This window comes from Microcella sp. (assembly GCF_046296455.1).
Taxonomy (GTDB): domain Bacteria; phylum Actinomycetota; class Actinomycetes; order Actinomycetales; family Microbacteriaceae; genus Microcella.
Genome location: NZ_JBKBLF010000010.1, coordinates 53,450 through 100,810 on the forward strand (window position 1 = coordinate 53,450; position 47,361 = coordinate 100,810).

A 47,361-nucleotide genomic window follows, 5' to 3' on the forward strand; every position below is an offset into this window, starting at 1 on the left:
AGCGGCCCGACGGGCTGACCGGGCAGGCTGGCTGCTCGTCGTGCCCGCCCTGGTCGCCTACGGAACGTTCGTCATCTACCCGCTCGCCACGGGCATCCAGTACTCGTTCTACGACTGGAACGGCATCGGGGTCGCCACGTGGGTGGGCCTCGAGAACTACGCGCAGGTGCTGACCAACCCCGACCTGCTCGGGGCGATCCGCAACTCGTTCGTGCTCATCGCCTTCTTCACGATCATCCCCGTCGGCACGGGTCTCGTGCTCGCGACGCTCATCCGCACGATGCGCGACGGGTTCGCGCTGCGGGCCTCGCAGACGGTGCTCTTTCTGCCGCAGATCATCCCGCTCGCCGCGGCGGGCATCGCCTGGTCGTGGATGTACGCGCAGACCGGCGCCGTCAACCAGATCCTCAGCACGGTCGGCCTGGGCTTTCTCACGCGCCCGTGGCTCGCCGACTACGCGACCGCCCTGCCCGCGGTGGGGCTCATCGGCTCGTGGGTGCTCACGGGGCTCTGCACGGTGCTGCTGCTCACCGGCATCGGAAAGATCGACACCTCGCTCTACGAGGCGATCCGCCTCGACGGCGCCGGCTGGTTCCGCGAGTTCTTCACGATCACGCTGCCCGGCCTGCGGCAAGAGCTCGCGGTGCTCGTGACCCTCACGGTCATCGCGGCGCTCAGCACCTTCGACATCATCTACACGTCCACGCAGGGCGGCCCCGGGCGCGCGACGCTCGTGCCGGGCCTGCTCATCTTCCGCATCGGGTTCACGCAGAGCGACGTCGGCCTCGCGTCGGCGTTCGGCATCGTCATGATGGTGCTGGTGCTCGCCCTCGTGCTCCCCATCCAGCGGCTCTCGAGGATCGGCGACCGATGATCACCTCGCGCACCGAAGTGGTGCTCGGCCGACTGCTGCTGCTCGTGGCGGTCGTGCTCACCCTCATCCCGCTCGTCAACATGCTCTCGGCGGCGCTGCAGCCGGCCGACCGCAACCCCATCGGGCTCTCGTGGCCGACCGACCCGCAGTGGATCAACTTCGTCACGGCGTTCGAGGTCGGCAACGTCTGGCGCCTCATGGGCTCGAGCGCGTTCATCGTGTTCTGCGTCGTGCCGGTCGCGCTCATCATCTCGACGCTCGCGGGCTACGCGCTCGGGGGCCTGCGGGTGCGCGGCGGCCGGGCGATCCTCATCGTCTTCGTGCTCGGGCTCACGATCCCGTTCGAGTCGCTCATCATTCCGCTGTACTACCAGGCGCAGGCGCTCGGCACCCTCAACACCCAGTGGGCGGTCATCTTGCCCCTCATCGGCCTGTTCATGCCGTTCTCGGTGTTCTGGATGCGCGCGCACTTCGTCAACGTTCCGCGTGAGCTCAGCGAGGCCGCGCGCGTCGACGGGGCGACGCTGTGGCAGGAGTTCTTCCGCATCCAGCTGCCGCTCGCCCTGCCCTCGCTGAGCGCGCTCACCATCCTGCTGTTCATCTGGACGTGGAACCAGTTCCTGCTGCCGGTCGTGCTCATCGCCGATCCGCTCGACCGCACGGTCGCCGGGGCGCTGACCTTCTTCCAGGGGCAGTACTACCTGAGCATCCCGCTGCTCAACGCGGGGGCGCTCATCATCATCGTGCCTGCCATCACGGTGTTCCTGATCTTCCAGCGCCAGTTCATCCGGGCGCTGCTGCAGGGCGCCGTCAAGGGCTGACGCCCCTGGCCGCACGCGACCGCTCTCCTTCCACACCACTCTCAGTTAGGGCCACCATGCCGTTCTCCCTCCGCGACCACTGGGTCTGGGACTTCTGGTTCGCCGACGACGGCGAGCAGTTCCACCTGTTCTACCTGCACGCCCCGCGCTCGCTCGGCGACCCGCACCTGCGCCACCGCAACGCGCGCATCGGGCACGCGGTCTCGACCGACCTGCGCGAGTGGACCGACCTCGGCGTGTGCCTCGAGCCGAGCGGCGCCGACGCGATCGACGCGCACGCCACGTGGACGGGAAGCGTCGTGCGCGACGCCGACGGCACCTGGCACCTCTTCTACACGGGCTCGCGGTTCCTGCGACCCGATGCCCACGCCAACATCGAGACCGTGGCCGTGGCGACCTCGCGCGATCTGCACACCTGGGTCAAGCATCCCGAGCGATCGCTCTCGGCCGATGGCGTGATCTACGAGCGCCTGGGCGATTCGGTGTGGCCGGAGGAGGCGTGGCGCGATCCGTGGGTCATGCCCGATCCCGATGGCGGGTGGTGGATGCTCGTCACGGCCCGCGCGCGCACCGGGGCCGACGAGCTCGACCGCGGGGTCGTCGGCGTCGCGACCTCGCCCGACCTGGTCTCGTGGGCGCCGGTCGAGGCCCTCACGACCCCCGGTGCCGGATTCCGGCACCTCGAGGTGCCGCAGCTGATCGACATCGACGGCCGCCGCGTGCTGCTGTTCTCGTGCGACACCCCGGCGCTCGCCGGTGCCCGCGAGGCCGAGGGGCAGCGCGGGGGCATCTGGGCGGTCGCGGCCGACGAGGCCGTCGGCCCCGGTCGCGGGCTCGTCGATGCCGCCGCGGCGCACCGCGTGCACGACGAGTCGCTCTACGCCGCCCGCGCCGTTCGCGATCGTGACGGCCAATGGCAGCTCTTCGCGTTCCGCAACCTCGACGAGCAGGGCGAGTTCGTCGGCGGCATCGCGGGGCCTCTGCCCCTCGAGTGGTCGACCGAGCACGGTGCCCTGCGCATCGCCGTCGAGGCGGTGGCGGGCGCATGACCACCACCATCTCGGGTACCGTCGCGCCCGGTTTCGAGCCCGTCGGCGAGGCCTTCCGCGAGGCCTTCTCCGGCCACGAGCGCATGGGGGCCGCCCTGGCGGTGCGGGTCGGCGGGGCGCCCGTCGTCGATCTGCACGGCGGCGTGCGCGATGTGCGCACGGCCGAGCCGTGGCAGGCCGACACGCTCAACGTCGTGTTCTCGTGCACCAAGGGCCTCACGGCCCTGCTCGCCGCCCGGCTCGTGCAAGAGGGCCGGCTCGACTACCAGGCCCCGGTGAGCGCGTACTGGCCCGAGTTCGCACAGGCCGGCAAGCACGGCGTGCTCGTGCGCCACGTGCTCGGCCACCGCGCCGGCCTCAACGCGCCGACACGCGACTTCACGACCGACGAGCTGCTCGACTGGTCGACCGTCACGACGGCCCTCGCCGAGCAGGCCCCGCTCTGGCAGCCGGGGTATGCCTACGCCTACCACGCGATCACGCAGGGCTGGCTTGCGGGCGAGATCATCCGGCGCGTGACCGGCATGACCCCGGGCGCCTACTTCGCCGAGCTCGTGGCCGAGCCGCTCGGGGTCGAGGCGTGGATCGGGCTGCCGCCCGCGCTCGAGCCGCGCGTCGCGCACCTCACGGTCGGCGCGACGCTGCAGGCCCTCATCGACACCCAGGTCGCGGCGCGCACGCCCGGCGACGTCGACTGGCCCGACCGCGCGATGACGCTCGGCGGTGCGCTACCGGCCGCCCTGGTGTCAGAGCACGGCGGGTTCAACGACCCGCGCCTGCACGCCGTCGAGTTCCCGGCCGCGGGCGGCATCGCGACCGCCCGAGCGCTCGCCACCATCTGGTCGGCGACCGTTGTCGCTGAGGGCGGCGTGCGGCTGCTCGACGACGACACCCTTGACGACGCCCTGCGCGTGCAGTCTGACGGGCAGCCGTTCTTCACGGCACCGCCGCCCTGGCCCCGATGGGGCATGGGGTTCCAGCTCGACTCCGAGGCGCGCCGCTACCTCACCCCCGCGAGCTTCGGCCACGACGGCGCGGGCGGGCAGGTCGCGTTCGCCGATCCCGTGCACGATGTGGGCTTCGCCTTCGTCACCAACGTCATGGAGGCCGACGACCCGCGCGCGACGCGCATCATCGATGCCCTGCGCGGCTGTTTGCTGACGCGCTCCTAGCGCCAGGTCGGCGAGACCCAGCGCACCCACACGACCGCGGCGCTCAGCAGCGCTCCCGTCGCGGCGCCCGCGAGCACGAGAGCGGCGAGGGGGAACGCGGGGCCCGAGACGAGGATCGCGCCGGCGACGGTCGCCGAGGCGAGCGCGACGACCGCCCAGGCGGGGGGTGAGACCGCGTACAGGGTGCGGCCCGGCAGGGGCCCGACGGGCAGCAGCAGCATGAGCAGCGATCCGAGCCCGCCGAGGGCGACCGCAGCGGCCGTCTCGCTCGCGACGGTCATCCAGAACCCGGTGCTCGGGGTGAGCAGATCATGCACCGCCCACCCGATGAGGGCGAGGGCCGCGACACCGCTCGACTGGGCCACGGCGATGCCCGCCTGCGCGCGCCGGCCGGCACCGAGGGCGGCGCTCGCCGCGATGAGCACGCCCGCGAGCAAAGGAGGCTGCACCCCGCCGAAGCGCGAGAGCAGAGCGGCAGCGAGCGCCACGAGCAGAATGCCGGGCAGCAACCGCACCACGACCTCGACCCGGGCCACGCGACCGGCGATGCGCGCGGGCAGCAGCACCCCGACCAGGTTCAGCAGTACGAGGCCGAGGCCGATCGCGGCCGTGAGGCGCACGTACCGCACCTCGCCGTCAATGCCCCCCGAGAGCGCGGCGATGATCGCGGCGCCGCCGAGCGTGCCGAGTGCGACGAGGCGCGGCGAGAGCACGGCGGAGCGGGGCTCGTCGACGACGCGGGGCCGGTTGCGGCCGGTCAGTGCGATGCGCCGCCGCCGCAGGCGCGGCCGCACATGGGTCACGAAGGCGCGCAGGGGCAGTGCGACGAGTACGAGGTAGGCGATGCCCGCGAGCGGGGCGACGAGCCAGCCACCGCGCTCGATCACGTCGGCTGCCGTCGGCAGCGAACCGCCGAATCCCGTCGGGGTGCCCCACGTCACGCCGAGGGGCGGGGCGGGCGCGGGCGGCGCCGGCGGGTCGGTCTCGAGCGGTGAGGGCAGCGGCGTCTCGGTCGGCTCGGGCGGGGGAGGCGTCTCGCCGGGTTGCGCGGGTCGCGCAGCGGGCGGGTCGGCGCGCGGCGCGTACCGCACCTCGACGCGGGCGCTCGACGCGCTGAAGTTGCCCGCACGGTCGCGCTGCAGCGCCTGCACCGTGTAGTTGCCGGCCGCGGGCCATCGCACCGGGCACTCCCAGGCTCCCGAGCCCGAGACGCGCGTCTCGCACGCGAGCGCGCCGTCGACGAAGAGTTGCAGCAGGGCTCCGCGCTCGCCCGCACCGCGCGCGGTCACCGTGCCGAGCTGCGTCGTTCCGGGTCGCGGAGACGTGATCGTGGGAGCCCGCGGCGGTGAGCGGTCGATGACGGCAGAGACCGCGGCCGAGAAGTCCGAGTACTCGGGGCCGATCGCGCTTGACGACTGGCGGGCGCGCACCTCGTAGGTGCCGCTCGCGAGGTCGATCGCGCACGACCAGAACCCCGATTCGAGGGCGTCGGGGCACGGGTGCGTCGTGGTGCCGGCACCGCCGATCGACTGCAACTGGATTCTCGCCCCGGGCACCGCCGACCCGCTGAACAGCCCCGTGGTGGTGACGGCTGCGCCGCCCCCGTCGATCGCGGGGGCCGCGAGCACGCGCAGGGTCAGCGGCTGCAGCGCGACGGTGGAGGCGTCGGCGAGCGTCTCGTCGCCCGTGAACTCGTGCACGCCGCTCGGCACGGCGATGCCCGAGCACTGCCACGCGAGGGCCTCGGGGTCGGCGACCGTGCACACCACCTGCCCGGCGCGCCGGATCACCAGCGTGCTGCCGACGTCTTTCGTGCCCGAGAGCGTGACGCTCGATCCGGCGACGAAGTCGCTCGACGGAACGTCGAACGCGGCGGCGGCCGCGGCGGGAGCCGCGGGCAGCACCGCGAGCGGCAGGGCCACGGCGGCGGCGATGGCGAGGGCGGCGAGCCCGCGTCGAGCGGTCGCGCGGCGAGCGGGGTCGTGCCGCTCGCGCCCGTGCATCCGCTCACCCCCGTCTCGACCCGTCTGCTGGACATTCTCTCAGCACTCACCCTGTCGTCGCTCGCGCGCAGACGGAGTTCGTCGTGCACTCCGGCAAGTGCGAACACTTGCCGCCTAAGGAGAAGCGCGTTGAGGACGGAAGCTAGTCAAGATTTGGTGGCCCTTTTCGCAACAGGAATGCGGGCACCGAACGATTGCTCAGATGCAGTTCGTTGCAGGTGTCGACTGCTCGACTCGTCGGCTGGCCATTCGTCCGTTTCGCGCCTGATGTAGCGGCCGCAAGATCAACCGAAGCTCAAGCAGTTGTGGCGATAGCCGAACCGATCGCGACAGCGATGAGAACAGTACTCGTTGCGATGCCTACGTAACCGATCCACAAGGATGCGACTGCGAACCCCCTACCGGAATCTCCGGTGCGGCGAATCTGGCGCAAGGCGACGTGCCCGCAAACGACTGCTGGTACTGACGCGAAGAACGAAAGAATGAAGGCCACGAGTGCCAAGGAATTGCTCGCCCCGCTCGAAGGAACCTGCGGATCTGTGGATCGGCTCTTCGAAACGCCGACGATCACGAGTATCACGGTGACCACCAAGGCAATGAGGATGCCCAAGATCAAGAGTTCCATGTTGCTGACACCCTCCCAGGTTTGGTTCTGAATAGGTCAAGAATCAAGGGAAGCGCGATGCAATCCTTCATCGGTTCCCCGTATAGTCCTTTCGCATGGACCCTATTTCCAGCCTAATCGCGATCATCGGCGTTCTCGTTCTGCTCGTCGTCATCGCGGGCATCTACCTGTGGGCGACGTACAACTCGCTCGTCACGCTCAACGTGCGCGTCGACGAAGCGTGGAGCGACATCACGGTGCAGCTCAAGCGCCGTGCCGACCTGCTGCCCAACCTCATCGAAGCCGTCAAGGGCTATGCCGCGCACGAGAAGCAGGTGTTCGAGGCCGTGACGAAGGCCCGTGCCGAGACGCTCGGCGCGCAGGGACCTGCCGACGCGGCCGTGGCCGAGGGCCACATGCAGCAGGCCCTCAAGAGCATCTTCGCCGTCGCCGAGGCCTACCCCCAGCTGCAGGCGAGCCAGAACTTCTTGCAGCTGCAGGGCGAGCTCGTCGACACCGAAGACAAGATCCAGGCCTCGCGCCGGTTCTACAACGGCGGTGTGCGCGAGCTCAACGTGAAGATCAAGCAGTTCCCCAACACGCTCTTCGTGCGCGGCCTGGGCTTCACCGAGCGCGACTTCTTCGAGGTCGCCGACGCCGCGGCAATCGCCGAGCCGCCGCGCGTGCAGTTCTGATCCACCGCATCCTTCACCCGCGGCAGGAGGACTAGGTGTATCGCGCCATCGCGGCGAACAAGCGCAACACGGTGTTCATCATCCTGCTGTTCGTCATCATCATCGGGCTGCTCGGCCTGTTCGCCGACTACTACTTCGGCGGCGGCTTCACGATCTTCATCGGCACGCTCATCGGCGCCACGATCTACACGCTCGTGCAGTACTTCGCCGCGGGCTCGCAGGCGCTCGGGCTCGCCGGCGCGCATCCCATCACGAAGGCCGACAACCCGCGGCTCTACCGCATCGTCGAGAACCTCGCCATCACCGAGGGCCTGCCGATGCCGCGCGTCTACGTGATCGACGACCCGGCGCCGAACGCCTTCGCGACGGGCCGCGACCCGAAGCACGCGAGCGTCGCGGCGACGACGGGCCTGCTCGAGCTCATGACCGACCGCGAGCTCGCGGGCGTCATGGCGCACGAGATGGGGCACGTCAAGAACTACGACATCCGCGTCTCGACGATCGTCTTCGGCCTCGTTGTCGCCGTCGGTTTCATCGCCGACATGCTCATGCGCATGGCCTTCTGGGGCGGCAGCCGCAACAACAACGGCAACCCAATCATGCTCGTGCTCGGCCTCGCCGCCATGGTCATCGCCCCGCTCGTCGCCGCGGTCGTGCAGGCCGCCGTCTCGCGGCAGCGCGAGTACCTCGCCGACGCGACGGGCGCCCTAACGACGCGCGACCCCGAGGCCCTCGCGAGCGCGCTGCAGAAGCTCGGCGACTACGCGCGCCCGATGCGCCGCCAGAACTCGACCATGGCGCACCTCTACATCTCTGACCCGATGAAGCCGGGCGTCATGGACCGCATGTTCGCGACCCACCCGCCCATCCCCGAGCGGGTCAAGCGCCTGATCGAGAACTCGAACCGCTTCTAGCTCGTCGGCTGCGCGAGCGCGGCGCGCACGGCCGCCGCCGCATCGCCCCAGAGCGGCTCGGCCACGACGACGCCGTCGAGCCCCTGCCAGGCGGCCGCGCGGCGCAGCACGGGCGCCACGCGCGCCGCGAGCTCGGCGGCCGAGGCCCCCGGCTCGACCCACGCGCTCTGCACGCGCAGCACGCCGGCCGCTCGATCGCTCTTGAGGTCGATGCGGCCCAGCACCCGGTCGTCGACGAGCACGGGCAGCGAGTAGTAGCCGTACTGCCGCTTCGCCGCGGGCGTGTAGATCTCGATGCGGTAGTGAAAGTCGAACATGCGCAGGGCGCGGTCGCGGCTCCACACCACCGGATCGAACGGCGACAGCAGCGCCGTCGTCTCGATGCGGCGCGGGATGCTCACCCCCGGCACCACGAACGCCTCACCGTCGCGGCCCTCGCGCCCCCACCCCTCGACCTCGACCCGCTCGACCTGCCCGGTCTCGAGCAACGAGCGCAGGGCATCCCGCGTCGGCGTGATCTTCAGACGGTGATAGTCGGCGATGTCGGCGACGGTGCCCACGCCGAGGGCGCGCACGCCGCGCAGCACGAGCTCGCGCTCGGCCTCGGCGCGCGGCACCGCCTCGGCGTGCAGCGACGCCAGGCCGATCTGGTGGGGCAGCGCGTACACCCGCGAGAAGCCGCGGCGCCCGCCGCTCACGACATCCCCGAAGGCGAAGAGGTACTCCAGGCCCTCTTTCACGTCGCTCCAGCCCCACCACGGGCCGCGCCGCTCGGTCGCATCGTGCTCGACGTCGCTGACGGTCAACGGGCCCTTCGCGGCGAGCTCGCGCAGCAGCCAGTCGAGCATCGCCGTGTTCTCGCGCACCCACGCGCTCTTCAGGGTGAAGCGCTCGCGCAGCGCCTCGCGCTTCCAGTGCCAGAGCGGCCAGTCGTCGCGGCGGATGATCGCCGCCTCGTGCGCCCAGTACTCGGTGTACCGGCCGCGGCGCGCGAAGATGAGCCGATCGAGGTCGGCCGGGTCGTAGGCGCCGAGGCGCGCGAAGAGCGGCAGGTAGTGCGAGCGCGCGAAGACGTTGACCGAGTCGAGCTGCAGCACCTGTAGTCGATCGATGGTCGAGGTGAGCTGCCGCGAGCCGACCGACGAGGGATGCGCGCGGTCGAAGCCCTGGGCGGCGAGGGCGAGGCGGCGCGCCTGCGCGGCGGTCAATCGCGTCACGCCTTCACCGTAGCGCCGCGCGCCGACCGTGGTCGTCGTCGGGGGTTGGCCGGTCGTTCACCGAGAGCGTCCCCGCGCGTCACTGAGCGTGCTTAGCGTGCGGAGCAGTCGCGGTTCCCCGCGCTCGGAACACAGCCCGAGCCGCCGCGGCCTGACCCGGAGGATCCGTGAACACCACACGCACTCTCGCCGCCGTCGCCCTTGCGACGACGGCCGCACTCACGCTCGGCGCCTGCGCCACGACCGAGGCCCCTGCGTCGGGCGTCGACGCCGCGACCGCCACGAGCATCGCCGACTTCGGCACCTTCGCCGACCTCGAGGCCGCTGCCAAGGCCGAGGGCGCGCTCAACGTCATCGCGCTGCCGCGCGACTGGGCCAACTACGGCGAGATCATCGATCTCTTCATCGAGCGCTACCCCGAGATCACGGTCACCGAGGCGTCGCCCGACGCCTCGAGCGCCGAAGAGATCCAGGCCGCCGAGAACCTTGCCGGGCAAGACACCGCGCCCGACGTCTTCGACCTCGGTCTCGCCGTCGCGCTGCAGAGCACCGACTACTTCGCGCCCTACTTCGTCGAGCGCTGGGACGACATCCCCGCCGAGCTCAAGAACGAAGACGGCCTGTTCTGGGGCGACTACGGAGGGTACATGGCCATCGGCTACGACCCCGACGCGGTGCCGGCCCCCACGAGCCTGCAAGACCTGCTCGGTGACGACTACCGCGGCAAGGTCGCCATCAACGGCGACCCGACGCAGGCCGGCGCGGCCTTCGCGGCCGTCGGCATGGCCACGGTGCAGAACGGCGGCACGCTCGACGACTTCACCGCGGGCATCGACTTCTTTGAAGAGCTCAACGCGGTCGGCAACTTCGTGAAGATCGACCCGACCCCGGCGACGGTGGCCTCGGGTGAGACCCCCGTCGTGTTCGACTGGGACTACCTCAATAACGGCTACGCGGCCGAGCTCGACGGCCAGCGCAACTGGGAGGTCGTCGTTCTGCCCGGCACCGGCTACGCCGGCTACTACAACCAGGCCATCAACAAAGACGCTCCGAACCCGGCGGCCGCGCGCCTCTGGATGGAGTTCCTCTACAGCCCCGAGGTGCAGAACCTCTGGCTGAAGGGTGGCGCCCGCCCCGTGCTCGAGGCCTCGATGGTCGCGAACGGCGAGATCGACGAGGCGTTCTACGCGGCGCTTCCCGAGGCGCCCGCCGACACCGTCGTGCCGACCGCTGCGCAGAGCGAGGCCGCCGCGGCCCTGCTCGGCGAGCGCTGGGCGACCGCTGTCCAGTAGCACGCCCGTCGTGACGACGGCCGACCCCCGAGGCACCGCGCCTCGGGGGTCGGCCCGCACGGCAGGCCTGTACTCCTCCCCGGTGTGGGGGGTCGTGCCCTTCGGGCTCTACGTGCTGCTGTTCCTCGGCCTGCCGACCGCGCTCGCGCTCGGCACGGGCTTCGTCGATGGCGAGGGGGCGTTCACCCTCGACAACCTCGCGGCGCTCGCCGACCCCTTCGTTGTGAGCGGCGTCACGACCTCGATCGTGCTCTCGGCGGTCACGGCGCTCGTCGGCGCCGTGCTCGGTGCGCTCGTCTGCTACGCCCTCATCGGCACGCGCCCCGAGGGCGCCCTGCGCTCGGGCATTGACGCCGTGAGCGGCGTGCTCGCCCAGTTCGGCGGCGTCATGCTGGCGTTCGCGTTCGTCGCGACCATCGGCATCCAGGGCTTCATCACGGTGCTGCTGCGCGAGCAATTCAGCATCGACATCTTCGCCGACGGCGTGTGGCTCTACGAGTCGCCGGGCCTCGTGCTGCCCTACATCTACTTTCAGGTGCCGCTCATGATCATCATCTTCATGCCCGCCCTCGAGGCGCTCAAGCCGCAGTGGGCCGAAGCGAGCGCGACGCTCGGCGGCACGACGGCCACCTTTTGGTGGCGCATCGGCATGCCTGTGCTGGCCCCCTCGTTCCTCGGCTCGCTGCTGCTGCTGTTCGCCAACGCGTTCTCGAGCTACGCCACCGCGGCGGCGCTCACGAGCCAGGGCCAGTCGATCGTGCCGCTGCAGATCCGCGCCGCGCTCACGAGCGAGACGCTGCTCGGGCGCGAAAACCTCGCGGGTGCCCTGGCCCTCGCGATGATCGTCGTCATGGCGCTCGTCATGTCGCTGTACGCGCTGCTGCAGCGCCGTGCGTCTCGGTGGCAGCGATGAGCGGGATGCGCGCATCCACCGGCACGGGAGTGCCCACGCCAAGCCGCCTCACCCGCTGGGGCATTCTCGGCACGATCGGCCTGCTGTTCGCCGTGCCGATCGTCGCGATGGTCGAGTTCACCCTGCGGCGCGGCCTCGAGGGCGGCTACAGCCTCGACCGCTGGATCACGGTGCTGACCTTCGACCTGGGGCCCGAGTACCGCGTGCTGGGGCAGGCGATCGGCAACTCGCTCGTGCTCGCCGCCGCGACCGTCGCGCTCATGCTCGTGCTGCTCGTGCCGACGATGATCGTCGTGCAGCTCAAGCTGCCGCAGCTGCGCCGGGTGCTCGAGTTCGTGTGCCTGCTGCCGATCAGCATCCCGGCGATCGTGCTCGTCGTCGGCCTCGCCCCGGTCTACGGCGTCATCGCGCGCGCCGCCGGCAGCGGCGTGTGGACCCTCGCGTTCGCCTACGGAATCCTCGTGCTGCCCTTCGCCTACCGTGCCGTGCAGTCGAACCTCGATGCGATCGACGTCATCACGCTCACCGAGGCGGCCCGCTCGCTCGGCGCGAGCTGGCCGACGGTCATCGCGCGCGTGCTGCTGCCCAACCTGCGGCCCGGCCTGCTCGCCGGCGCCTTCATCTCGGTCGCGGTCGTGCTCGGCGAGTTCACGATTGCCTCGCTGCTCAACCGGCAGAACCTGCAGACGGCCCTCGTCATCGTGCAGAAAGACGACCCCTTCATCGCCGTCATCGTCACCCTGCTCTCACTGCTCGTCGCTGTCGCCCTGCTGCTCGTCATCGGGGCGATCGGCCGCGGCACCACTCGGAGGACCTCATGAACGATCTGATCGACCGCACCGACACGGGCTCGCTGCGCGTCGCGGCTCCCGTCGCCTTCGTCGACGTCGTCAAGCGCTTCGCCGGCGGCACGACCGCGCTCGACGGCATCTCGCTCGCGCTCGCCCCCGGCGAACTCGTGGCGCTGCTGGGCCCCTCGGGCTGTGGCAAGACCACGGCGCTGCGCGTGCTCGCGGGGCTCGAGCGCGCCGACGAGGGCCACATCCTCATCGACGGCGTCGACGTCATCGGCACGCCCACCAACCAGCGCGACATCGGCATGGTGTTCCAGTCGTACTCGCTGTTCCCGCACCTCACGGCCCTGCAGAACGTCGAATTCGGTCTGCGGATGCGCCGCGTCGCCGCACCCGAGCGCCGCCGCCGCGCCGCCGAGGCGCTCGAGCTCGTCGGCCTCGACCACCACGGCGCCCGCTACGCCCACCAGCTCAGCGGCGGGCAGCAGCAGCGCGTCGCGCTCGCGCGCGCCCTCGTCACGCGGCCCCGCGTGCTGCTGCTCGACGAGCCGCTCAGCGCCCTCGACGCCAAGGTGCGCGTGCAGCTGCGCGAGCAGATCCGCGGCATCCAGACCGAGCTCGGCATCACGACGGTGTTCGTGACGCACGATCAAGAAGAGGCGCTCGCCGTCGCCGACCGCGTCGCCGTCATGCGGGCGGGCCGCATCGAGCAGATCGGCACGCCCGAAGAGCTCTACGCGCGCCCGGCCAGCGCTTTCGTGGCCGACTTCGTGGGGCTCAGCAACCGCATGCCGGGTACGGTCGTCGACGGATCGGTCGCCGTGGGCGCGCAGCGACTGCCGCTCATCGACCCCGACGCGCCGAGCGGCACGGCGGTCGCGCTCGTGCGGCCTGAAGACATCGTGTTCGCCGCGGAGGGCGACGCCGACGCGCGGCGCGCGGTCGTGCTGACGACGTCGTTCCTCGGTTCGCTGCGCCGCACCCGCGTGCGGCTCGACGGCGGAATCGAGGTCACGGTGCAGCACGAGGTGGGCCGGCATCTCGCGGCGGGCGAGGCGGTGCACGTGCGCCTCACGGGGCGACCGGTCGCCGTCGCGCGACCCTGAGCCGCCGCCCGGGCCCAGGCTCGTAGACTGGCGCCATGTTCTGGCGACCGAAGGCCGATCCGCTCCCGCCCGCGGGTGTCGACGCCGTCGCGCCCGCCATGCGCACGGCGGCCGCGTGGTCGTGGCGAGTGCTCGTGGTCGCCGGCGCGATCGGCGTGCTGATCTTTCTGATCATTCAGCTGCGGCTCATCGTCATCCCCCTGCTGATCGGGGTGCTGCTCGCGGCCCTGCTCGTGCCCTTCGCCACCTGGCTCAAGCACCGCTTGCGGTTTCCGCACTGGCTCGCGGTGACGTCGGCCATGCTCACGCTGGTGAGCGTGGTCACGGCGCTCATCTGGCTCGTCGTGGCCCAGGTGCGCGCGGGGTGGCCCTCGCTGCAAGACCGGTCGGTCGACGCATTCGACGAGTTCCTCGTGTGGCTCAGCACCACCTTCGGGCTCAGCACCGATGAGATCACCGGCTGGATCGACGGCATCGTCGCCGAGCTCGACTTCTCGACCGGCGGCCCTCTCGTCACGGGAGCCCTCTCGGTGAGCACGACGGCCGTTGAGCTGCTGACCGGCACGGTGCTCGTGCTGTTCTCGCTGCTCTTCTTCCTCATCGACGGGCCCAACATCTGGCGATTCGTCGTGCGCCTCTTCCCCCGCACGGCGCGCCCCGCCGTCGACGGGGCGGCCCGCGCGGGGTGGATCACGCTCACCAACTTCTCGAAGGTGCAGATCTTCGTGGCCTTCGTCGACGGCCTCGGAATCGGGCTCATCGCCTGGGGGCTCGGTCTGCCGCTCGCCCTGCCCATCGGCGTCGCCGTCTTCCTCGCGAGCTTCGTGCCGTTCGTCGGCGCGCTCGTCACGGGCGCACTCGCCGTGCTCATCGCCCTCGTCTACAACGGTCCGTTCATCGCCCTGCTCATGCTCGGTGGTGTGCTGCTCGTGCAGCAGATCGAGGGCAACGTGCTGCAGCCCCTCATCATGGGGCCGGCCGTGCGGGTGCACCCGCTCGCGGTCGTGCTGGCCGTCACCACGGGCGGACTGCTCGCGGGCATCCCGGGCACGCTCTTCGCCGTGCCGATCATCGCGTTCCTCAATGTCGTCGTGCGCTACATCGCGAGCGGTCGCTGGCGCGTCATCCCGCACCCCATGACTCTGAGCGACATCCAACCGCCCCCCGCAGCACCCCCCCAGGAGCGCTCATGACCACCGCCCCCCTCACGATCGCCGGCCCGAGCCTCGCCGATGTCGAGGCCGCACGCGCCATCGTCAGCCGCGTGGCCGAGGTCACGCCCATGGAGACCTCGCGCTACCTGAGCGACCTGCTCGGCGCCCCCGTGCACCTCAAGTGCGAGAACCTGCAGCGCACGGGCTCGTACAAGATCCGCGGCGCGTACAACCGCATCTCGCGCTTGAGCGACGACGAGAAGGCGCGCGGCGTCGTCGCCGCGAGTGCCGGCAACCACGCGCAGGGCGTCGCCTTCGCGGCCCGTGAGCTCGGCATCGCGGCCACGATCTTCATGCCCATCGGCGTGGCCCTGCCCAAGCTGCAGGCGACCCGCCACTACGGCGCCGAGGTCGTGCTGCGCGGCCACACCGTGAGCGAGCCGCTCAAGGCCGCGCAAGAGTTCGCCGAGCGCACGGGCGCCGTCTACATCCCGCCCTTCGACCACGTCGACGTCGTGGCGGGGCAGGGCACGCTGGGCCTCGAGCTGCTCGAGCAGGTGCCCGAGCTCGAGACCGTCATCGTTCCGATCGGCGGCGGCGGGCTCATCTCGGGCGTGGCGAGCGTGCTCAAGCGGCGCGCGGCCGAGCTCGGGCGCAGCATCCGGGTCATCGGGGTGCAGGCGGCGAATGCGGCGGCCTACCCCGTCTCGCTCGCCGCGGGTGCCGTCACCGAGATCACGATCTCGCCGACGATCGCCGACGGTATCGCGGTGGCCAAGCCGGGCAAGCTCAACTTCGAGATCGTTCGGGATGCGGTGGACGAGGTTGTCACGGTCGACGACGACGACATCGCGCGCGCGATGCTCGTGCTGCTCGAGCGCGCCAAGATGGTCGTCGAACCGGCCGGGGCCGTCGGGGTCGCCGCCATCATGACGGGCAAGATCACGGCGAGCGGGCCGACGGTGGTCGTGCTCTCGGGCGGCAACATCGACCCGCTCATCATGGAGCGCGTCATCGCCCACGGGCTCGCCGCCTCCGAGCGGTACCTCAAGCTGCGCATCCCGCTGCCCGACCGGCCCGGCCAGCTCGCGCGCACGAGCGAGATCATTGCCGACCAGAACGCCAACGTCGTCGAGGTGTTGCACACGCGGCACGGCTCGGGGCTCGCCATCAGTCAGGTCGAGCTCGAGCTGCACATCGAGACCCGTGGACCCGAGCACGCCGACCAGGTGATCGGGGCGCTGCGCGAGGCAGGTTACGACCCCCGGACGCAGTTGTAGCGTTCGCGCGGAACGCTGGCGCGTTCCGGCTACGACCCGCGGACGACTCTCTAGCCCGTGTAGGTGCTCACGTCGACGATCGTCACGGCGATCTCTTTGCCGTTGGGCGCGGTGTAGCTGACCGTGTCGCCAATCTTCGCGCCGAGGATCGCCTGGCCCAGCGGGCTCGCCTCGCTGTAGACGTCGATGTCGCTGTCGTCGCCGACGATCTCGCGGTTGCCGAGCAAGAACCGCTCGTCGTCACCGAGGATCGTCGCGGTCACGACGGTGCCGGGCTCGACCACGCCGTGCGCGGTCGGAGGAACCCCCACCACCGCCGTGCGCAGCAGCTCGGTGAGCGTGCGGATGCGGGCCTCGATCTTGCCCTGCTCGTCTTTCGCGGCGTGGTAGCCGCCGTTCTCTTTGAGGTCGCCCTCGTCGCGCGCCGCCTCGATGCGCTTCGCGATCTCGGCGCGGCCCGTCGTCGAGAGGTGCTCGAGCTCGGCGGCGAGGCGGTCGTGCGCCTCCTGCGTGAGCCACTGCGTGGTCGTGCCCGCGGCGTCGTTCATGACGATTCCCTCCTGACGCAACAGAACCGGCCCGCGGGCCGGTTCTGACTTGTGGTTCCGGCGATGCTACGGGAGCCAGCACCGATAGGGCAAACCGGTGACCGGCCGCTCGGCCGTGCGCAGGGTCTCGGTGAGAACCCGCGTGCGCTCGCTCGACGCCGGCAGGTCGACGATGCGCCAGCCCACGATGCCGAAGCTCTCGTTGAGGGCCTGGATCGCGCACGACACCTCGGTGCCCGGGGTCGTCGAGACCTCCCACCGCACGTCGATCGAGGTGTCGGTGACGTTCGCGTAGCCGAGCTCGCGCGTCTCGAGCTCGGCGTTCGTGCCCGAGAGCCCGCCCCACACCACCCACGCCGTGAAGACGATGGCGAAGACGACGCCCGCGATGATCATGCCCGTGCGCGTGCGCCGCTCGGCCCCGGCCGTGCGCCCGTACCGCTCGTCGAGGCGCTGCTGCGTGCTGGTCACGGCTGTCGAAGCCCTTCTCGTGCGGCGCGGCCGTCGTGAGCCGCTCAGGTGCGATCGCTACCCTGGAGGCCAGCGTAGAGCGCCGAGGTGAGGGTTGCCTCAACCGCGCCGCCCGTCGACACCCCCGAGGAGCATCCTGTGATCTGGAACACCCTGGCGGCCCACGTGGTGCCCACGGGCATCGGACCGAACCCGGTCGAGCCGACGACGCCTCCGGGGTTCGACCCGAACACGGTGACGCCGGGGGTCGAGGGCTTCATCGCGATCGCGCTCGTGGCCATCGCCGCGATCTTCTTGCTCATCGACATGACGCGCCGAATCCGGCGCGTGCGCTACCGCGGCGAGGTGCGCGAGCGCCTCGAGGCCGAGAACACCATGATCGCCGAGGGCGGGCCGGCCGAGCCCGAGCCCGAGCAGCCCGACGAGCGCTAGGGGCTCAGCCGCCGAACGGGGGGTCGAGCGCGACGAGCAGCACGCCCGTCCAGTGGCAGAGGAACGCCACGACCGTGAGCGTGTGGAAGATCTCGTGAAAGCCGAAGACGCCCGGCACGGGGTTGGGCTTCTTCATGCCGTAGACGATCGCGCCCGCCGTGTAGGCGAGCCCGCCCACGATGACGAGAACCATCATCGCCGCGTTGGCGGTGAACAGGTCGACGATGTACAGCACCGCGGCCCAGCCGAGCAGCACGTACAGCGGCACGTAGGCCCAGCGCGGAGCGTTGATCCAGAACACGCGGAACCCGATGCCGATGAACGCCCCCGTCCACACCAGCACGAGCAGCAGGTAGCCCTTCTCGGGCGGCAGCGCCATGATCGACAGCGGCGTGTAGGTGCCGGCGATGAGCAAGAAGATGTTGGCGTGGTCGAAGCGCTTCAGCAGGATGCGCGTGCGATCGCTCCACGTGAAGCGGTGGTAGGTCGCCGAGATGCCGAACAGCAGCAGCGACGACAGCACGAAGACCCCGCTCGACCAGCGCGCAGCGGCGCCGTCGGCGACGATGATGAGCACGATGCCCAGCACGATCGCGAGCGGGAACGTGCCCGCGTGGATCCATCCCCGCCAGGTCGGCTTCTTCTCGAGCGCCGCGTACTCGATCGACTCTTCGAGCAGGGGAACGTTCGGCAGGTCGACGCCCGGATCCTCCGGCTCGTCCGTCGCGGAGGTCGGGTTGTCGGCGGGGGCGGCGGAGGTCATGCCGCGATGATACGGGAGCCACATCGATCGAGTCCGACTCTTGGATGCCCGGCACAACGTCGGCCGGGTGGACTACCGTAGCTCTGTGCGATGGTCGAGAACTCCCCGGGGTCGCGGCCTGCTCTACCAGCTCTACATGCGCCGCTTGCGGCGGCAGCTGGCCGACGCCACCCACCCGCGCCATGTCGCCATGATCCTCGATGGCAATCGGCGCTGGGCACGACTGCGGGTCGGCGGCACGAGCGCGCACGGGCACCGCGCGGGCGCCGAGAAGATCGTCGAGTTCTTGCGGTGGTGCGACGAGGCCGGCATCGGCGTCGTCACCCTCTACCTGCTCTCGACCGACAACCTCACGGGCCGCGAGAGCACCGAGCTGCGCGAGCTCATCGCGATCATCGGGGCGCTCGCCGCCGACCTCTCTGAGATCGACGACTGGCGCGTGCAGCACGTGGGCAGCCGCGACGGACTGCCCGAGCCGCTGCTCGCCGAGCTCGACGCCGCCGAGGCCCGTGGTGCGGCCAAGACGGGACTGCACGTCAACCTCGCCGTCGGCTACGGCGGCCGGCGCGAGATCGCCGATGCCGTGCGCGCGATCGTTCACCACCACGCCGAGAGCGGTGGCACGCTCGACGAGCTCGCCGAGCTCGTGACCCCCGAGAAGATCGCCGAGCACCTCTACACGGGCGGCCAGCCCGACCCCGACCTCGTCATCCGCACCTCGGGCGAGCAGCGGCTGAGCGACTTCATGCTCTGGCAGAGCGCGCACAGCGAGTTCTACTTCGTCGAGGCGCTCGGTCCTGACCTGCGCGAGGTCGACTTCTTGCGGGCCCTGCGCGACTTCTCGCGCCGTCAACGCCGGTTCGGCCAATGAGCGCCGGACTCGAGGCCCTCGTCGCCGGATTCGCCGAAGAGCCCGGGTACCTCAACCACCCGCGCCTCTCGCCCATCGGCGAGCACGCCCTCGCCGAAGAGCGCGCGATGGCCGATGTGCTCTCGCACGCGCGCTTCGGCTCGTTCGCCACGCTCGACGAGCAAGACGAGCGGGTGCGTACCTCGGTCGCGGCCCTCGTGCGCATGCGCCCCGAGCAGATCGTCTTTCAGCCGAGCACGAGCCAAGCGCTCATGCACGTCATGTTCGGCCTCACCGGCGGGGTCGCCGCCTCGACCGACGAGTTCCCCTCGGTGGGCTACGCCATGACCCGCGCCGCCCAGGCGCTCGGCGTGCTCGTGCCGCACGCCATCACGCCCGAGCACGAGCGCGTCACTCCCGGCGTCGTGCGCGACCAGCTCGCCAGCTCAGTCGTCGCCGTCGTCGTCAGCCTCGTCGACTACCGCACCGGCCACCTCGTCGACCTCGAGGGCATTCGCCAGGTCATCGGCGACCGCCTGCTGATCGTCGACGCCATTCAGGGCGCCGGCATCGTGGATGCCCCCTGGGAGCTCGCCGACGTCATCGCCTCGGGCGGCCAGAAGTGGCTGCGCGCCGGTCAGGGCACCGGGTTTCTCGCCCTGAGCGACCGGGCTCGGGAGCAACTCACGCCCGTGTGGTCGGGGTGGCTCGCCCACGGCAGCCCCGAGCTGCTGCACGAGGTGGTCGAGCCCGCATCCGACGCCGGCGCCTTTCGCGTGGGCTACGCCGACGCCTTCGCGCAGGCGCGCCTCGCCGGAGCCGTGGACGCCGTCATGGCGGCGGGGGTGCCGAGCATCCGTGCCGTCATCGAAGAGCGCACCGCCCGCATCATCGAGATCGCCGACGAGGCCGGGGTCGAGGTCGCCTCGCCCCGCGACGACGCCGAGCGCGCGGGCATCGTCGCGCTCGAACCGCACCCCGAGTTCGTGAGCGCGCTCGCCGCGGCCCTGCACAACCACGGAGTCTCGGCCACCGTGCGGGGCGGGCGCGTGCGGCTCGGCGCCCACGTGTCGACCGACGACACGACGCTCGAGATGCTGAAGGCGGCCCTCGTCGAGTTCTCGACGACCACGAGTGCGTGAGGCGAGCGCGCCGAATGTGACGGCGCGGTGCTGATCGACGCGCCGAATATGACGGCTCGGTGTCCCGCGCGTGTCGCTCCCGGCCGGGGGAGCGGTCGGGCATAGCGTGACGCTCATCGGGCATCGCGCTCGATCGGGGCGGCCGGAACGATCGTCCTGAGACTCCCGGCCGAACCGCACACAACTGGTCCGGGGTCGCCCGCGTCCCCGGGGATGGAGCACCGGTGGCCGCTGCGAAGACCTCCCGTCAGAACCCGTCGATCACGCGCGACGAGAGCGAGGTGGCGCAGCGCACGTACGTTCTCGATACGTCGGTGCTGCTGAGCGATCCGAAAGCCCTCTTCCGCTTCGCGGAGCACGCGGTGGTGCTACCGGTCGTCGTGATCGCCGAGCTCGAGGCCAAGCGAAACGATCCCGAGATCGGTTACTTCGCGCGCCAGGCGCTGCGCAACCTCGACGAGCTGCGTGTGCAGCACGAGCGCCTCGACTTTCCGATCGCCGTCGGCGACTCCGGAGGGTCGCTGCGCGTCGAGCTCAACCACTCGAACCAGTCGGTGCTGCCGAGCGGCCTGCAGCTGGGTGACAACGACTCGCGCATCCTCGCCGTTGCCATGAACCTCTCGAACGACGGCCTCGACGTCGTCGTGGTCTCGAAAGACCTGCCGCTGCGCGTCAAGGCCTCGTCGATCGGACTCGCCGCCGAGGAGTACCGGGCCGAGCTCGCCGTCGACAGCGGGTGGACAGGGATGGCCGACGTGACGCTCTCGAGCGAGCAGATGGCGCAGCTCTACGACCGCGAGGTGCTGCGCACGCCCGTCGTGCGTGACCTGCCGGTCAACACCTCGCTCGTCATCCACAGCGACCGCGGCTCGGCCCTCGGCCGCGTCGTCGGCGACGACGAGATCGCGCTCGTGCGCGGCGACCGCGACATCTTTGGCCTGCACGGCCGCTCGGCCGAGCAGCGTCTCGCCATCGACCTGCTCATGGACCCGCAGGTGGGCATCGTCTCGCTCGGCGGCCGCGCGGGTACCGGAAAATCGGCCCTCGCCCTGTGCGCGGGCCTCGAGGCCGTGCTCGAGCGGCAGCAGCAGCGCAAGATCATGGTCTTCCGGCCGCTCTACGCCGTCGGCGGGCAAGAGCTCGGCTACCTGCCGGGCGACGCGGGCGAGAAGATGAACCCCTGGGCCCAGGCCGTGTTCGACACGCTCGGCTCGGTCGTCTCGCAGAACGTGCTCGACGAGGTCATTGATCGCGGCCTGCTCGAGGTGCTGCCGCTCACGCACATTCGCGGCCGCTCGCTGCACGACGCCTTCGTGATCGTCGACGAGGCGCAGTCGCTCGAGCGCAACGTGCTGCTCACGGTGCTCAGCCGCATCGGCCAGAACTCGAAGGTCGTGCTGACCCACGACATCGCCCAGCGCGACAACCTGCGGGTCGGCCGGCACGACGGCGTCGCGAGCGTCATCGAGACGCTCAAGGGTCACGGGCTGTTCGGCCACATCACCCTCACCCGCAGCGAGCGCAGCGCGATCGCGGCGCTCGTCACCGAGCTGCTCGAGGGCAACGAGCTGGCCTGACCCGGTCGAACGGGCCCGCGCGGTAGCGTGGGCGGTAGCTCGCGCCGGGCACGAGTGCTTCTCGAACCGGTGGTGCGGATCAGAGGAATCGAATCCGGCGCGAGCCGCTTCTTCGGGGCCCGTCGCCGGTTCGGGATGCTCGCCGTGCGTTCGCGCGCGCTACAGGCCCGGCGACGTCATGCTCAGCACGTCGAGCGCGATGTCGAGCTGCTCGAGCGTCACCTCGCCGCGCTCGACGAAGCCGAGGTCGATGACGGCCTCGCGAATGGTGAGCCCCTTCGCGACCGAGTGCTTGGCGATCTTCGCCGCGGCCTCGTAGCCGATGACGCGGTTGAGCGGCGTGACGATCGAGGGCGAGCTCTCGGCGAGCGCGCGCGCCCGCTCGAGGTTGGCCTCGAGGCCCTCGACGGTCTTGTCGGCGAGCACGCGCGTCGAGTTCGCCAGCAGGCGGATCGACTCGAGTAGCGAGGTGCCCATGACGGGGATGGCGACGTTGAGCTCGAACGAGCCGGAGGCCCCCGCCCAGGCGATCGTCGCGTCGTTGCCGATGACGCGTGCGCACACCATGAGCACGGCCTCGGGCACGACGGGGTTGACCTTGCCGGGCATGATCGACGAGCCCGGCTGCAGGTCGGGGATGTGCAGCTCGGCGAGACCCGTGTTGGGGCCCGAGCCCATCCAGCGGATGTCGTTGCAGATCTTCGTGAGAGAGACGGCGAGCACGCGCAGCGCGCCCGAGGCCTCGACGAGCCCGTCGCGTGCGCCCTGCGCCTCGAAGTGGTCGAGCGCCTCGGTGATCGGCAGGCCCGTCGAGCTCGCGAGCTCGGCGATGACCTTCTGCGAGAAGCCGAGCGGAGTGTTGATGCCCGTGCCGGTGGCGGTGCCACCGAGCGGCACCTCGGCGACGCGCTCGATGGTCGCCTGCACGCGCGCGATGCCGAGACGGATCTGGCGGGCGTAGCCGGCGAACTCCTGGCCCAGCGTGACCGGAGTGGCATCCATGAGGTGCGTGCGGCCGGCCTTCACGGCGGTCTTCCAGAGCTCGGCCTTGACCTCGAGCGCGCCCGCGAGGTGCTCGAGGGCGGGGATGAGGTCGCGCAGCAGCGCCGCGGTCACGGCGAGGTGCACCGAGGTCGGAAAGACGTCGTTCGACGACTGCGAGGCGTTGACGTGGTCGTTGGGGTGCACCGGCAGGGCATCCGTCGAGGCGAGCGTGGCGAGCACCTCGTTCATGTTCATGTTCGACGACGTGCCCGAGCCGGTCTGGTAGGTGTCGACGGGGAACTGGTCGTGGTGCGCCCCGCCGATGATCTGGTCGGCGGCGCCGACGATGGCCTGCGCGAGCGCAGCATCCAGAATGCCCAGCTCGGCGTTGACGATCGCGGCCGCGCGCTTGATCTGAGCGAGGGCGACGATCTGGCCGCTCTCGAGGCCGGAGCCCGAGATGGGGAAGTTCTCGACGGCGCGCTGCGTCTGCGCGCGGTAGAGGGCGCTGCGCGGCACGCGCACTTCGCCCATGGTGTCGTGCTCGATGCGGAAGTCGGTGTCAGTGCTCACGGCGGTGTGTTCCTTCTGATGACGGGAGGGGTTCGCAGGGGCGGTCGCGGTGGCAGGCGGTCGGCTCGGGCTGCGGTGGGGCAGCGCTAGAGCTGGCCGACGACGACATCGGGCACGACCCGGCCTTCGCGAAGGCGGTAGTTCGCACCCACGATGGCCAGCGTACCGGCCGCGACCTCTTCGCTGATGAGCTCGCTCGAGGCGAGCAGCGCGCCGACGGTGTCGCGCAGGTGCTCGCGGCCCACCTCGAGGGCGTCGACGCCCGCGGCGTCGGGCGAGCCGGCGGCGAGGCGCACGCGCTCGACCGCGGGCATGATCTGGTCGACGAGGCCCTGAATGTGCACGGGCAGCGGCGCCGAGTCGGCGTCGACCGAGTCGATCGCGGCGGCGACGGCCCCGCACTCGTCGTGCCCGAGCACGAGGATCAGCGGCACCTTGAGCACGGCGACGGCGTACTCGAGCGAGCCGATGACGCTGTCGCTGATCACCTGTCCGGCGTTGCGCACCACGAAGAGGTCGCCCAGACCCTTGTCGAAGATGATCTCGGCGGCGAGCCGCGAGTCGCTGCATCCGAAGAGCGCCGCGTGCGGGGCCTGAAAGCCGGCGAGCTCGGTGCGCCGGTCGACGTCTTGCCGTGGATGCTGGGGCTCACCCGCGACGAACCGCGCGTTGCCCCGCTGCATCTCGCGCCAGACCTGCTCGGGCGTGCGGCGTTCGATCGGCATCATGCTCCTGGGCGGACTCGGGGCGGGCGGTGCGACTCTCGAGCGTAGTCGCCCCGCCGCCTCAGCGCGTCGCCGGCAGCTCGGCCGCGACCGCGGTGGCGAGCAGCTCGAGGTCGGCGTCGCTCGCGGTTCCGTAGAGCACGACGGTGCTGTCGGGGGTGCTCGTCACGAGGGCGATCTCGCGCAGGCCGACTCCGTCGACCCCGCGACGGTCGTAGCGCTGCCAGTCGACGCCCGCGATGCGCACGGTGTCGCCCTCGCCGGGGTCGCGCAGGGCATCCCGCAACCAGCTCTGCTCATCGGTGAAGCCCTGCAGCAGGCCCAGAAAGGTGCGGTCGGCCGTGATGAAGCCCACCGTCCACTCGTCGACGCCCCCGCTGCCGGCGAGCTCGGCGCGGTTGGCAGTCCAGGTGGGGGGCACGACGGGCGCGATCACCGAGGTGCCGAGGCTCGCCTCGGCTTCGGCCGCCGCGGCGGCGTAGTCGATCGCGAGGGGAGCCGGGTCGGGCCGCACGACGACGAGCACGAGAAAGAGCACGATGCCGAGCGAGGCCACGAGCGAGCCGATGAGATTGCGCGCGGTCTGGTTGGCGCGGCGCTTGCGGCGTGCCTCGGCGACGCGGTCGGCCTTCTCTTCGGGGGTCTCGGGTCGATCGGCTGTGCTGCTCGCGTCGGTCATCGAGGTCACCCTTCGGCGGCCGCGCGGGCCGCGTCGAGCCGCTCTTTCGCGCCGATGAGCCACTCCTCGCAGCGGCGTGCGAGGGCTTCGCCGCGCTCCCACAGGGCGATCGACTGCTCGAGCGTCGCGCCGCCCTGCTCGAGCTCGCTCACGACGCGCACGAGCTCGTCGCGCGCCTGCTCGTAGCTGAGGCCGGCGATGTCGGCGGGGTCGGGAGCGGTCACATCACTCATGCTAGGCGGGCCTTCCTTCGGGAGTCGTGGGAGCCGGTGCCGCACCGTCGGGCCCCGCGACGGGGGCTTCGGCGCGCGCGGCGAGTCGGCCGTCGGCGAGCGTCAGCACGAGCGCGTCGCCCGTCGCGACGGCGGCGGCCGAGCGGATGACGGCGCCCGTCGCGGTCTGCGCGATCGCGTAACCGCGGTCGAGGGTGCGCTGCGGCGAGAGCGCCCGCAGTTGAGCGCGACGCTCGTCGACGTCGACACGCGCGCGCTCGAGCAGCCGGCTTGTGAGCTCGACGCCGCGGGCGACGCCGCGCGTGAGCTCGTCGGCCCGCGTGTCGACGATCCAGGCCGACGAGGCGAGCGCGGGGCGCGAGCGGATGGTGGCGATGCGCTCGACCTCGGTCGCGATCGCGCCCGTGACGCGCGTCAGCATGCGCGAGCGCACCTGCTGCACGCGAGCGAGCTCGTCGCTCACGTCGGGCACGACGCGCTTGGCGGCGTCGGTGGGGGTCGAGGCGCGCAGGTCGGCCACCTCGTCGAGCAGGGGCCGGTCGTTCTCATGCCCGATCGCGCTCACGAGCGGGGTCTCGCAGGCCGCGGCCGCGCGCACCAGGCTCTCGTCGCTGAACGGCAGCAGGTTCTGAAAATCGCCGCCGCCCCGGGCGACGATGATGACGTCGACCTCGGGGTCCGCATCCAATTGCCGGATGCCCGCCGTCACCTCGGCGACCGCCTTGTCGCCCTGCACCGCGGCGTGCACGACACGGAACCGCACCGAAGGCCACCGCAGCTGCGCATTGCGGATGACGTCTTTCTCGGCGTCGCTGTCTTTGCCCGTGACGAGTCCGATGCACTGCGGCAGGAAGGGCAGGGGCTTCTTGCGCTCGGGGGAGAAGAGGCCTTCGGCGGCCAGGGTGGCGCGCAGGCGCTCGAGGCGCTCGAGCAGGTCGCCCAGGCCGACGCGGCGCATCTGCGACACCTGCATCGTGAGCGTGCCGCCCTTGACCCACCAGTTGGCCTTGACGAGGGCGGTGACGCGGTCGCCCTGGCCGAGCCCCTCGGGCAGCGTCGCGCGCACCGACGACCAGATGACGAACGAGACCGTGGCGTCTTGGCTGACGTCTTTGAGCTTGCCGTAGACGTTGCCGCCCGAGATGCCCCATTGGGCGATCTCGCCGTCGACCCAGACCTGGCCGAGGCGATCGATGTAGTCCTTGAGCTTCGCGGAGAGCTGGCCGACGGGCCAGGGCGCGTCGGCGGAGGACGGCGCGTCGCTCACAGTGCCCTCCTTGCGTAGCGTGGTGTGCTTCGCCAGGGTAGTCGAGAGCGCCGACCTCACGGCCTCGTTCTGCAAGGAGCCGCATGCGCACTCCCACCCCGCTCACCATCGAGTCGCTGACGAAGGTCTACGGCGAGGTCACCGCCCTGCGCGATGTCTCTTTCACCGCGCAGCCCGGCCGGGTCACGGGCTTCCTCGGCCCAAACGGCGCCGGAAAGACCTCGACGCTGCGCATCCTGCTCGGGCTCAACCGCCCGACGGCGGGCCGCGCGCTCATCGACGGCCAGCGCTACCGCGACCTCGACGAGCCCCTGCGCCGCGTGGGCGGCTCGCTGTCGAGCGACGTCTTTCACCCCGGCCGCAGCGGCCGCGACCACCTGCTCACCCTCGCGCTGGCCTCGGGCATCGAGCGGGCGCGCGTCGACGCGGTGCTCACGCAGGTGGGCCTCGCCGACGCCGGCCGCCGTCGTGCGGGCGGATACTCGCTCGGCATGCGGCAACGCCTCGGCCTCGCCGCGGCGCTGCTCGGCGACCCCGACGCGCTCGTGCTCGACGAACCCATCAACGGCCTCGACCCCGACGGCATCCGCTGGATGCGCGGCCTGCTGCGCCACCTCGCCGATGAGGGCCGCACCGTGCTGCTCTCGAGCCACGTGCTGAGCGAAGTGCAGCAGACGGTCGACGATGTCGTGGTCATCCGTCACGGGCGCATCGTGTTCAACGGCCCGCTGGGTGCCCTCGAGGCCGGAACCGCGCGGGTGCGCGTCGACGCCGCCGACCGCGACGCCCTGGTGGATGCCCTGCGCCGCGCCGGCGCGACCGTCGAGCCCGGCCCCGCGGGCCTGTCGGTGCTCGGCCTCGATGTCGCCCGCACGGGCGAGGTCGCTCTGGCCGCGGGCCTCGCGCTCACGCACCTCAGCGACGAGACCGACGGGCTCGAGTCGGTGTTCCTCGCGCTCACGGCGGATGAAGCCGCGAGCACTGCGGCACCGGCCGAGGGGAGTGCCGCATGAGCACCCTCACCGCCCTCGGCCGCGCGACGGCCTCCGAGCTCGCCAAGGTCTTCTCGCTCACGTCGTGGTGGTTGCTCGGCCTCATCATGGTCGCCTACGTCGGCATGACGGCGGCGGGCATCGCGTTCTTCCTCAGCGACGCGGGCGCGCTGCTCGCTGGCGCGGCCGGCGGGGGAGCCCCCGCCCCCGAGCTCGACCCCGTCGTCATCGCGAACCTCGTCTACAGCAGCGTCACCGCTGTCGGCCTGGTGATTCCGTTACTGTTCGGGGCGCTCATCGTGACGACCGAGTACCGGCACGGCACGCTGACCCCGACGACGCTCGCGCAGCCGCGCCGCGGCATCGTGCTGACCGCGAAGGCGATCGTCGCGGCGCTCATGGGTGCGCTGTACGGCGTGCTCGGTCTCATCGGCTCGGTCGGCCTCGGCGCTCCGGTGCTCGCGGCTCTCGGCGAAGACACCGCCCTCGGCGAACCCGAGGTCATCGGCGTGCTGCTGCGCACGCTCGTCGCGACCGCCCTGTGGGCGCTGCTCGGCCTTGGCCTCGGCGCCCTGCTTACGAGCCAGATCGCGGCGATCGTCATCGTGCTGGCCTTCACCCAGTTCGTCGAGCCGATCCTGCGCCTCGTCTCGAGCGTGTGGGAGTGGTCGGCCCAGCTCGGCCGCTTCCTCCCGGGGTCGGCGACCGACGCCCTCGTTGGGGCGGGCATCCTGAGCTCACTGAACGCGCTCGATCCCTCTGTTCCGGTCGCGGCGGTGGATGCTCTCACCTGGTGGCAGGGAGGCCTCGTGCTCGGCGGCCTCGCCGCGGTGCTGCTCGTGGCCGCCGCCCTGACGACGGGCCGCCGCGACGTCGAGTAGCGCGAGCGCCGCTCTCGGCGGTCGCGAAGCCCGGACAGGGAGACCCCTCGTAGACTGGGCGCGTGAGCACGATCTCGAACGGCGCCCTGGGCTCGACCCTGACCGCACCCGTCATCCCGCAGCGGCGCGAGCGGCTACGGCCGGTCGAGGTCGACCGTCCGAAGCGCGTGCTGCTCGCCGCCCCGCGCGGCTACTGCGCCGGGGTCGACCGCGCTGTCATTGCCGTCGAGAAGGCGCTCGAGCAGTACGGCGCGCCCGTCTACGTGCGCAAGCAGATCGTGCACAACGTGCACGTCGTGAGCGAGCTCGAGAAGCAGGGCGCGATCTTCGTCGACGAGGTTGAAGAGGTTCCGCCGGGTTCGCACATCGTCTTCTCCGCCCACGGCGTGAGCCCCGCCGTCGTGCAGGGTGCCGCCGACCGCGACCTGCTCGCGATCGACGCCACGTGCCCCCTCGTGACGAAGGTGCACCGCGAAGCGGTGCGGTTCGCGAAGCAGGACTACCGCATCCTGCTCATCGGCCACGAGGGCCACGAAGAGGTCGAGGGCACGATGGGCCACGCGCCCGAGCGCACGATTCTCATCGGCACGCCGGAGGAAGCCGACACGGTCGAGGTTCCCGAGGGCGAAGACCTCATCTGGCTGTCGCAGACGACACTGAGCGTCGACGAGACCATGGAGACCGTGCGGCGCCTGCGCGCGCGCTTCCCGCACCTGCAAGATCCGCCGAGCGACGACATCTGCTACGCCACGCAGAACCGCCAGGTGGCGATCAAGAAGGTGGCTCCCGAGACCGATCTCGTGATCGTCGTGGGCTCGGCCAACAGCTCGAACAGTGTGCGCCTCGTCGAGGTCGCGCTCGAGTACGGCGCGAAAGCCTCGTACCGCATCGACTACGCGAGCGAGATCAAGCAAGAGTGGTTCGAGGGTGTCGCCACCGTCGGCGTGACGAGCGGTGCGAGCGTGCCCGAGGTGCTCGTCGAGCAGGTGCTCGCCGACTTGCGCGACGCGGGATTCGACACCGTCGAAGAAGTCAAGACCTCTGAGGAAGACATCCAGTTCTCGCTGCCGAAAGAGCTGCGGCGCGACAAAGACGGCAACGTCGACGAGCGCGCGCTCGGCGGGCGCATCAGCGGCTGATCACGAGACGGCGATGAGTGCGACGGCCCTTGCAGTGCGGCCCGCGCCACCGCCGCGCGAGGTCACCGCTCGAGCGCTCGTCCGCGGACTGGCCACGGCCCAGCGCGTCATCGGGCCCGTCTCGCTCGCGCTCACCCTCGCGCTCATGGGCGAGGTGGCCGTGCGGTCGGGCGACACTGCCACCCTCTTCGCGCTCGTGATGTGGTGGGCGCCCGCGTTCGTGGCGTCCATCGTGCTCGCGGTGCGCCCGAGCGTGCCCACCGCTCTGCTCGTGCTCGCCGTCGGCCTCGTCGCGGGCACGGGATTCGTCGCGACCATGCTGCAGTCGTACACCGACGAACAGTCGCGCGGGCTCTTTCTGGTCGAGTCGCTCGCGTGGGCCCTCATCTTCATCGGCGCCGTGCGCCCGCAGGCGAACGACGGAGTGATCTGGGTCGCCGCCGGATTCGCGACCGGCACCGTATCGCTCGCCGCCGGCCACGCCATCGCCGGCCGACCGCTCGAGCTCTCGCCCGACCGCTTGGTCGACGCGATCATCATGTGCATCGCCTACGGCGTCATCGCGATCGGCGTGCGGCGACGGCGTGATCGGGTTCCTGAGCTTCCGGATGCCGCGCTCGTGTCGCGCCGCCAGAACGCCGCACGGCAGCGCGAGCGGGCGGCCGCGGCGCTCGTGCACGACACGGTGCTGGCCTCGCTCACCTTGCTCGAGCGGCCGGACTCGGCTCTCGACGACCGGGTTCGGCAGGGCATCCGGCGCGATCTCGATGCGGTCGCCCGGGCCGATGCGACCTCGGTCGGCGTCGTGAGCGCTGCTGCCGTCGAAGGCTCGATCGGCGCGCGCCTGCTCGCGATCGTCGACGATCTGCGGTGGCGCGGGCTGCGCGTCGACCTCACGGGTGCCGACTCGCTTGGTTCCACGGGGATCATCGATGCCGCCGCGGCCGAAGCGGTGCTCGCGGCCCTGGCGGCAGCCCTCGAGAACGTGCTGCGCCACGCGCAGACCGACCGTGCCGAGGTCACCGTCGGGCGCACGGGACAGGCGATCACGGTTCTCGTCGTCGACGCCGGCATCGGCTTCGACGTCGACGCTGTTCCGCCCGACCGGCTGGGACTGCGGGAGTCGATCCATGGTCGCCTCGAGCGCGTGGGCGGGGCTGCCAGGGTCTGGTCGAACGCCACCGGTACCACCGTGATGCTCTCGGTGCCCGTGATCCGCGACGGGGTCGAGCCGTGAGCGCGCCGCTGCCCCCGCGCTGGGCCGACACGCTGAGCTGGTGGCGGCGCTCGTCGCTCGACATCGACACGCTCAGCTGGCTCACCTCGTCGCTCGTGAGCAGCTGGGTGACGCTCGTCGTCGCCGTGTTCGGGCTCTCGGCCGTCGTCGTGGGCGGGCAAGGCGGCTATCGGCCGGCGTTCCAGATCGTGGCGGTCGTCGTCATGACGGGGGCCGCGTACGCGATCCACCGCGGAGCGCTGCCCGCCCGTGGTCGATTCCGCGTGCGGCGGGCCGTGCTCATCATGAGCCTGGCGTCGATCGCGGTCATGATGTCGGCGCTCGCGCTCGTCGACCGGCAGGCGCTGCTGCCCGGGGTCGACGCCCTGCTGCCCTCGCCCGCCGACCCGTTCTTCGCGCTCGAGCTCTGGTGGGCACCGGTGTGCGCCTCGCTCGTGATCATGTCGACGAGCCCGTTCGTGGCGGGCCGCGTCTTCGTGCCGAGCGCTCTGCTCGTGGTGGCTGCCACCGCCACCTCGGCGGCGTTCGTCGCCATCGAGCGGGGCAGCGCTCTGCCGGTCGCCGACATCGTCGTGATCACCTCGACGCCGATGTTCGCGGTCATCGGCGGTATCGTGCTCAACCGCACCCTCGTTGCGGCCGTGCAGGGCTGGCGGCGCGGCACGGGCGACGAAGCGCCCGCCGACGACGCCGTCGAACCGGCTGTGGCGGTCGTCGATCGCATAACCGGGGGCCGGTTCACGACCGCCGTCGTGCCCTTTCTCGAACGGGTCGAGCGTTCTGCCACGTTGCACGATCGCGATCGGCGCCAGGCCGCGCGACTGGCCAACGACATGCGCCGGTCGCTCGTCGCTCGCGGCGACCAGAGCTGGCTCGCCGCGCACGTGATGGGCCGCCCGGTCTACGTCACCGACCCGTTCCGCCTGGCCGACACCATCACGGTCGACCAGCGCGCCGCCATCATCGCCCTCGTCGACGGCCTCTTCGATGATCCCGAGGCCGGGGTGTTCGGGGCGCGCCTCGACCTGGCGCCCGCCGACGACGACGCCGTGGCCGTGGCGGTGACGATCGGCCTGGCGCTGCCCGAGGGGCGCCGCACGGCGGTGCTCGCGCCGTACTATCTCACCGTGAAGTCGGTCGTGCGGCGCATCGAGTGGCGCAGCGGCGAGTCGCTCGTGGTGTCGTTCGACGTCGACAGCGAGCCCTCATGAAGCCCGTCGCCCTGCCCCGCGCCGTTGCGGCCCGCATCACCGTGCGCGGACTCGCGACCGCGCAGCGGGTGATCGCCGCCACCGGGTCGTTCCTCGCGGGTGCGGTCGTGATCGAAGTGCTCGTCTCGCGCGGCATGGCCGCGAGCGTGCCGCTCGCCGCCTCGCCGTACGTCGCGTTCGGGATGCTCGCCGTGCTGCTGCTCTGGCGCCCGGGCCCGCTCACCGCCGCTGTCTTCATCGGCGGCGGCGGCGTGCTCGCGATCGCTGCTCCGGTTCTGCTGCTCGGGGCCGACCCCACGGCCGCCGATGCCGGGCCGTACCTGCTCAACCGCATCGCCACGGCGGTGTGCCTCGTGGGCGCTGTGTCGGGGCGGGCCACGAGCGGCCTGCTGTGGAGCGTCGCAGCCTTCGTGGTGGCTCAATTCGCCCTGCTGCTGGGTCTCGAGATCGCGGGCGCGCCCGGGCCATCGGGCATCGGCCCCCTCATCGTGTTCTCGGTCTCGTTCGTCGCCTACGCGACCCTCGCCCTTGCGCAACGGCAGTCGGCACGGGCGCTCGAGCCGTTGTCGAGCGCCGCCGACGACGTGCTCGACGGCGATCACCGGCGCGTGCTCGAGCAGCGCGCGGCGAGCATCGTGCACGACACCGTGCTCGCCGATCTGGCGCTCATCGCGCGATCGCCGGGAGCGGTGTCGCCTCGAGCGCGCACCGTGCTGCGCGAGCACCTCGACGTCGCCGCCGCGGCGACCGTGGCCGAACCGGCGGCGGCACCCACCAGTGCCTTCGGGGATGCCCTGCTGCAGCTCGCCGCTGAATACCAGTGGAGCGGGCTGCGCGTCGACGTGAGCGGCGCCGAGCTGGTCGCCGACGACGTTCCCGCGGCGACCCGCCACGCCATGCTCGGCGCCGCCCGCGCCGCGCTCGACAACGTCGTGCGGCACGCGGGCACCGATCGGGCCGAAGTCGTCATGGGGGTGAGGGGCGGCGCGCTGACCGTGCTCGTCGTCGACGACGGGAACGGCTTCGCCGAATCCGACGTCGCTGACGACCGCTTGGGTCTGCGCATGTCGATCGACGAGCGCATCGGGCAGGTCGGCGGCTCGGTGCGCGTCTGGTCAGGGTCGGAAGGGACCACGGTGATGATGACCGCACCCCTGCCGGGAACGGGCTCGCCATGACGACGACGTGGCGGCGCAGCCCCTGGGATGCCGACCCGCTCAGCTGGTTCACCACCCCGAACCTGCCGCTCGCGGCGGCCGCGCTCTCGCTCGCGCACGCCGCCATCGTGCTCGGCATCGTCGGCGATGCCGGATCGCGCCCGATCGTGCAGATCGTCGCCGTCGCGCTCGCAACGCTCGCGCTGGTGTGGGTGCACGTCATCACTCGGCCGCGGCGCGGCGCGGTGACGGTCGCCCGTGCCCTCGTCGCCGTGCTGCTCGCGTCGTCGGCGCTCGTGCTCTCGGCCTGGGGCTACCTGGGCGAGACCTTCGCGATCGAGCGATGGTGGGCCCCGCTGTCGGTGTCGCTGCTGCTCTTCGCGCTCGCGCCCTACACTTCGGCGTTGCGGCTCGCGGCCTTCGGCGGCGTGCTGCTCGCCGTCGGCACGGTCACCACCCTGCTGCTCGTCGCGCCCGACGACGCCACCTGGCCGCCGTTCGCGACCGCTGTCATCACGCTCTTCCCCATCGTCGTGGGCCTCGTCGGAGGCGTCGTCATGATCCGCACGATCACCGTCGCGCTGACGCGATGGAGCGAGCGACCCCTCGACGTGCCGGGCGCCGCGTCGCCCCCCGACGAGCTCGTGGCAGCCGTCGACCTGGCCACCGCCGAACGCATCGCCCCGGCGGTCGCCTTCATCGCCGACCTGCTCGAGCGCGGTGCGATCACGACCGGCGATGCGGCCCGGGCAGCCGCGATCGCCGAGCGCTTGCGGTCAGAACTGACCACCGAGGTCGACCGCACCTGGATCGAGCGGGTCGCCGATGGTCGCGCGGTCGTCGTCGACGACCCCGGGCGGCTCGCCGAGCGACTCGACCTGGCGCAGCGCACGGCGATGCGCGCCCTGCTCGATGCCCTTCTCGGCGACATCGAGTCGCCGCTGGGCTCGGCGCGCGTGACGCTGCGCCGCACCGATCACGGTGCCATCGCCGTGGCCCTGCGCATCCTGAGCACCATGCCCGAGGGGCGGCGCGAGACCTTCTTGGCCCCGTACTACGTCACCCTGCAGTCGGCCGTCGAGAACCTGCGCTGGCGTACCGGCCCCGTGACCGCCGTTGAGTTCGAGGTGGCGGCGCCGCCGACTGCGGGCGCACGCGTGCAGCGCACCCCTGAAGCAGGAACCCCGGGAGGGCCGGTCGCGCGGTAGCGACCGACCCGCTCGACGCGGCTAGCGGCCCGAGTGGCCCGCCGAGCCGAGCTGCTGCGTCGCCTCGACGACGCGCGCGGCCATCGCGGACTCGGCGGTCTTGCCCCAGGCGCGCGGGTCGTAGACCTTCTTGTTGCCCATCTCGCCGTCGACCTTCAAGAAGCCGTCGTAGTTCTTCAAGACCGAGTCGGCCACTGAGCGGCTGAAGGCGTACTGCGTGTCGGTGTCGATGTTCATCTTGATGACGCCGTTCTTCACGGCCGTCGCGATCTCGTCGTCGGTCGAGCCGGAGCCACCGTGGAAGACGAGGTCGAGCGGGAGGGCATCCGTGCCATATTTCGCCTGGATGCCCTGCTGGATCTCGGCGAGCAGCTCGGGGCGCAGCTTGACGTTGCCGGGCTTGTAGACGCCGTGCACGTTGCCGAAGGTGAGGGCGGCCATGTAGCGGCCCTGCTCGCCGAGGCCGAGCGCCTCGACCGCGGCCGTCACATCGCCGAGCGTCGTGTAGAGCGCGTCGTTCGAGCCTTCGTGCTGCACCCCGTCTTCCTCGCCGCCGACGACGCCGATCTCGACCTCGAGAATGGCGTGGATGGCCTTCATGCGGGGCAGCAGGTCGCGGGCGATCTCGAGGTTCTCGGCGAGCGGCACGGCCGAGCCGTCCCACATGTGCGACTGGAAGATGGGGTTGCGGCCGGCCTTGACCTCGGCCTCACTGGCCGCGATGAGGGGCATGACGAAGCCGTCGAGCGCGTCTTTCGGGCAGTGGTCGGTGTGCAGGGCCACGGTGACGGGGTAGTTCTTGGCCACCTCGGTCGCGAACGCGGCGAAGGCGAGGGCGCCCGAGGCGCGCGCCTTCACGGTCTGCCCGGCGAAGTAGTCGGCGCCGCCCGTGGTGACCTGCAGGATTCCGTCGGACCCCGCCTCGCTCAGACCCTGCAGCACAGCGTTGATCGTCGACGACGACGAGACGTTGATGGCGGGGTAGGCGAATCCGCCCTTCTTGGCCTTGTCGAGCATCTCGGCGTACTGCTCGGGGGTGGCGATGGGCATGGCGGCTCCTTGGCGACTGTGGTGGGGTGGATGCGCACTCGAGTCTAGCCAGCGGTGTCGACGCCGATAGTCTGGGCGGGCGCTGACCTACCACCCGGCGCGTCCTGCATTCCGCCCGTCCACCTACGGAAAGGACGCCCTTGTGGTGACCACTGAGACCGGAACCCTGTTCCTGCACCCCGACCGCAACCTGGCCATGGAGCTCGTGCGCGCCACCGAGGCCGCCGCCATCCGCTCGGCGCCGTTCATCGGCAAGGGCGACAAGCTCGCGGCCGACGGGGCGGCGGTGGATGCGATGCGCAAGTTCTTGGGAACCGTCAACTTCAGCGGCCTCGTCGTCATCGGCGAGGGTGAAAAAGACAACGCACCCATGCTCTTCAACGGTGAGGTGGTCGGGAACGGCCAGGGCCCGGCATGCGACATCGCCGTCGACCCCATCGACGGCACGTCGCTCACGGCGGCGGGCCGCGGCCACGCCATCTCGATGATCGCCGTCGCCGATCGCGGCTCGATGCTTGACGCGTCGAGCGTGTTCTACATGGAGAAGCTCGTGGCGGGGCACGAGGGCATCGGCGTGCTCGACATCCGCCAGTCGATCGGCGAGAACATCCGCGCGCTCGCCGCGGCGAAGAAGAAGCCCGTCGACGAGATGCGCATCGCGGTGCTCGACCGGCCGCGGCACGAGGGGCTCATCGCCGAGATCCGCGCGACGGGGGCGGGCACGCGGCTCATCCTCGACGGCGACGTGGCCGGCGGCATCAACGCGGCGCGCCACGATTCACGCATCGACCTGTGCGTCGGCACGGGCGGCAGCCCCGAGGGCGTCGCCACGGCGTGCGCCGTGAAGGCGCTCGGTGGCTTCATCCAGGGCCGCCTCGCGCCGAGCAGCGACGAAGAGCGCGCCCGCGGCGCGGCCGCGGGGCTCAAGTTCGACCACGTTTACGAGGCCGACGAGCTCGTGCGCAGCGACAACACCTTCTTCGTGGCCACGGGCGTGACCGACGGCGAGCTCGTGCGCGGCGTGCGGCGCGAGAACGGCATCATCACGACCGAGTCGATCGTGCTGCGCTCGCGATCGGGCACGATCCGCCGCGTGACGGCCGACCACCTCGAGAACAAGTGGCTCGACGCGTGAGCGGCGAGGGTGAGCACCGACGCGTAGGCCTCGGCGCAGCATCCACCGCCCCCGTTCGCTGAGAGCGGCACGCTCGTGGCGGGTGCCCCGCTGGCGCGGGTGAAGAATGGGCAGACCATGCTCGCGACTCTTCTTCGGCGGTATCTGCGCCCCTACTGGTCGCTGATCGCCGCGGTGATCGTGTTCCAGCTCGCGCAGGCGATCGCCTCGCTCTTCCTACCCGCGCTCAACGCGGCCATCATCGACCGCGGCATCGCCACAGGCGACACGGGCTACATCCTCATGGTCGGCGGGGGGATGCTCGCGATCACGCTCGTGCAGATCGCGTGCGCCATCACGGCCGTCTACTTCGGCGCGCGCGTGGCCATGGCGCTCGGACGCGACCTGCGCGGGGCGGTGTTCGCGCACGTCGGAGCGTTCTCGGAGCGCGAGGTGAGTCGCTTCGGCGCCCCCTCGCTCATCACACGCACGACCAACGACGTGCAGCAGGTGCAGATGCTCGTGCTCATGACGAGCATGATGCTCGTGAGCGCGCCGATCCTCGCCGTCGGCGGTGTCATCATGGCGCTGCAGCAAGACCTCGAGCTCTCGCTCATCATGGCGGTCGCGATCCCCGTGCTGCTCATCGCCGTGAGCGCGATCATCGTGCGCACGGTGCCGCTGTTCCGCGTGATGCAAGAGCGCATCGACACCGTCAACCGCGTGCTGCGCGAGCAGCTGACGGGCATGCGCGTCGTGCGGGCATTCGTGCGCGAGCGGCAGGAGGTCGACCGCTTCGCCGACGCGAATGCGGCCGTCACCGATGTGGCGCTGCGGTCGGGGCGGCTGTTCGCGCTCATGTTCCCGATCGTGCTGCTCGTGCTCAACGTGTCGAGCGTGGCAGTGCTGTGGTTCGGGGCGTTCCGCATCGAGTCGGGGCTCATGCAGGTCGGCGCCCTCACGGCCTTCCTCACCTACCTCATCCAGATCCTCATGGCCGTGCTCATGGCCACGTTCATCGCCGTGCTGCTGCCGCGGGCGGCCGTCTCGGCCGACCGCATCGGCGAGGTGCTCGAGACGCCCTCCTCAGTGGTGCTGCCGGCGAACCCCGTCACGCAGCTCGAGGCGAGCGGTCGGGTCGAGCTGCGCGACGCGACGTTCGCGTACCCGGGGGCCGAGCATCCGGTGCTCGACGGGGTCAGCCTCGTCGCCGAGCGCGGTCGCATGACGGCCATCATCGGCAGCACGGGCTCGGGCAAGACGACCCTCATCAGCCTGCTGCCCCGGCTGTTCGACGTCACGGGCGGCGCGGTGCTCGTCGGCGGGGTCGATGTGCGCGAGCTCGACGCCGACCTGCTGTGGAGCCGCATCGGGCTCGTGCCCCAGCGGCCGTTCCTGTTCTCGGGAACCGTCGCGAGCAACCTGCGCTTCGGCAAGCCCGACGCGAGCGACGACGAGCTGTGGGCGGCGCTCGAGATCGCGCAGGCGGCCGACTTCGTGCGCGCGATGCCCGAGCAGCTCGAGGCGCCGATCGCGCAGGGCGGCACGACGGTCTCGGGCGGGCAGCGGCAGCGCCTCGCGATCGCGCGCGCGCTCGTGAAGCGCCCCGAGATCTACGTCTTCGACGACTCGTTCTCGGCACTCGATACGGCGACGGATGCCCGGTTGCGGGCCGCCCTGCGCCGCGAGGTCGCCGATGCCACCCTCATCGTCGTCGCCCAGCGCGTGGCGACGGTGCAGGATGCCGACCAGATCATCGTGCTCGACCAGGGCCGCATCGTGGGTCGCGGCACGCACGTCGAGCTGCTGGCCGGCAACGAGACCTACGCCGAGATCGTCAACAGCCAGCTGCGAGCGGAGGCGAGCGCATGAGCACAGCACCCGCACGACCGGTCGGCCCTCCCGGGGGCGTGCGCCGCGGACCAATGGGCGGCCCCATGGGCGGCGGCATCGGCATGCCCGCCGAGAAGGCGATGACCTTCGGGCCCTCGGCCAAGCGCCTCGTCGGCAGGCTCGCCCCCGAGCGCGCGCTCGTGATCGTCGTGATTGCGCTCGGGGTGCTCAGCGTGCTGCTGAGCGTCGTGGGCCCCGCCCTGCTCGGCATGGCGACGAACGTCATCGTCGACGGTGTCTTCGGCAACGGCGACGGCGCGGGCCAGGCGGGCGACGGCGCGGGCATCGACTTCGCCCAGCTGCAGCTGCTTCTGGGCATCGTGCTGCTCGTCTACGTCTTCTCATCAGTGTTCTCGTGGCTGCAGGGCTACCTGCTCAACGGTGTCACCCAGCGCACGGTCTACCGCCTGCGCGAAGAGGTGCAGGCCAAGCTCAACCGCCTGCCGCTCACCTACTTCGACCGCGTGCAGCGCGGCGAGGTGCTCAGCCGCGTCACAAACGACGTCGACAACATCTCGCAGAGCCTGCAGCAGACCCTGAGCCAGCTGCTCACCTCGCTGCTCACGGTGCTGGGCGTCATCATCATGATGTTCGTGATCTCGCCCATCCTCGCCCTCGTCTCACTGATCACCGTGCCGCTGACGCTCGTCATCACGGCGGTCATCGCGAAGCGCTCGCAGAAGCTCTTCGTGGCGCAGTGGGCGCACACGGGCGAGCTCAACGCGCAGATCGAAGAGACCTTCACGGGCCACGCGCTCGTCAAGGTGTTCGGCCGGCAGCGCGAGGTCGAGCAGCGGTTCGTGGAGAAGAACGAGCAGCTCTTCACGGCGAGCTTCGGCGCGCAGTTCGTGAGCGGCATCATCATGCCCGCGATCATGTTCGTCGGAAACCTCGTGTACGTGGCGATCGCCGTCGTCGGAGGCCTGCTCGTGACGACCGGCTCGATGACGATCGGTGGCGTGCAGGCCTTCATCCAGTACTCGCGCCAGTTCACGCAACCGCTCAGCCAGCTCGGCTCGATGGCGAACCTGCTGCAGTCGGGCGTCGCGAGCGCCGAGCGCGTCTTCGAACTGATGGATGCGCCCGAGCAGACCCCCGACCCGTCGCCGGCGGCGACCCCCGAGGCCGCCACGGGCCGGTTGGTGTTCGAGGACGTCTCCTTCCGGTACGACCCCGAGGTTCCGCTCATCGACGGGCTCTCGCTCGTCGCCGAGCCGGGCCAGACGATCGCGATCGTCGGACCGACGGGCGCGGGCAAGACGACCCTTGTTAACCTCATGATGCGGTTCTACGAGCTCGACGGCGGGCGCATCACGCTCGACGGTGTCGACATCGCCGCGATGACGCGCGACGACCTGCGCTCGCGCATGGGCATGGTGCTGCAAGACACCTGGCTGTTCGGCGGCACCATCCGCGACAACATCGCCTACGGCCGACCGGATGCGAGCGAGCAGCAGATTCTCGACGCGGCCCGCGCCACCTATGTCGACCGCTTCGTCGGCGCGCTGCCCGACGGCTACGACACCGTGCTCGACGACGACGGCGAGAATGTGAGCGCGGGCGAGAAGCAGCTGCTGACGATCGCCCGCGCGTTCCTCGCGCGGCCGAGCGTGCTGATTCTCGACGAGGCCACGAGCTCGGTCGACACCCGCACCGAGGTGCTCGTGCAGCACGCCATGGCGGCGCTGCGCCGCGATCGCACGAGCTTCGTCATCGCCCACCGCTTGTCGACCATCCGCGACGCCGACCTCATCCTCGTGATGGAGGCGGGCCGCATCGTCGAGCAGGGCACGCACGAGCAGCTGCTCGCCGCGGGCGGCGCCTACTCCCGGCTCTACGAGGCGCAGTACGCGGCGCCCGTCGGCGACGCGTAGCCCGAGCATCCACTCTTCTGACGCAATACGACACCTCGTACGTTTCGAAACGTGCGAGGTGTCGTTTTCGGTACGGGGCGCTGGGCGGTACAGGCCTGCGGTGCCCGGCGGCGTGCGCTCGAGTGCCGCCTCGCGTGAGCGGTGCATCCACTCGTCGCACAGAAAACGACGCCTCGCACGGTTCGAACCGTGCGAGGCGTCGTGTGTCGTACGAAGCGCGGCCCCGAGGCCTACAGCAGGTTCGGGATCTTCTGCTCGGCCGCCGTGTTCGCCCGGCGGAACACGAAGGTCACGACCGTCGCGAGCAGCACGATGAAGAGCGAGTAGAGCGCCGGCACGATGAGGATGAGTCCGATGTCGGGGTTGCCGCTGAACGTGAGCAGGATGATCGCGATCGCGAGCGGGCCGTTCTGGATGCCCGTCTCGAGCGCGATCGTGCGGGCGTTCGCGGGGTGCAGTCGGATCGCCCGCGAGATGCCGTAGGCGATCGCGATGCCGAAGAGGCCGAGCCCGATCGCGACGACGTAGGTCTGCCACGCCGTCGAGGCGAGCAGCGCCCAGTTGCGCGGAACCCACGTGGCCACGAGAAAGACGATGAAGAAGAGCCCGAAGAAGCCGCCCAAGAGCTCGAGCACGGCGCCGATGTTGGCGCTGTAGCGGCGGATGAGCATGCCGAGCACGACCGGGATGAGCAGTACTGCGAGGGTCACGACGATGTTGGTGATCGGGATCTGGAACTCGGAGTTCTCACCGGCGAAGAGCAGGTTGCCGAAGATCGCGAGGGCGAGCGGCGTCATGAGGATGGCCCACAGGGTGGAGTTCGTGGTCATCATGACGCTCAGGGCGAGGTTGCCCTTGGAGAAGTACGTGAACATGTTCGACGTCGTGCCCGCCGGCACGGCGCCCATGAGCAGGGCGCCGATCGACAGCGGCACGGCGACCTCGGGGGCGAGCTGGAACAGGAACACGAGGCACAGCACGTAGGCGAGCACGGGCATGATGCCGAACTGCGTGACGAAGCCGATGATGAGCCCCGACGGCCGCTTGAGCGCGAGCTTGAAGTCGCGCGGCGTGAGGCCGGCACCGAGGCCGAACATGATGACGAAGACGAGGCCGACGAGCAGGTTCTGCTCGAAGGGCGTGACGACGTCTTGCTCGTTGACGACCGCCTGGGTCGCGATGATGAGCGGCGTGATCACGAGAGCTCCCTTCCCTGGGTCTCGATAGTGGCGGTGGCAGAGGTGACGGCCTCGGCTCGCAGCTCGCGCCGCAGGATCTTGCCGATCGGGCTCTTGGGCAGCTCGTCGACGAAGCGCACCGACTTGGGCACCTTGTAGGCCGCGAGGGTCTCACGGCAGTGCGCGAGCACCTCGGCCTCGGTCGGCGGCGTCGCGGTGGCGACGATGTAGGCGCGCACGCTCTCACCGCTCTTGTCGTCGGGGATTCCGACGACACCCACCTCGAGAACGCCCGCCAGTTCGGCGATGCGCTCTTCGATCTCGTTGGGGTACACGTTGAAGCCGCTGACGATGATCATGTCTTTCTTGCGGTCGACGATGGTGAAGTACCCCTCGGCGTCCATCTCGGCGATGTCGCCGGTGCGGAACCATCCGTCGACGATGGTCGCCGCGGTGTCCTCCGGGCGGTTCCAGTAGCCGAGCATGACCTGCGGGCCCTTCGCGGCGATCTCGCCAGGGGTTCCGGGCGCGACCTCGTTGCCGGCGTCGTCGATGCATTTCAGCATCGTCGACGGAACGGGGATGCCGATCGTGCCCGCCTTCTCGTTCGGGCCGAAGGGGTTGAAGCTCAGCACGGGCGAGGTCTCGGTGAGCCCGTAGCCTTCGACGATCGGCGTGCCCGTGACCTCCTCCCAGCGCGCGTTGACCGACTCGTGCAGCGCCATGCCGCCGGCCGCCGAGGCACGCAGGTGGCGCGGCGGGCTGTCGAGGAACCAGCGCTCGTTGAGGAGGGCGTTGAACAGGGTGTTGACGCCCGTGACCCACGTGATCGTGTAGTTCTCGAAGGCGCGCTTGAGGTTGCTCGGCGGGCGCGGCGACGGCACGAGGATGTTGCGCGCACCCAGACGGTAGAAGCCGAGCAGGTTCACCGTGAAGGCGAACACGTGGTACAGCGGCAGGGCCGTGAGCACGGTCTCGAGCCCGGGCCGCATGTAGCCCCCGCACATCTGGATCATCTGCAGGGTGTTCGACACGAGGTTGCCGTGCGAGAGCATGGCGCCCTTCGAAACGCCCGTCGTGCCGCCCGTGTACTGCAGGGCCGCGACCGTGCTCGCCCCGACACCGTCGAGGTAGCCGGTGAGCGCCGCGGCCGACTTCGCCGCGCGCCCCGCGCCGAGCGCGGCCGGGAAGGCGGTGTGCTCGACCGTGATGGCCGGCAGCGATCGGTTCCAGAACTTCTGCACCATGCGGATCACGCCCGCGATGACGGGCGGGAAGAACTCGGAGATGCGCACCGTCACGACGGTCTCGATGCTCGTCTTGGGCAGCACTTCGGGCAGCCGGTCGGCGAACATGTCGATGACCACGAGCGCCTTCGCGCCCGAGTCGGAGAACTGGTGCACCATCTCGGTCGGCGTGTAGAGCGGGTTCGTGTTGACGAGCACGCACCCCGCCTTCATGATGCCGAAGGCGACGACGGGGTAGGCCAAGCAGTTGGGCATCTGCACGGCGACGCGGTCGCCCTGGTCGAGCCCGACGACCTCGCGCAGGTAGGCGGCGAAGTCGTCCGAGAGGGCATCGACCTGCGCGTAGGTGAGCGAGCCGTTCATGCCGTTGGGCATGCACTGGGTGAACGCGATCGTGTCGGAGTAGGCCGAGCCGGAGTGCCGGATCATCGCGGGCAGGTGCTCGAACGGCACCGTCTCGAGATCGGGCGCGACGTCGTCGGCGTAGCGGGAGTACCAGGGGCGTTGGGTCATCGTTGATCTTTCGCCGGAGGGTGGACCGCCGGCGGAGCCACCGACGATGGTGAAACGTGCTTCATCATATCCGGGGCTCCGGATGCTCGCGAGGGCCGCGCCGCCCCCGACGTCCCCGGCCGCTCAGTCGGCGTTCTGCAGCACCGAGATGATGTTGCCGGCCGGGTCGGCGAACCAGGCGATGTCGGGGCCCTGGTTCGCGGCGATCCCGCGGGAGATGCCCCGTGCGTCCTGCTCGAAGCCCTCGTAGCGCAGCATCTCGACGCCCCGCTCGACGAGCTCGTCGACCGCGGAGTCGATGTCGGACACCTCGAGGTTGAGCACGGTGTAGGTGGCGGGCGCGTGGTCGGGCTTGGGGTAGACGAGCACCCAGCCGCCTCCGGGCAGGTCGATCGAGAGCTGGCCCATCATCTCGTCAGAGACCGTGAGGCCGAGCGCGTCGCGGTAGAACGTGCGTGCGGCGTCGATGTCGGGCACGGCGAATCCGCTGAAGGCGAAGGTGTAGGTCGGCATGCCGGGCACGCTACTCCGGTGCGGGCTCGCCGTCGAGGGTGCTGAACTCGAGCTCGGGCGCCGTGGGAGGGTTCGACTCTAGTTCGGCGACGAGCTCCATCGCGGTCAGGTCGCGCGGGGCGTCTTCGATCGCGGCGAGCGGCCCGAGCACGGTCGATTCGTCGAGCTTCTGCAGCTTGCGCGCCGTGGGCAGCACCTGCCGTTCGAGCGAGCCGACGAAGCCGTTGTAGTTCTTGATCGTGCTCTCGATCGCCCGGCCGAGCTTCTCGACGTGCCCCGCCATGGTGGACAGGCGCGAGTACAGCTCGCGGCTGAGGTCGAACAGCACCTGCGCGTCGGCCGTCAGCACGTCTTGCTGCCACGAGAACGCGACGGTCTTGAGCACCGACCAGAGCGTGACGGGCGAGGCGAGCGCCACGCGCTTCGAGAACGCGTAGTCCATGATCGCCGGGTCGGCCTCCATGGCCGACGACACGAGCGACTCGCTCGGGATGAACGCGATGACCATCTCGGGCGAGGTGCCGAGCCCCGCCCAGTAGGCCTTCGATCCCAGCGCGTCGATGTGGGCGCGCACGGCCTTGACGTGCTCCTGCAGCAGGCGCTTGCGACGGTCGCCCTCGTCGCCCGTGGCGGTGATCGCGATCTGGCTCGCGGCCAGGTACGCGTCGAAGGGCACCTTGGCGTCGACGGGGATGTGCTTGCCGCCGGGCAGGTGGATGACCATGTCGGGCCGGCCCGCCCCGGCGTCAGAGCTCACCGTCCACTGCACGTCGAAGTCGACGCGCTCGATGAGGCCCGCGGCCTCGACGACCCGTCGCAACTGGGTCTCGCCCCACACTCCGCGCGTCGAGTTGCTGCGCAGGGCGCCCGCGAGCGACTCGGCGGTGGCCCGCAGGCGCTCCTCCGCCTCGGTCGCCGACTTGAGCTGCTGCGTCAGCTCGCCGTGCTGCAGGCTGCGCTGGGTCTCGAGCTCGGTGACCTTCGCCTGCATCGACCGCAGGGTCTCTTGCACGGGGGCCAGCTGCTGCAGCACCTTGCTCTCGGCGCGCTCACGCTCGGCCTGCGCCGTCTGCTCGGTGCGCACGCGCTCGACGAGCTCGCGGTACTGCTCCTGCGCCGACACGATCTGCTCGCGCAGGCCGGCCGCGGTCGCCTGCAACGCGGCGAGCTCGGTCGAGAGCTGCGCCCGGTGCTGCGCCTCCTCGGCGCGGATCTCGGCGATCGCCGTCTGATGCCGGGCCTCGATGACCGCGGGGTCGTCGCCGGCCGACGAACGCCGGGCGAGCACCAGCCCGAGCAGGGCGCCGAGCACGGCGCCGATGAGCAGGCCGATCACGAGGGGCAGCACGAAGTCCATGCCGCTCAGTGTGCCAGCCGCCACCGACGCGAGCCCGACGCGAGCCCGGCGCCCGCCGCCCTACGCTGGGCGCATGAGCACCGGCCCCGACCCGCACGAGGTGAGCGCTGACGACCTGCGCTACCTGCTCGCGGTCGCGCGCGTCGGTCGCCTCGTGAGCGCCGCGGCCCTGCTCGGCGTCGACCACACGACCGTGCGCCGCCGCCTCGACCGGCTCGAGGCTGCCCTCGGCGCGCGGCTGCTCGACCGCGGCGCCGACGGCTGGCAGCTCACGGCGATCGGCCGCGACGTGGTCGAGCGCGCGGCACCGCTCGAGGGGCTCGTCGAGCAGGTGGTGGCGGCAGCATCCGGAGCCGACGCCGTGCGGGGCACCGTGCGCGTCGCCGCGCCCGAGGGGTTCGGCTCGCTGTTCGCGGCGCCGGCCCTCGCGCGGGTGCGAGTCGAGCATCCGGGCATCGCGCTCGAACTCGTGACCTCGACCCGGCCGCTCAGCCTGCGGGGCTCGGGCTTCGACCTCGCCGTCACGGTCGGCTCGCCCGCGGGCTCGCGCGTCACGGCCGAGCTGCTCACCGAGTACGCGCTGCGGCTCTACGCGGCGCCGAGCTACCTGGCCGCGCGGCCCGCCATCCGCACGCCCGCCGACCTCGAGGGCCACGATCTGGTCTTCTACGTGGATGCCCTGCTCACCGTGCGCGAGCTCGACCTCGCGACGCTCGGGCTCGAGGGCATGCGGCTCGGGTTCGGCTCGACGAACGTGTTCGCACAGCTCGAGGCCACCCGGGCCGGAGCCGGCATCGGACTGCTGCACGCCTTCATGGGCGAGGGCGCGGCGGGGCTCGAGCCCGTGCTGCCGCGGGCGGTCGACGTGCGCCTGCCGTTCATGCTCTCGACGCGGCCCGACAGCCCCGCGGTGGATGCCGTGGCGATCGTGCGCGACGCCCTGCGCCGCGAGGTCGCCGGCCGGCGGGACCAACTCCTGCCTCCTCCGCGCTGAGCGCGCGCGAGCATCCCGAACCGGCTTGTGCGTTTCTGCACATGACCTGTGCACCGATGGTGCTTGATCGCAGATGATCGGGGGCGCAGACTGGGCACGACTCGTCCAACGAAGGAGCACACATGTCGGTCGTCAAGCACTGGGTGAACGGCGCGGAGTTCGCCGGGGCATCCACCCGCACCGCCCCCGTCTACAACCCCGCCACGGGCGAGGCGCAGCGCCAGGTCGCGCTCGCGACCACCGCTGACGTCGACCACGCCGTGCAGGCCGCGAAGGCCGCGTTCCCGGGCTGGTCGAACACCTCGATCGCCAAGCGGCAGCAGATCATGTTCGCGTTCCGGGAGGGCCTCAACGCGCGCAAGGACGAGCTCGCCGCGATTCTCACCAACGAGCACGGCAAGGTGCTGAGCGACGCGGGCGGCGAGATCGCGCGCGGCCTCGAGGTCGTCGAGCTCGCGTGCAGCATCCCCCAGCTCATGAAGGGCGAGTTCAGCGAGAACGTCTCGACCGGCGTCGATGTGTACTCGATCAAGCAGGCGCTCGGCGTCGTGGGCATCATCAGCCCCTTCAACTTCCCCGCCATGGTGCCGCTGTGGTTCTTCCCCCTCGCGATCGCGGCGGGCAACACGGTCGTGCTGAAGCCCTCGGAGAAGGACCCCTCGGCCGCGATCTGGATGGCGCAGCTGTTCAAGGAATCCGGCCTGCCCGACGGCGTCTTCAACGTCGTCAACGGCGATAAGGAGAGCGTGGATGCTCTGCTCGAGCACCCCGACGTGGCCAGCATCTCGTTCGTGGGTTCGACGCCCATCGCCAAGTACATCTACGAGACGGCCTCGAAGCACGGCAAGCGCGTGCAGGCCCTCGGCGGCGCGAAGAACCACATGCTCGTGCTGCCCGACGCCGACCTCGACCTCGTGGCCGACTCGGCCGTCAACGCGGGCTTCGGCTCGGCCGGCGAGCGCTGCATGGCCATCTCGGTCGTCGTCGCCGTCGAGCCCGTGGCCGACGCGCTCATCGAGAAGATCCAGGCGCGCATGACCGGCCTGAAGGTCGGCGACGGCACGCGCAACTGCGACATGGGCCCGCTCATCACGCGCGAGCACCGCGACAAGGTGGCGAGCTACCTCGAGGTCGCCGAGCAGGATGGCGCATCCATCGTCGTCGACGGCCGCGGCATCGAGGTGGATGGCGACGCCAACGGCTTCTGGCTCGGCCCGACCCTCATCGACAAGGTGCCGACGAGCTCGAAGGTCTACACCGAAGAGATCTTCGGCCCCGTGCTCTCGGTCGTGCGCGTCAAGAGCTACGACGAGGGCCTCGCCCTTATCAACGGCTCGCAGTACGGCAACGGCACGGCGATCTTCACGAACGACGGCGGCGCCGCGCGCCGCTTCCAGAACGAGGTGACCGTGGGCATGGTCGGCATCAACGTGCCGATCCCCGTTCCCGTCGGCTACTACTCGTTCGGCGGCTGGAAGAACTCGCTGTTCGGCGACGCGAAGGCCTACGGCACGCAGGCGATCCCGTTCTTCACGCGCGAGAAGGCGATCACCTCGCGCTGGCTCGACCCGAGCCACGGCGGCATCAACCTGGGCTTCCCGCAGAACTAGCGTGGCGCCGCGAGCGCCCATTTGCCCCCGCGGTGGGGGACAACGGCGCGTCGCCTTGGCC

General features: G+C 70.8%; 44 protein-coding genes. 28 read left to right on the forward strand and 16 right to left on the reverse strand.

The features are described 5' to 3' along the window. The 4 genes from ACK4HH_RS07015 to ACK4HH_RS07030 all read left to right on the forward strand — a co-directional run. The coding region (locus tag ACK4HH_RS07015; RefSeq protein WP_409650018.1) for a carbohydrate ABC transporter permease at positions 1 to 874 on the forward strand (874 nt) is incomplete at its 5' end. Next, positions 871 to 1,695 carry a carbohydrate ABC transporter permease gene (locus tag ACK4HH_RS07020; protein ID WP_409650021.1) on the forward strand — a complete coding sequence of 275 codons (825 nt, stop codon included), beginning with the start codon at positions 871 to 873 and terminating at the stop codon, positions 1,693 to 1,695. The genes ACK4HH_RS07015 and ACK4HH_RS07020, both read left to right, overlap by 4 nt. A 56-nt stretch (positions 1,696 to 1,751) precedes the next feature. Beyond that, positions 1,752 to 2,744, forward strand: a complete 993-nt coding sequence (locus ACK4HH_RS07025) for a glycosyl hydrolase family 32 (RefSeq protein WP_409650024.1) — start codon at positions 1,752 to 1,754, stop codon at positions 2,742 to 2,744. Beyond that, positions 2,741 to 3,916, forward strand: coding sequence for a serine hydrolase domain-containing protein (locus ACK4HH_RS07030; RefSeq protein ID WP_409650027.1), 1,176 nt, complete (start codon positions 2,741 to 2,743; stop codon positions 3,914 to 3,916). The genes ACK4HH_RS07025 and ACK4HH_RS07030 overlap by 4 nt, the downstream gene beginning before the upstream one ends. Here the strand turns inward: ACK4HH_RS07030 and ACK4HH_RS07035 are convergent. Beyond that, positions 3,913 to 5,919, reverse strand: a complete 2,007-nt coding sequence (locus tag ACK4HH_RS07035; protein WP_409650030.1) for a hypothetical protein — start codon at positions 5,917 to 5,919, stop codon at positions 3,913 to 3,915. The two genes, ACK4HH_RS07030 and ACK4HH_RS07035, sit on opposite strands and share 4 nt — an antisense overlap. Positions 5,920 to 6,214: 295 nt before the next feature. Beyond that, positions 6,215 to 6,544, reverse strand: a complete 330-nt coding sequence (locus ACK4HH_RS07040) for a DUF4190 domain-containing protein (protein ID WP_409650033.1) — start codon at positions 6,542 to 6,544, stop codon at positions 6,215 to 6,217. 95 nt (positions 6,545 to 6,639) lie between these two features. Between ACK4HH_RS07040 and ACK4HH_RS07045 the strand changes: the two genes are divergently transcribed. Both ACK4HH_RS07045 and ACK4HH_RS07050 read left to right on the forward strand, forming a co-directional pair. Next, on the forward strand, positions 6,640 to 7,218 hold the full coding sequence (locus ACK4HH_RS07045; protein ID WP_409650036.1) for a LemA family protein: 579 nt from the start codon (positions 6,640 to 6,642) through the stop codon (positions 7,216 to 7,218). A gap of 35 nt (positions 7,219 to 7,253) precedes the next feature. Next, positions 7,254 to 8,132: a M48 family metallopeptidase gene (locus ACK4HH_RS07050; RefSeq protein WP_409650039.1), complete on the forward strand. Its 879-nt coding sequence runs from the start codon at positions 7,254 to 7,256 to the stop codon at positions 8,130 to 8,132. Here the strand turns inward: ACK4HH_RS07050 and ACK4HH_RS07055 are convergent. Continuing rightward, entirely contained in the window at positions 8,129 to 9,349 is a 1,221-nt protein-coding gene (locus ACK4HH_RS07055) for a winged helix-turn-helix domain-containing protein (protein ID WP_409650042.1), read from the reverse strand. The genes ACK4HH_RS07050 and ACK4HH_RS07055 overlap by 4 nt on opposite strands. A gap of 167 nt (positions 9,350 to 9,516) precedes the next feature. Between ACK4HH_RS07055 and ACK4HH_RS07060 the strand changes: the two genes are divergently transcribed. The 6 genes from ACK4HH_RS07060 to ilvA are packed head-to-tail and all read left to right on the forward strand — an operon-like array spanning position 9,517 to position 15,888. Further along, positions 9,517 to 10,641 carry an ABC transporter substrate-binding protein gene (locus ACK4HH_RS07060; RefSeq protein WP_409650045.1) on the forward strand — a complete coding sequence of 375 codons (1,125 nt, stop codon included), beginning with the start codon at positions 9,517 to 9,519 and terminating at the stop codon, positions 10,639 to 10,641. Between the two features lie 10 nt (positions 10,642 to 10,651). After that, positions 10,652 to 11,554, forward strand: a complete 903-nt coding sequence (locus ACK4HH_RS07065; protein ID WP_409650048.1) for an ABC transporter permease — start codon at positions 10,652 to 10,654, stop codon at positions 11,552 to 11,554. Positions 11,555 to 11,559: 5 nt separating this feature from the next. Then, positions 11,560 to 12,375 (forward strand): ABC transporter permease, encoded by an 816-nt coding sequence (locus ACK4HH_RS07070; RefSeq protein WP_409650051.1) that lies wholly within the window; start codon positions 11,560 to 11,562, stop codon positions 12,373 to 12,375. Then, a complete protein-coding gene (locus tag ACK4HH_RS07075; protein ID WP_409650054.1) occupies positions 12,372 to 13,454 on the forward strand; it encodes an ABC transporter ATP-binding protein in 1,083 nt (360 codons plus the stop codon). Before ACK4HH_RS07070 ends, ACK4HH_RS07075 begins: the two co-directional genes overlap by 4 nt. 35 nt (positions 13,455 to 13,489) lie before the next feature. Next, positions 13,490 to 14,647 (forward strand): AI-2E family transporter, encoded by a 1,158-nt coding sequence (locus ACK4HH_RS07080; protein ID WP_409650056.1) that lies wholly within the window; start codon positions 13,490 to 13,492, stop codon positions 14,645 to 14,647. Continuing rightward, positions 14,644 to 15,888, forward strand: a complete 1,245-nt coding sequence (ilvA, locus tag ACK4HH_RS07085) for a threonine ammonia-lyase (protein WP_409650059.1) — start codon at positions 14,644 to 14,646, stop codon at positions 15,886 to 15,888. The genes ACK4HH_RS07080 and ilvA overlap by 4 nt, the downstream gene beginning before the upstream one ends. A gap of 50 nt (positions 15,889 to 15,938) precedes the next feature. On the opposite strand, the gene greA is transcribed toward ilvA, so the two are convergent. Then, positions 15,939 to 16,436, reverse strand: a complete 498-nt coding sequence (greA, locus tag ACK4HH_RS07090; RefSeq protein ID WP_409650063.1) for a transcription elongation factor GreA — start codon at positions 16,434 to 16,436, stop codon at positions 15,939 to 15,941. A 66-nt stretch (positions 16,437 to 16,502) separates the two neighbouring features. After that, complete coding sequence (locus ACK4HH_RS07095) at positions 16,503 to 16,907, reverse strand: DUF4307 domain-containing protein (RefSeq protein WP_409650065.1); 405 nt, start codon at positions 16,905 to 16,907, stop codon at positions 16,503 to 16,505. A gap of 87 nt (positions 16,908 to 16,994) precedes the next feature. Here ACK4HH_RS07095 and ACK4HH_RS07100 point away from each other — a divergent pair, with 87 nt between their 5' ends. Beyond that, positions 16,995 to 17,339, forward strand: coding sequence for a hypothetical protein (locus tag ACK4HH_RS07100; protein ID WP_409650068.1), 345 nt, complete (start codon positions 16,995 to 16,997; stop codon positions 17,337 to 17,339). A 4-nt stretch (positions 17,340 to 17,343) separates the two neighbouring features. Here the strand turns inward: ACK4HH_RS07100 and trhA are convergent, their stop codons facing one another. Further along, positions 17,344 to 18,102, reverse strand: a complete 759-nt coding sequence (gene trhA / locus ACK4HH_RS07105) for a PAQR family membrane homeostasis protein TrhA (RefSeq protein WP_409650070.1) — start codon at positions 18,100 to 18,102, stop codon at positions 17,344 to 17,346. 136 nt (positions 18,103 to 18,238) lie between these two features. On the opposite strand from trhA, the gene ACK4HH_RS07110 reads away from it, so the two are divergent. The 3 genes from ACK4HH_RS07110 (at position 18,239) to ACK4HH_RS07120 (ending at position 21,671) form a co-directional block, all read left to right on the forward strand. Next, positions 18,239 to 18,973 carry an isoprenyl transferase gene (locus tag ACK4HH_RS07110; protein ID WP_409650145.1) on the forward strand — a complete coding sequence of 245 codons (735 nt, stop codon included), beginning with the start codon at positions 18,239 to 18,241 and terminating at the stop codon, positions 18,971 to 18,973. After that, complete coding sequence (locus tag ACK4HH_RS07115) at positions 18,970 to 20,094, forward strand: aminotransferase class V-fold PLP-dependent enzyme (RefSeq protein WP_409650073.1); 1,125 nt, start codon at positions 18,970 to 18,972, stop codon at positions 20,092 to 20,094. Before ACK4HH_RS07110 ends, ACK4HH_RS07115 begins: the two co-directional genes overlap by 4 nt. Before the next feature lie 260 nt (positions 20,095 to 20,354). Further along, positions 20,355 to 21,671 (forward strand): PhoH family protein, encoded by a 1,317-nt coding sequence (locus tag ACK4HH_RS07120; RefSeq protein WP_409650148.1) that lies wholly within the window; start codon positions 20,355 to 20,357, stop codon positions 21,669 to 21,671. Positions 21,672 to 21,830: 159 nt separating this feature from the next. Here the strand turns inward: ACK4HH_RS07120 and ACK4HH_RS07125 are convergent, their stop codons facing one another. The 5 genes from ACK4HH_RS07125 to xseA all read right to left on the reverse strand — a co-directional run bounded on the left by ACK4HH_RS07125 (position 21,831) and on the right by xseA (position 26,132). Continuing rightward, positions 21,831 to 23,228: a class II fumarate hydratase gene (locus ACK4HH_RS07125; protein ID WP_409650076.1), complete on the reverse strand. Its 1,398-nt coding sequence runs from the start codon at positions 23,226 to 23,228 to the stop codon at positions 21,831 to 21,833. A gap of 86 nt (positions 23,229 to 23,314) precedes the next feature. After that, a complete protein-coding gene (locus ACK4HH_RS07130; protein WP_409650079.1) occupies positions 23,315 to 23,956 on the reverse strand; it encodes a carbonic anhydrase in 642 nt (213 codons plus the stop codon). A gap of 58 nt (positions 23,957 to 24,014) precedes the next feature. Beyond that, positions 24,015 to 24,632, reverse strand: coding sequence for a DUF4245 domain-containing protein (locus ACK4HH_RS07135; RefSeq protein WP_409650082.1), 618 nt, complete (start codon positions 24,630 to 24,632; stop codon positions 24,015 to 24,017). A gap of 5 nt (positions 24,633 to 24,637) precedes the next feature. Next, positions 24,638 to 24,865, reverse strand: coding sequence for an exodeoxyribonuclease VII small subunit (locus ACK4HH_RS07140; protein ID WP_409650085.1), 228 nt, complete (start codon positions 24,863 to 24,865; stop codon positions 24,638 to 24,640). A gap of 1 nt (position 24,866) precedes the next feature. After that, positions 24,867 to 26,132 carry an exodeoxyribonuclease VII large subunit gene (gene xseA / locus ACK4HH_RS07145; protein ID WP_409650088.1) on the reverse strand — a complete coding sequence of 422 codons (1,266 nt, stop codon included), beginning with the start codon at positions 26,130 to 26,132 and terminating at the stop codon, positions 24,867 to 24,869. An 83-nt stretch (positions 26,133 to 26,215) separates the two neighbouring features. Between xseA and ACK4HH_RS07150 the strand changes: the two genes are divergently transcribed. The 7 genes from ACK4HH_RS07150 to ACK4HH_RS07180 all read left to right on the forward strand — a co-directional run bounded on the left by ACK4HH_RS07150 (position 26,216) and on the right by ACK4HH_RS07180 (position 33,957). After that, a complete protein-coding gene (locus ACK4HH_RS07150) occupies positions 26,216 to 27,145 on the forward strand; it encodes an ATP-binding cassette domain-containing protein (protein WP_409650092.1) in 930 nt (309 codons plus the stop codon). Further along, entirely contained in the window at positions 27,142 to 28,005 is an 864-nt protein-coding gene (locus tag ACK4HH_RS07155; RefSeq protein ID WP_409650095.1) for an ABC transporter permease, read from the forward strand. The genes ACK4HH_RS07150 and ACK4HH_RS07155 overlap by 4 nt, the downstream gene beginning before the upstream one ends. 98 nt (positions 28,006 to 28,103) lie before the next feature. Then, positions 28,104 to 29,144 carry a 4-hydroxy-3-methylbut-2-enyl diphosphate reductase gene (locus ACK4HH_RS07160; protein ID WP_409650152.1) on the forward strand — a complete coding sequence of 347 codons (1,041 nt, stop codon included), beginning with the start codon at positions 28,104 to 28,106 and terminating at the stop codon, positions 29,142 to 29,144. A 13-nt stretch (positions 29,145 to 29,157) separates the two neighbouring features. Then, positions 29,158 to 30,381 (forward strand): hypothetical protein, encoded by a 1,224-nt coding sequence (locus ACK4HH_RS07165; RefSeq protein WP_409650098.1) that lies wholly within the window; start codon positions 29,158 to 29,160, stop codon positions 30,379 to 30,381. Beyond that, positions 30,378 to 31,592 (forward strand): hypothetical protein, encoded by a 1,215-nt coding sequence (locus ACK4HH_RS07170; protein WP_409650101.1) that lies wholly within the window; start codon positions 30,378 to 30,380, stop codon positions 31,590 to 31,592. The genes ACK4HH_RS07165 and ACK4HH_RS07170 overlap by 4 nt, the downstream gene beginning before the upstream one ends. Further along, entirely contained in the window at positions 31,589 to 32,770 is a 1,182-nt protein-coding gene (locus ACK4HH_RS07175) for a sensor histidine kinase (RefSeq protein ID WP_409650104.1), read from the forward strand. The genes ACK4HH_RS07170 and ACK4HH_RS07175 overlap by 4 nt, the downstream gene beginning before the upstream one ends. Then, positions 32,767 to 33,957 (forward strand): hypothetical protein, encoded by a 1,191-nt coding sequence (locus ACK4HH_RS07180; protein WP_409650107.1) that lies wholly within the window; start codon positions 32,767 to 32,769, stop codon positions 33,955 to 33,957. The genes ACK4HH_RS07175 and ACK4HH_RS07180 overlap by 4 nt, the downstream gene beginning before the upstream one ends. A gap of 21 nt (positions 33,958 to 33,978) precedes the next feature. Here the strand turns inward: ACK4HH_RS07180 and fbaA are convergent, their stop codons facing one another. Next, positions 33,979 to 35,007, reverse strand: coding sequence for a class II fructose-bisphosphate aldolase (fbaA, locus tag ACK4HH_RS07185; protein ID WP_409650110.1), 1,029 nt, complete (start codon positions 35,005 to 35,007; stop codon positions 33,979 to 33,981). Between the two features lie 196 nt (positions 35,008 to 35,203). On the opposite strand from fbaA, the gene glpX reads away from it, so the two are divergent. The 3 genes from glpX (at position 35,204) to ACK4HH_RS07200 (ending at position 39,888) form a co-directional block, all read left to right on the forward strand. Continuing rightward, positions 35,204 to 36,142: a class II fructose-bisphosphatase gene (glpX, locus tag ACK4HH_RS07190; protein WP_409650154.1), complete on the forward strand. Its 939-nt coding sequence runs from the start codon at positions 35,204 to 35,206 to the stop codon at positions 36,140 to 36,142. 117 nt (positions 36,143 to 36,259) lie between these two features. Continuing rightward, a complete protein-coding gene (locus ACK4HH_RS07195) occupies positions 36,260 to 37,993 on the forward strand; it encodes an ABC transporter ATP-binding protein (RefSeq protein ID WP_409650113.1) in 1,734 nt (577 codons plus the stop codon). After that, on the forward strand, positions 37,990 to 39,888 hold the full coding sequence (locus ACK4HH_RS07200; RefSeq protein ID WP_409650116.1) for an ABC transporter ATP-binding protein: 1,899 nt from the start codon (positions 37,990 to 37,992) through the stop codon (positions 39,886 to 39,888). Before ACK4HH_RS07195 ends, ACK4HH_RS07200 begins: the two co-directional genes overlap by 4 nt. 230 nt (positions 39,889 to 40,118) lie before the next feature. Here ACK4HH_RS07200 and ACK4HH_RS07205 read toward each other — a convergent pair whose 3' ends face one another. The 4 genes from ACK4HH_RS07205 to rmuC all read right to left on the reverse strand — a co-directional run bounded on the left by ACK4HH_RS07205 (position 40,119) and on the right by rmuC (position 44,696). Continuing rightward, the gene (locus ACK4HH_RS07205) at positions 40,119 to 41,087 is read right to left on the reverse strand and encodes a bile acid:sodium symporter family protein (protein WP_409650119.1); all 969 of its coding nucleotides are present in this window, start codon (positions 41,085 to 41,087) and stop codon (positions 40,119 to 40,121) included. Beyond that, a complete protein-coding gene (locus tag ACK4HH_RS07210) occupies positions 41,084 to 42,826 on the reverse strand; it encodes an AMP-binding protein (protein WP_409650122.1) in 1,743 nt (580 codons plus the stop codon). The genes ACK4HH_RS07205 and ACK4HH_RS07210 overlap by 4 nt, the downstream gene beginning before the upstream one ends. 123 nt (positions 42,827 to 42,949) lie before the next feature. Beyond that, positions 42,950 to 43,339, reverse strand: coding sequence for a VOC family protein (locus ACK4HH_RS07215; protein WP_409650125.1), 390 nt, complete (start codon positions 43,337 to 43,339; stop codon positions 42,950 to 42,952). Positions 43,340 to 43,349: 10 nt separating this feature from the next. Beyond that, positions 43,350 to 44,696 carry a DNA recombination protein RmuC gene (rmuC, locus tag ACK4HH_RS07220; protein ID WP_409650129.1) on the reverse strand — a complete coding sequence of 449 codons (1,347 nt, stop codon included), beginning with the start codon at positions 44,694 to 44,696 and terminating at the stop codon, positions 43,350 to 43,352. Positions 44,697 to 44,769: 73 nt separating this feature from the next. Between rmuC and ACK4HH_RS07225 the strand changes: the two genes are divergently transcribed. Together ACK4HH_RS07225 and ACK4HH_RS07230 are read left to right on the forward strand one after the other, a co-directional pair. Further along, complete coding sequence (locus tag ACK4HH_RS07225; protein WP_409650132.1) at positions 44,770 to 45,690, forward strand: LysR family transcriptional regulator; 921 nt, start codon at positions 44,770 to 44,772, stop codon at positions 45,688 to 45,690. A 122-nt stretch (positions 45,691 to 45,812) separates the two neighbouring features. Continuing rightward, the gene (locus ACK4HH_RS07230; RefSeq protein WP_409650134.1) at positions 45,813 to 47,300 is read left to right on the forward strand and encodes a CoA-acylating methylmalonate-semialdehyde dehydrogenase; all 1,488 of its coding nucleotides are present in this window, start codon (positions 45,813 to 45,815) and stop codon (positions 47,298 to 47,300) included. Positions 47,301 to 47,361: the final 61 nt, after the last annotated feature.

Excerpts from the sequence above, each read along its gene's own strand:
- ACK4HH_RS07020 (WP_409650021.1), top strand. The coding sequence starts at position 871 with ATGATCACCTCGCGCACCGAAGTGGTGCTCGGCCGACTGCTGCTGCTC.
- ACK4HH_RS07025 (WP_409650024.1), top strand. The coding sequence starts at position 1,752 with ATGCCGTTCTCCCTCCGCGACCACTGGGTCTGGGACTTCTGGTTCGCC.
- ACK4HH_RS07030 (WP_409650027.1), top strand. The coding sequence starts at position 2,741 with ATGACCACCACCATCTCGGGTACCGTCGCGCCCGGTTTCGAGCCCGTC.
- ACK4HH_RS07035 (WP_409650030.1), bottom strand. The coding sequence starts at position 5,919 with ATGCACGGGCGCGAGCGGCACGACCCCGCTCGCCGCGCGACCGCTCGA.
- ACK4HH_RS07040 (WP_409650033.1), bottom strand. The coding sequence starts at position 6,544 with ATGGAACTCTTGATCTTGGGCATCCTCATTGCCTTGGTGGTCACCGTG.
- ACK4HH_RS07045 (WP_409650036.1), top strand. The coding sequence starts at position 6,640 with ATGGACCCTATTTCCAGCCTAATCGCGATCATCGGCGTTCTCGTTCTG.
- ACK4HH_RS07070 (WP_409650051.1), top strand. The coding sequence starts at position 11,560 with ATGCGCGCATCCACCGGCACGGGAGTGCCCACGCCAAGCCGCCTCACC.
- ACK4HH_RS07075 (WP_409650054.1), top strand. The coding sequence starts at position 12,372 with ATGAACGATCTGATCGACCGCACCGACACGGGCTCGCTGCGCGTCGCG.
- ACK4HH_RS07080 (WP_409650056.1), top strand. The coding sequence starts at position 13,490 with ATGTTCTGGCGACCGAAGGCCGATCCGCTCCCGCCCGCGGGTGTCGAC.
- ilvA (WP_409650059.1), top strand. The coding sequence starts at position 14,644 with ATGACCACCGCCCCCCTCACGATCGCCGGCCCGAGCCTCGCCGATGTC.
- greA (WP_409650063.1), bottom strand. The coding sequence starts at position 16,436 with ATGAACGACGCCGCGGGCACGACCACGCAGTGGCTCACGCAGGAGGCG.
- trhA (WP_409650070.1), bottom strand. The coding sequence starts at position 18,102 with ATGACCTCCGCCGCCCCCGCCGACAACCCGACCTCCGCGACGGACGAG.
- ACK4HH_RS07110 (WP_409650145.1), top strand. The coding sequence starts at position 18,239 with ATGCGCCGCTTGCGGCGGCAGCTGGCCGACGCCACCCACCCGCGCCAT.
- ACK4HH_RS07115 (WP_409650073.1), top strand. The coding sequence starts at position 18,970 with ATGAGCGCCGGACTCGAGGCCCTCGTCGCCGGATTCGCCGAAGAGCCC.
- ACK4HH_RS07130 (WP_409650079.1), bottom strand. The coding sequence starts at position 23,956 with ATGATGCCGATCGAACGCCGCACGCCCGAGCAGGTCTGGCGCGAGATG.
- ACK4HH_RS07135 (WP_409650082.1), bottom strand. The coding sequence starts at position 24,632 with ATGACCGACGCGAGCAGCACAGCCGATCGACCCGAGACCCCCGAAGAG.
- ACK4HH_RS07140 (WP_409650085.1), bottom strand. The coding sequence starts at position 24,865 with ATGAGTGATGTGACCGCTCCCGACCCCGCCGACATCGCCGGCCTCAGC.
- ACK4HH_RS07150 (WP_409650092.1), top strand. The coding sequence starts at position 26,216 with ATGCGCACTCCCACCCCGCTCACCATCGAGTCGCTGACGAAGGTCTAC.
- ACK4HH_RS07155 (WP_409650095.1), top strand. The coding sequence starts at position 27,142 with ATGAGCACCCTCACCGCCCTCGGCCGCGCGACGGCCTCCGAGCTCGCC.
- ACK4HH_RS07165 (WP_409650098.1), top strand. The coding sequence starts at position 29,158 with ATGAGTGCGACGGCCCTTGCAGTGCGGCCCGCGCCACCGCCGCGCGAG.
- ACK4HH_RS07175 (WP_409650104.1), top strand. The coding sequence starts at position 31,589 with ATGAAGCCCGTCGCCCTGCCCCGCGCCGTTGCGGCCCGCATCACCGTG.
- ACK4HH_RS07180 (WP_409650107.1), top strand. The coding sequence starts at position 32,767 with ATGACGACGACGTGGCGGCGCAGCCCCTGGGATGCCGACCCGCTCAGC.
- fbaA (WP_409650110.1), bottom strand. The coding sequence starts at position 35,007 with ATGCCCATCGCCACCCCCGAGCAGTACGCCGAGATGCTCGACAAGGCC.
- glpX (WP_409650154.1), top strand. The coding sequence starts at position 35,204 with ATGGAGCTCGTGCGCGCCACCGAGGCCGCCGCCATCCGCTCGGCGCCG.
- ACK4HH_RS07195 (WP_409650113.1), top strand. The coding sequence starts at position 36,260 with ATGCTCGCGACTCTTCTTCGGCGGTATCTGCGCCCCTACTGGTCGCTG.
- ACK4HH_RS07200 (WP_409650116.1), top strand. The coding sequence starts at position 37,990 with ATGAGCACAGCACCCGCACGACCGGTCGGCCCTCCCGGGGGCGTGCGC.
- ACK4HH_RS07210 (WP_409650122.1), bottom strand. The coding sequence starts at position 42,826 with ATGACCCAACGCCCCTGGTACTCCCGCTACGCCGACGACGTCGCGCCC.
- ACK4HH_RS07215 (WP_409650125.1), bottom strand. The coding sequence starts at position 43,339 with ATGCCGACCTACACCTTCGCCTTCAGCGGATTCGCCGTGCCCGACATC.
- rmuC (WP_409650129.1), bottom strand. The coding sequence starts at position 44,696 with ATGGACTTCGTGCTGCCCCTCGTGATCGGCCTGCTCATCGGCGCCGTG.
- ACK4HH_RS07225 (WP_409650132.1), top strand. The coding sequence starts at position 44,770 with ATGAGCACCGGCCCCGACCCGCACGAGGTGAGCGCTGACGACCTGCGC.
- ACK4HH_RS07230 (WP_409650134.1), top strand. The coding sequence starts at position 45,813 with ATGTCGGTCGTCAAGCACTGGGTGAACGGCGCGGAGTTCGCCGGGGCA.